General features: G+C 65.6%; 37 protein-coding genes, 1 other RNA gene and 2 pseudogenes (2 of these 40 cut by a window edge). 17 read left to right on the forward strand and 23 right to left on the reverse strand.

Going from position 1 to position 57,671, the window contains the following annotated elements; translation table 11 throughout:
• Together istB (ACQY39_RS18680) and istA (ACQY39_RS18685) are read right to left on the reverse strand one after the other, a co-directional pair.
• On the reverse strand, window positions 1–337 hold the 5' portion of the coding sequence (istB, locus tag ACQY39_RS18680) for an IS21-like element helper ATPase IstB (protein WP_428508788.1). The gene continues 515 nt to the left of window position 1, outside the view; 337 of the gene's 852 nt are visible here — the first part of the coding sequence; the start codon lies at window positions 335–337; its stop codon lies beyond the left edge, outside the window.
• The gene (gene istA, locus ACQY39_RS18685; RefSeq protein ID WP_428508790.1) at window positions 327–1,856 is read right to left on the reverse strand and encodes an IS21 family transposase; all 1,530 of its coding nucleotides are present in this window, start codon (window positions 1,854–1,856) and stop codon (window positions 327–329) included. The genes istB (ACQY39_RS18680) and istA (ACQY39_RS18685) overlap by 11 nt, the downstream gene beginning before the upstream one ends.
• A gap of 694 nt (window positions 1,857–2,550) precedes the next feature.
• On the opposite strand from istA (ACQY39_RS18685), the gene ACQY39_RS18690 reads away from it, so the two are divergent.
• From ACQY39_RS18690 to ACQY39_RS18705, 4 genes are all read left to right on the forward strand, one after another.
• Complete coding sequence (locus ACQY39_RS18690) at window positions 2,551–3,777, forward strand: ABC-three component system protein (protein WP_428508792.1); 1,227 nt, start codon at window positions 2,551–2,553, stop codon at window positions 3,775–3,777.
• On the forward strand, window positions 3,774–4,253 hold the full coding sequence (locus ACQY39_RS18695; protein WP_428508794.1) for a three component ABC system middle component: 480 nt from the start codon (window positions 3,774–3,776) through the stop codon (window positions 4,251–4,253). Before ACQY39_RS18690 ends, ACQY39_RS18695 begins: the two co-directional genes overlap by 4 nt.
• Window positions 4,250–6,280 (forward strand): DUF3732 domain-containing protein, encoded by a 2,031-nt coding sequence (locus tag ACQY39_RS18700; RefSeq protein WP_428508796.1) that lies wholly within the window; start codon window positions 4,250–4,252, stop codon window positions 6,278–6,280. The genes ACQY39_RS18695 and ACQY39_RS18700 overlap by 4 nt, the downstream gene beginning before the upstream one ends.
• Before the next feature lie 130 nt (window positions 6,281–6,410).
• Window positions 6,411–9,260: an SEC-C metal-binding domain-containing protein gene (locus tag ACQY39_RS18705; RefSeq protein WP_428508798.1), complete on the forward strand. Its 2,850-nt coding sequence runs from the start codon at window positions 6,411–6,413 to the stop codon at window positions 9,258–9,260.
• A 75-nt stretch (window positions 9,261–9,335) separates the two neighbouring features.
• On the opposite strand, the gene istB (ACQY39_RS18710) is transcribed toward ACQY39_RS18705, so the two are convergent.
• Window positions 9,336–10,136: an IS21-like element helper ATPase IstB gene (istB, locus tag ACQY39_RS18710; RefSeq protein WP_428508800.1), complete on the reverse strand. Its 801-nt coding sequence runs from the start codon at window positions 10,134–10,136 to the stop codon at window positions 9,336–9,338.
• Entirely contained in the window at window positions 10,129–11,664 is a 1,536-nt protein-coding gene (gene istA, locus ACQY39_RS18715; RefSeq protein ID WP_428508802.1) for an IS21 family transposase, read from the reverse strand. The genes istB (ACQY39_RS18710) and istA (ACQY39_RS18715) overlap by 8 nt, the downstream gene beginning before the upstream one ends.
• A gap of 467 nt (window positions 11,665–12,131) precedes the next feature.
• Here istA (ACQY39_RS18715) and ACQY39_RS18720 point away from each other — a divergent pair.
• Both ACQY39_RS18720 and ACQY39_RS18725 read left to right on the forward strand, forming a co-directional pair.
• A pseudogene (locus tag ACQY39_RS18720) lies at window positions 12,132–12,977 on the forward strand (Y-family DNA polymerase); the annotation flags it as partial.
• Window positions 12,978–13,234: 257 nt separating this feature from the next.
• On the forward strand, window positions 13,235–15,478 hold the full coding sequence (locus tag ACQY39_RS18725; protein ID WP_428508804.1) for an ATP-binding protein: 2,244 nt from the start codon (window positions 13,235–13,237) through the stop codon (window positions 15,476–15,478).
• A gap of 21 nt (window positions 15,479–15,499) precedes the next feature.
• On the opposite strand, the gene ACQY39_RS18730 is transcribed toward ACQY39_RS18725, so the two are convergent.
• Window positions 15,500–15,898 carry a YbaN family protein gene (locus tag ACQY39_RS18730; RefSeq protein ID WP_428508806.1) on the reverse strand — a complete coding sequence of 133 codons (399 nt, stop codon included), beginning with the start codon at window positions 15,896–15,898 and terminating at the stop codon, window positions 15,500–15,502.
• 68 nt (window positions 15,899–15,966) lie between these two features.
• On the opposite strand from ACQY39_RS18730, the gene ACQY39_RS18735 reads away from it, so the two are divergent.
• Entirely contained in the window at window positions 15,967–17,130 is a 1,164-nt protein-coding gene (locus ACQY39_RS18735) for an alpha-hydroxy acid oxidase (RefSeq protein ID WP_428508808.1), read from the forward strand.
• A 31-nt stretch (window positions 17,131–17,161) separates the two neighbouring features.
• Here the strand turns inward: ACQY39_RS18735 and ACQY39_RS18740 are convergent, their stop codons facing one another.
• Both ACQY39_RS18740 and ACQY39_RS18745 read right to left on the reverse strand, forming a co-directional pair.
• Window positions 17,162–19,348 (reverse strand): S46 family peptidase, encoded by a 2,187-nt coding sequence (locus ACQY39_RS18740; protein WP_428508810.1) that lies wholly within the window; start codon window positions 19,346–19,348, stop codon window positions 17,162–17,164.
• A gap of 170 nt (window positions 19,349–19,518) precedes the next feature.
• Window positions 19,519–21,675 (reverse strand): S46 family peptidase, encoded by a 2,157-nt coding sequence (locus ACQY39_RS18745; protein ID WP_428508812.1) that lies wholly within the window; start codon window positions 21,673–21,675, stop codon window positions 19,519–19,521.
• 186 nt (window positions 21,676–21,861) lie between these two features.
• On the opposite strand from ACQY39_RS18745, the gene ACQY39_RS18750 reads away from it, so the two are divergent.
• Entirely contained in the window at window positions 21,862–23,106 is a 1,245-nt protein-coding gene (locus ACQY39_RS18750; RefSeq protein ID WP_428508814.1) for a hypothetical protein, read from the forward strand.
• Window positions 23,107–23,192: 86 nt separating this feature from the next.
• On the opposite strand, the gene ACQY39_RS18755 is transcribed toward ACQY39_RS18750, so the two are convergent.
• The 3 genes from ACQY39_RS18755 to ACQY39_RS18765 form a co-directional block, all read right to left on the reverse strand.
• Window positions 23,193–23,534 carry a hypothetical protein gene (locus ACQY39_RS18755; protein WP_428508816.1) on the reverse strand — a complete coding sequence of 114 codons (342 nt, stop codon included), beginning with the start codon at window positions 23,532–23,534 and terminating at the stop codon, window positions 23,193–23,195.
• Window positions 23,535–23,668: 134 nt separating this feature from the next.
• Window positions 23,669–24,238, reverse strand: a complete 570-nt coding sequence (gene dcd, locus ACQY39_RS18760) for a dCTP deaminase (RefSeq protein WP_263519734.1) — start codon at window positions 24,236–24,238, stop codon at window positions 23,669–23,671.
• A gap of 59 nt (window positions 24,239–24,297) precedes the next feature.
• Window positions 24,298–25,902 carry an ABC transporter substrate-binding protein gene (locus ACQY39_RS18765; RefSeq protein WP_428508818.1) on the reverse strand — a complete coding sequence of 535 codons (1,605 nt, stop codon included), beginning with the start codon at window positions 25,900–25,902 and terminating at the stop codon, window positions 24,298–24,300.
• A gap of 217 nt (window positions 25,903–26,119) precedes the next feature.
• Between ACQY39_RS18765 and ACQY39_RS18770 the strand changes: the two genes are divergently transcribed.
• Complete coding sequence (locus ACQY39_RS18770) at window positions 26,120–27,031, forward strand: hypothetical protein (protein WP_428508820.1); 912 nt, start codon at window positions 26,120–26,122, stop codon at window positions 27,029–27,031.
• Between the two features lie 174 nt (window positions 27,032–27,205).
• Window positions 27,206–28,237: a S41 family peptidase gene (locus ACQY39_RS18775; protein WP_428508822.1), complete on the forward strand. Its 1,032-nt coding sequence runs from the start codon at window positions 27,206–27,208 to the stop codon at window positions 28,235–28,237.
• A 716-nt stretch (window positions 28,238–28,953) separates the two neighbouring features.
• Here ACQY39_RS18775 and ACQY39_RS18780 read toward each other — a convergent pair.
• From ACQY39_RS18780 to ACQY39_RS18795, 4 genes and pseudogenes are all read right to left on the reverse strand, one after another.
• Window positions 28,954–32,012, reverse strand: a pseudogene (locus ACQY39_RS18780) (efflux RND transporter permease subunit).
• A gap of 13 nt (window positions 32,013–32,025) precedes the next feature.
• A complete protein-coding gene (locus ACQY39_RS18785) occupies window positions 32,026–33,234 on the reverse strand; it encodes an efflux RND transporter periplasmic adaptor subunit (RefSeq protein ID WP_428508824.1) in 1,209 nt (402 codons plus the stop codon).
• A gap of 135 nt (window positions 33,235–33,369) precedes the next feature.
• Entirely contained in the window at window positions 33,370–33,864 is a 495-nt protein-coding gene (gene rnhA, locus ACQY39_RS18790) for a ribonuclease HI (protein WP_263519728.1), read from the reverse strand.
• Between the two features lie 23 nt (window positions 33,865–33,887).
• Complete coding sequence (locus tag ACQY39_RS18795) at window positions 33,888–34,730, reverse strand: class I SAM-dependent methyltransferase (RefSeq protein ID WP_428508826.1); 843 nt, start codon at window positions 34,728–34,730, stop codon at window positions 33,888–33,890.
• 144 nt (window positions 34,731–34,874) lie between these two features.
• Here ACQY39_RS18795 and gloB point away from each other — a divergent pair, with 144 nt between their 5' ends.
• A complete protein-coding gene (gene gloB / locus ACQY39_RS18800) occupies window positions 34,875–35,693 on the forward strand; it encodes a hydroxyacylglutathione hydrolase (protein ID WP_428508828.1) in 819 nt (272 codons plus the stop codon).
• Window positions 35,690–37,525, forward strand: coding sequence for a transglycosylase SLT domain-containing protein (locus ACQY39_RS18805; RefSeq protein ID WP_428508830.1), 1,836 nt, complete (start codon window positions 35,690–35,692; stop codon window positions 37,523–37,525). Before gloB ends, ACQY39_RS18805 begins: the two co-directional genes overlap by 4 nt.
• Here the strand turns inward: ACQY39_RS18805 and ACQY39_RS18810 are convergent.
• Genes ACQY39_RS18810 through dnaX form a run of 4 tightly spaced genes read right to left on the reverse strand, consistent with a single transcriptional unit; the run spans window position 37,435 to window position 40,942 of the window.
• Window positions 37,435–37,833: an MAPEG family protein gene (locus tag ACQY39_RS18810; protein ID WP_263519724.1), complete on the reverse strand. Its 399-nt coding sequence runs from the start codon at window positions 37,831–37,833 to the stop codon at window positions 37,435–37,437. The two genes, ACQY39_RS18805 and ACQY39_RS18810, sit on opposite strands and share 91 nt — an antisense overlap.
• 28 nt (window positions 37,834–37,861) lie before the next feature.
• Window positions 37,862–38,461, reverse strand: a complete 600-nt coding sequence (recR, locus tag ACQY39_RS18815) for a recombination mediator RecR (RefSeq protein ID WP_263519723.1) — start codon at window positions 38,459–38,461, stop codon at window positions 37,862–37,864.
• A gap of 10 nt (window positions 38,462–38,471) precedes the next feature.
• Window positions 38,472–38,798, reverse strand: coding sequence for a YbaB/EbfC family nucleoid-associated protein (locus ACQY39_RS18820; protein ID WP_263519722.1), 327 nt, complete (start codon window positions 38,796–38,798; stop codon window positions 38,472–38,474).
• 41 nt (window positions 38,799–38,839) lie between these two features.
• Window positions 38,840–40,942 carry a DNA polymerase III subunit gamma/tau gene (dnaX, locus tag ACQY39_RS18825; protein WP_428508833.1) on the reverse strand — a complete coding sequence of 701 codons (2,103 nt, stop codon included), beginning with the start codon at window positions 40,940–40,942 and terminating at the stop codon, window positions 38,840–38,842.
• An 80-nt stretch (window positions 40,943–41,022) separates the two neighbouring features.
• Between dnaX and ACQY39_RS18830 the strand changes: the two genes are divergently transcribed.
• From ACQY39_RS18830 to ACQY39_RS18840, 3 genes are all read left to right on the forward strand, one after another.
• On the forward strand, window positions 41,023–42,156 hold the full coding sequence (locus tag ACQY39_RS18830) for an AIR synthase related protein (RefSeq protein ID WP_428508835.1): 1,134 nt from the start codon (window positions 41,023–41,025) through the stop codon (window positions 42,154–42,156).
• A 61-nt stretch (window positions 42,157–42,217) separates the two neighbouring features.
• An RNA gene (gene ffs / locus ACQY39_RS18835) (signal recognition particle sRNA small type) lies at window positions 42,218–42,314 on the forward strand.
• Between the two features lie 1,029 nt (window positions 42,315–43,343).
• A complete protein-coding gene (locus tag ACQY39_RS18840; RefSeq protein ID WP_428508837.1) occupies window positions 43,344–44,096 on the forward strand; it encodes a LamG domain-containing protein in 753 nt (250 codons plus the stop codon).
• A 34-nt stretch (window positions 44,097–44,130) separates the two neighbouring features.
• Here ACQY39_RS18840 and ACQY39_RS18845 read toward each other — a convergent pair whose 3' ends face one another.
• The 5 genes from ACQY39_RS18845 to ACQY39_RS18865 form a co-directional block, all read right to left on the reverse strand.
• Window positions 44,131–46,002: a glycoside hydrolase family 35 protein gene (locus ACQY39_RS18845; protein WP_428508839.1), complete on the reverse strand. Its 1,872-nt coding sequence runs from the start codon at window positions 46,000–46,002 to the stop codon at window positions 44,131–44,133.
• An 8-nt stretch (window positions 46,003–46,010) separates the two neighbouring features.
• On the reverse strand, window positions 46,011–47,393 hold the full coding sequence (locus ACQY39_RS18850; protein ID WP_428508841.1) for a Gfo/Idh/MocA family protein: 1,383 nt from the start codon (window positions 47,391–47,393) through the stop codon (window positions 46,011–46,013).
• A 120-nt stretch (window positions 47,394–47,513) separates the two neighbouring features.
• Window positions 47,514–48,902 (reverse strand): DUF3472 domain-containing protein, encoded by a 1,389-nt coding sequence (locus ACQY39_RS18855; RefSeq protein WP_428508843.1) that lies wholly within the window; start codon window positions 48,900–48,902, stop codon window positions 47,514–47,516.
• A gap of 110 nt (window positions 48,903–49,012) precedes the next feature.
• Entirely contained in the window at window positions 49,013–51,970 is a 2,958-nt protein-coding gene (locus ACQY39_RS18860; protein WP_428508845.1) for a TonB-dependent receptor domain-containing protein, read from the reverse strand.
• Between the two features lie 103 nt (window positions 51,971–52,073).
• Window positions 52,074–55,553 carry a TIM-barrel domain-containing protein gene (locus ACQY39_RS18865; RefSeq protein WP_428508847.1) on the reverse strand — a complete coding sequence of 1,160 codons (3,480 nt, stop codon included), beginning with the start codon at window positions 55,551–55,553 and terminating at the stop codon, window positions 52,074–52,076.
• Window positions 55,554–56,176: 623 nt separating this feature from the next.
• On the opposite strand from ACQY39_RS18865, the gene ACQY39_RS18870 reads away from it, so the two are divergent.
• Both ACQY39_RS18870 and araG read left to right on the forward strand, forming a co-directional pair.
• Window positions 56,177–57,199, forward strand: a complete 1,023-nt coding sequence (locus ACQY39_RS18870) for a substrate-binding domain-containing protein (RefSeq protein ID WP_428510882.1) — start codon at window positions 56,177–56,179, stop codon at window positions 57,197–57,199.
• A gap of 4 nt (window positions 57,200–57,203) precedes the next feature.
• Window positions 57,204–57,671, forward strand: partial view of an L-arabinose ABC transporter ATP-binding protein AraG gene (araG, locus tag ACQY39_RS18875; RefSeq protein WP_428508849.1) — the 5' portion only. It continues 1,074 nt past the right edge of the window; only the first 468 of its 1,542 coding nucleotides appear in the window; the start codon lies at window positions 57,204–57,206; its stop codon lies off the right edge, out of view.

Genomic DNA, 57,671 nt, shown 5'->3' on the forward strand with positions numbered 1-57,671 from the left:
CGTTATGCGCAGCCTCAGTGAACTTCGCTTCGGTCAGCTGAAGGATCAGCTTCTGGTCCACCTCGGTGCCGTCGAAGTTGAAGCCGGCCAGGTCGCGGTGGAGCGGGAATTTGGCCGCATGCATCTGGTGACTGACCGAGCGTAGCGCCCGGTCGGCGGCCTCGGCTTGCAGCAAATGCTCCAGCAGCCAGAGCGAATTTTGCGGCCCGGACTCAGTGCCGAGTTCAGCACCGAATCCGGCGCCGCCGCTCTCGCTTTGTTCAAGCAAATCGGCCCAGGCGCTGGCCATGCCGTTCAAGCGCAGTTGTTTGAGCTCGACCACCACATCACGCTTCATGATGCACCTCCTCGCTGCCGAGCCTGTCACGCAGGCGGTCGTACTGTGCAGTGTCGCTGCAAACAGGTTTGGAGACCTGCAGCACGCCGTCCACAGGCGCGGGTGCTGACGGCTCATTCAAGCGGCTCAGCACATTGACCACATGTTCCACGCTGACGCGTCCCGACGGCGGCAGCTTCTCCAGTGCCAATTCGACCGCCACCAAGACGTTGTCCAGCCCGGCCTTCGGCACGATGGCCAGCACCTTCGTCATCACGCGGTCACCGCCTTCCTCGCGCAGCAAGCCCCGGCGAAGCCTTTGCAGCGGCTCAGGCAGGTCGCTGAACGGCGCACCATTTCTCAATGCACCGGGTTTGCGCTCCAGCAGCGGCACATAGTGCTGCCAGTCGTAGTGGGTCTGCCCACGGTCCGACAGTCGTTCGTGCCGGGCCACCACGGCGTCATCCGCCACCACCACGACATGATTCGGATACAGCCTGGCGCTGACCCTCTGGCCTGCCCACTCGCAAGGCACCGAATAGCGATTGCGCGCCATCGTCACCAGGCAGGTACTGCTCACCCTGGAGGACTTCTCGACATAGCCATCAAACGCAACAGGCATTGGCATCAGGTGCAGGCGCTCATGCTCCAGCATCTCGGCCAAGCTGAACTGCTCATGCACCGGGTGTCGGACCTCCTCCCACAGCGCCCGGCAGCGTGCCGCCAACCAGACATTGAGCTCGGTGAAGGAGCTAAAGCGCTGCTGGGCGGCGTCAATCCAAATGCGCCGGCGGCTGTCCTGCACATTCTTCTCCACGACTCCCTTCTCCCAGCCCGAGGCCACATTGCAGAAGTCGGGGTCGAACAAGTAGTGCGCGCACATCACCCCGAAGCGCTCGTTGACGACCCGGCCCTTGCCCTTCAAGACCTTGTCCACAGCCGTCTTCATGTTGTCGTAGATGCCGCGCCTGGCCACGCCGCCCAGAGCTGCAAAGCTGCGGGTATGGGCATCGAACAGCATCTCGTGCCCCTGGCTCGGGTAGGCCACGAGCCAGAACGCCCGGCTGGCGCACAGATTCATGTGCGAGACCTGCAGTCGGTAATAGATGCCGCCTACAACCAAACCTTCCTCGCTCCAGTCGAACTGGAAGGCTTCGCCCAACTCAAACGTCAGCGGTACAAAGGCACTCACCAATGCCGCTTGGCCTTCGCCCTGACGCCAATCGCGGATGAAGTCGGTGAGGCGCGAATAGCTCCCCTCGTAGCCGGTAGCCTTGATCTCAGCGAGCAGGGCTCGGGCCGTGCGGCGCTCATGCTTCGGGCGATGCCCGTCAGCCTTCAGGGCTTGCCTGATCGTCTCGTGGAAAGCCGTCAACTTATTGGCCTGCTCAGCCCTGCTGTACTTAGGGCTGGCCGACGGCGCCGGGCCATTCTGCCACTTCGCCACCGTGTTGCGGGACAAGCCAGTCATGCGCGAAATCTCGCGCACTGACTTCTTGTCTCGGCGGTGCAAACGCCGGATCTTGCCAATCATGTCCATGGTGATCACTCCGTGCACCCCGCCGCTTAAAAAAGCAGCAGAGTAGGTGAAACACCTGGCTCAATTTTGGGTCGGCACAACCCCTAAAAGTGGCTCAGTTTTCGGTCGGCGCCAACAGTCGAATTCTTCAAATCGAAGGACCGCAGCCGCCTGCGGAGCCGAAGTTCGGCTCCAGGCTGGTCAGAGACATGGCCTGAGAGGCCGGCAGTGTCGGCTGCCGCCGCAAGCGGCCTTTGAGACGGTCTCGCGGTGAGCGGCATCTGATCAATCCGAACTGGCCGTTAGACGGCCCCCCCGGCGCGGCACTTTTCAACGAGACGCGCAGAATCGATGGCCGCTGTCAGCAGCCACGAACTAGCGATTTCGCCCCTCACCAGCCAGCCATGCTCTGGATTGGTGGCCACGAACCAGTCGATCGCGCACTAAGGGAATGCCACGAATAGGTGCGTGCCCCCAGACGTTCGAAAGCGGCCACATTGCTCGAACATCGTCATCGGGCTGCTACTGACGAAACATCTCGGCTAACCGAACTTGGGCGGAAGAGGCGGCGACAGCAACGGCCCGGTCGCGATCGAACGGAGGTGATCAGAGATGGCTAAAAAGTTGTTACAGTCTGCCAAAACACACTGGCCGCCGCATCGGACGGTTATGGGCTGATGTCCGCGCAGAACGCGCGGAGATACAGGGGGAAGACTTGAGTTCTGCGACAACGGTCGGAAGCGGTAGTCATTCCGCCGTCGATGCTGCGTTGGGTTTCTACTATCAGTCGCTGTACGGTCTGCTTGCCATCGTCAAGGCTACTGAAGACGACGCCGCGGTGTGTCTGGAACGGCTGGACGATGTGGAAATCGTGCTTAATGGGCGATCGCTACTCGTTCAGCTGAAGCACTCGCTGAGCAAGAAGCCGGCGGCGGTGAGCGTGGCTTCCGTGGCCCTCTGGAAGACACTCAGAGCATGGATCGAGGTGCTGCCAAAGGTCAGCCTGGACGACATGCGCTTTCAGCTCGTCACTGTGGCCCCGCTGGCCACCGGCAGCGTTTTATCGCCGCTGCTTGATGAGATGACTTCGCGCGCTGGACTCTTGAGCGTGTTGGAGACGGAGGCACATCGCGTAGTGAATGAGCACGCTGAGGCCAAGAAGAATGGCAGGAGCCCCTTGCCGCACGTCGAGCGGTTACCCGGCTGCTTGGCCTACCTCGCCCTTTCGAACGCGACCCGCGAGAAGCTGCTTTCCAGAGTGACGATCCAGCCTGCTGCGAACGACATCAACAAGATACAGCGCGACATCACGAATGCGCTCAGGCACTTCCCTCCCGATCAGCGCGATTTGATTTCTCAGAGACTCATGGAGTGGTGGGATCTCCAGATCGTGTACTCGTTCTGCGCCAAGAGAGAGCGGTTCATTACAAGACTTGAGGTGCAGGAGCGATTGCTCGAAATGGCCGGCGAGCTGGCGACTGACGAGCTGCTAGCCGACTACCGATTCGAAGTTCCACCCGACGACCATAGTCCGCCATCGATGATTGCCACGCAACTTCAACTCGTGAACTGCACCAGTTTCGAGATTCGATCGGCCCAACGCGAAGAATGGAAGGCAAGGTCTCAGCGCCACAAATGGATGAAAGAGCGAGCGGACATGGCTGCTCGCATCCATCGATACGACGAGTACCTGGTGCTTGAGTGGGGAGACAGGCACGGGCCTATGGCCGAGGAGCATCAATCAGCCACGGAGGACGAAAAGCAGGCTGCGGGGCTGGAGATCTTTCGGTGGTCGTTCAAGCAGGCCCATCAGGAGGTCGATCCCTTTGCGAAGAACTGGAGCGCTTCCTACTACGTGCGTGGCAGCTATCAGGTTCTAGCCGTTGAGAAGAGTGTCGGCTGGCATCCAGATTTCGTGACCCTGTTGAAGGGCATCGCATGATTACTGCGCGTGACGTCTTCGCCGAGACCAATCCGGCATTCTGCGGTGCCGTGGTCGCACAGTTTTGTTCCGCCTACCAGGTGACTCGGTCCGGACTGGCTCCGGCAACTGCATTGATCTACCTGGTCGTGCCCCTCGCGATCTCAGAGGACTTGGCACCTACCTTTGATGGCTGCAACCGAGAGACCGGGTTCACGCTGTGGATGGGCCGAAACCCGAAGGTGTCAGTCGATCTGGCCAAGAAGGTCAACTCGACCCTTGAAATAACAACGGCCGCTATCCGCTTTGGCTGCATCGCCGGCATCTTCAAGCTCACGCTCGATGGTGGCGTCGAGAGCACCCGAAAGACGCTGCCGGCAGCGGTCACGAATGGCGTAGCTGGCGGCGCGTTGAAACGGGCACGCCTCCTAGGAATCTGGATGGCCGGTATGGGGTCGCCAAGGGCTGTCCTGGAAGCATTGGGAGTTTGTGTATGAAGCGATGGAACATCGCGAGCATCTTCTTCATTGGTGAAGAGGGTGCGTTCCGCATCATCGAACTGGACCCTGAGCGCGTGAACATCATCACCGGCGCATCGGGCACCGGCAAATCGGCGGTGATCAAGGCGTTGGACTATTGCCTTGGCTCATCCAAGTGCCAACTGCCTGTGTACGTGCGGCGCCGATGCGTGGCCGTTGGGGTGAAATGGGTACGAGGCGCGGACGAGATGATCTCGTGCCGCCAAGTCCCGCTGGTCGGCAAGGAGCCCAATTCCTACATGTACGTGACCACGGGGAGGAACCTGAAGGTTCCCCGCTCCGTTGAGGAGTTTGAAGGCCGAGGACTCTTGGCGGTCAACAAAGCCCGGTTGGGCGAGGCGTTCGGGATCGAGGCCATGCCCATGGCCGAATCCGACCAGCCCGAAAGAAACTCGCCTGACCGGCCCTCGATCCGCCAGTTCACGCCGTACGTGTTCGTCACCAAGGAGGTTATCGACAGCGAGACGGTCCTGCTGCACGGCCTCGACAGCAGTCGCAGGGCACCTCCCATCATCGCGACGATGCCCTATTTCCTTGGCGTGGTCACTGGCTCGACAGCGGCCGCCGAGAGGCGTCTTCGACAGGCGCGCAGAGCCCTGGAGATTGATACCGCGCGTGAGGAAGCCCGGATCGCAAAGGACAGCGTGCTGAAGCAACGGTCGAATGTCTTGCTCGGCGAAGCACAGCAGCTTGGGCTGGTGGAGAGCACACCCGAGGGCGCCGATGAGGCTGTCCTCATCAGCATGGTGCGCAGGGCTGCTTCGCCGACGGCGCGTCCGCTGCAATATCCCGGCGCTGACCAACTGGACAGGTTGCAGGAGCGTCGTAAAGCCTGCCTCAAGGAGCTCGGTCAGACGAAGCGGAAGCTTCGGGCGTTGGCTGTCACGGAACAGGAGTCGCTGGACTATGAGACCGCGGTCACTACCCAGCACCAAAAGCTCCGCATTGCCGAGCATCTCCACCTCCTGGACGTGCCCACCAAGTGCCCCGTGTGCGAATCTGAGACTGCTTCAGGTGCTGAAGTCGCGGTGGCGATGAGGCGCTCTCTTGAGACAATTCGCGCAGAGACCAGCGCGGTTGGACGCCTTCGGCCGCAGATCGGTGCCGCGTCGGCCCAGCTGAACACGCGAGTTGAGGAGCTTAGCGGTCTCCTCAGGGAACTTGATGCCGCAGTTGCATCTACGTTGAACCAAATCGCCGAGGCCAAGCAGTATGCCGACCTCGCGCAGCTCCAGTCATTCTTTCGCGGCAAAGCGACGTTTTTCCTTGAGACCGTTGACGACCAGCTCCTGAAGCCTGCCAAAGACTTGACCAAGCAGCGGGACGAGATAGCCGATCTCGAGGCAAAGGTAGACGCCGACAACAGGAGAATCCGCATGCGCCGTGCAGAGGCCGTCGTTTCTAAGTACGCCTCCGAAGTGTTCTCGAAGCTGCCTAAGGTTGAACCCTGCGTCGACGCAGAGCTCGTCTTCTCAGCACGCGAGCCGGCGGTTTCAGTCATTGAGGACGGGCCCGAAGGCGCGGTGCTCTCAATGGCAGATCTAGGTTCGGACCAGAACTGGCTGGCGGTCCATGTCGCGCTGGCCTTTGGACTGCAAAGGCACTTCGAGAAAGAGCGCAGGCCTGTACCTGGCGTCATCGTTCTTGACCAGCTTAGTCGTCCCTATTTCCCCAACCAGGGCCGGGACGCCGATGAGGTTGAAGACGAAGAGGATGAAGACGTCGCTGGGGTCGAGTCCGACATGGCTGAAGATCGGCCGGACGAGATCTCCATTTCCGACGACGAGGACTATGAGGCCATGCGACAGCACATTGACTTCCTTTTCAAGGAGGTCGATGCGCGCAGTGGCTTGCAAGTGCTTCTGCTCGAGCATGCCTACTTCCCGTCGGATCCGCGCTATGTGTCGGCCACAAAGGAGCGCTGGACCAAGGCGTCGGGCAAGGGACTGATACCTCGTGATTGGAAGCGGCGGTCAGCAACATAGCCATGAAGCGCGCCGATCTCCGTGCATTGCGTTTCACCAATAGTCGAATAGGAGAGAAGAGGCGCTCAAGAGTGATGGGCGAAACGCCGTATTTCGACGGCGGCGACCTTCCAAGCATTAGCCCTCAACCATGAAAAACACAATGCTGCCGACTCTCGACCCCGCGCAAGAAGTCAGGATCGCGGCCGTTCACCGTGGCTTCCTCTACCAGCACCTCTACGCTGCAGCCTGCCTGTTGAATGCAGCGCCGTTGGCCGCCAACCTAGTGGTCGTCGAAAGGGATGAGGACATCGAAATCGTTACACCCACGGCGCGGCTCTACATCCAAGTCAAGACACGCGCGCATCCCATCATGCCGGGCGACATCGTTCAGGCGCTGGAGCGCTTTGAGCGCTTACGTTCAGAGCACACGGCGGGGAGGCGTATGGGGGATCCAGGCTTCCTCGTCGTCACCAACCAGCCTCCTGGCCCCGCATTGACCAAGAGCATCGTGACTGGCGCGTTGGGTGACGTTCAGGTGGTGTACCCGGGGCAAAGCGCCACCGGCCTGTTTGCGGCATTGCCCCCGGCTTGGCACACGATTGATGAGGGCGTCCAATGGTGTACCTCTCGCGCCGGAACGTTGCCCTTCCCGACCTTGGCTCCGGACTCCCTGGTGTGGAAACTCGCGGGTCGAATCTTGGCGGCGGCGGCCGGCAACGTACCTCACGCCGATCACACTTTCCTCATCGAGCATCTTCCCGCGCTCTTCGAGCAGTTGGTGGTTCAGCTCCAGCAATTCCCGGCGCCACCGCTCCCTTACCGCCCCCAGGCTGAAGAACCGGCCATCGAGACTGGGGCACGCGTAAGAGTCATCGCCGGCTTCTCCGGCGCCGGAAAAACGGCATGGGCAGCGCAAGCCGCCTGCCACAGCACACAGAGTTGTGCTTACTACGACTGCGCTGAGACACCCAGCGAGGCTCTCGCGTCTTCACTGGTCCGCGAACTGGCGGCCAAGCTTGCCGGCGCAAGCGATCCCGTGCGCCGTGAAATCCTGCTTCCGGGGGCCAGCGGCTTGGAATCCCTCTCGGCCTTGGACAACTACCTGCAACGTCAGGGCATGGAACCGATCGTGGTGCTGGACAACGTCCATCGAATGGACGCGCAGAGCCTGCGGCGAGTCGTTGAGGGCACGACTTCCTTGCGCTTCGTCCTGCTATGCCAGCCCGTGGGTTCGCTGCGCGAGCTCGAAGCCACGCTCGGGTTGACGCGCGAGAGTCTATTGGGCTGGGGCCTGGACGAGCTGGCCAGTGCCTGCACCGCTGCTGGCACGTTCGGCAGTGCAGCCACTTTGGGGCGACTGCAAGCGTTGACGCGCGGCATGCCGCTGTTTGTCGAAAGCGCGGCGCGCATCGCGGCGCGCGAACATGCGGGCGACCTGGAGCAGCTTTGCCATGATTTGGAGCAGCAGACCAACACGGCGGAAACGGCACAGGAGGTGATTCTCGAGAAGGTCTTCGATGCACTACCGCCGCAATCCAAGGACGCGGTCGCGGTGTTGAGTCTCTGCGACGTGGGTCTTGAGTCTCACGAAGTAAACGAGCTCCTTCGCGATGCCATCGCGCTGACTGACCCGGCCATCGCCTCGATCCTTCGTGCCCTGCGCCAAGCTGGCGTCGCGGAAATCTACGGCGATAGTCGTGTCAAGGTCCACGATGCCATGCGCATCCTCGGGGGCCGGCATCTGCTGGCCGCGCAAGCGACCGTGGCCTCGAAGGCGAAATCAGCGCTGAAGGCAGTGCTGTTGAAGACCCTGTTGGAGACCCGGGACACCTCGCGGTTTTCCCTGTACACCCGGATGCTGGTGGAGACTCGAGAGATCAAGGTTCTGGTGGAACTGATCGGCGAGGAGATGTTTCACGAACTCGGTATCGCGCCCCACATCTGGCAGGGCTTGGAACAGGTCCTCCAGGATCCGACCGTCGAGCCAAGTGATCGCTTCTGGGCGCTTGACGGCCTGGCCTTCTCCGACATGAAGCACGGGCGTACCGATCGACTGCAAGGCCGCTTCGCTGAAATGGAACGGCTCTTGGGCGAGCATGAGCTTGGCGGCGACGAGCGCCTGTCCTTCATCATGAAGCGCATGAACTTCCAGGCTGATCAGGGGGACCAGAATGCTGTCGACAGAAGCATCGACGCTATGCGGGCTATGCTGCCGGACAAGCCGAAGCATCACCGCGTCTTTCGCTACAACGCTGCCTGCGCGCTGTTCCGGCTCAAAAAGCTCGACGTGGCAGAGCGCGAAGCCCGTCAAGTGGTCGCGGAGAACTACGAGGTGCTTGGGATCACTCCTGAACAGGTGATCGGGTTGAAGCAACACGAGTTGTCTGCACTGGTCCATCGGCCCGACATCGATTACCACGATCTGAAGCACATGGCCGACGCGTTGGAACTCCTTGCGATGGTCACGAAGGCGCGGGGCAGGACAGAGATGTTCGCGCGCATCCACGCGATGAAGTTCTATGGTCTTGTTGACGCCGTCGACTCGCTGGTCCGCGTCGGACAGGACGCTGCCGACGACTTCGTCTTCGTGCATGAGTTCGACGGCGCCCGTGAGGTTCTTGAGCAGCATGTCCTTCCAACGGTGATCAAGGCCAACATGCTCGATCGGATCGTCGGTGTACGCAGCCAGTACGCGGTCGTTCTCGCCTACTGCGGGGATGTCGATGCGGCGGAGCGGGAGATGGCGCGCCTCGAGCCCTACGCGCCAGGGTTCACAGCTCAACAGGCGAAGGAGATCGCCAGCCAGAAGGCCCTGATCGCCCAGCAGCGCGTCAAGCCATTGGTATCGCGGCAGCAAGCATTGGCAATGCGGCGAATCCTTGCTGCGCAAGTCGCTCCACAGTCAAGGCCCTCGCGACGCGCGACCGGCAACAAGGTCGGCCGCAACGAGCCTTGTCCCTGCGGTTCTGGCCTCAAGTACAAACACTGTCATGGCTAGTTTGTTGATTCCCACGCGATCCTGACCCACCGTTTCCATCCAATCTTGACCCACCCTTGTTAGAGCCTCTCGGGCTCAGGTTGTGGGTAACTTCTTGGTCTTGGACTCCTTCTTGGTGGGTTGTGCGGAACTGTTCTTGAAGCGGTAGCTGTCGTTGCCGGTCTCAAGGATATGACAGTGGTGCGTGAGCCGGTCCAGCAAGGCCGTGGTCATCTTGGCATCGCCGAAGACGCTGGCCCATTCGCTGAAGCTCAGGTTCGTCGTGATGACGACGCTCGTTCGCTCGTAGAGCTTGCTCAGCAGGTGGAACAGCAGCGCGCCGCCCGACGCGCTGAAGGGCAAGTAGCCCAGCTCGTCGAGCACGACCATGTCCATGTGGGCCAGCCGGTGCGCCATCTGCCCGGTCTTGTTGCAGACCTTCTCCTGCTCCAACTGGTTGACCAGCTCGACCGTGGAGAAGAAGCGCACCCGCCGCCGGTGATGCTCCAGCGCCTGCACCCCGATGGCCGTGGCCAGGTGCGTCTTGCCCGTGCCCGGCCCGCCGACGAGCACGACGTTCTCTGCCCGGTCCATGAACTCACCGCGGTGCAGCTGCTTGACCAGGGCCTCGTTGACCTCGCTGTGCGCGAACTCGAAGCCGGCCAGGTCGCGGTAGACCGGGAAGCGGGCCTGCTTGAGCTGGTAGGCCACGGCGCGCACATCACGTTCAGCCGTCTCGGCCTTGAGCAATTGCGCCAGGAAGGGCTGCGCTGCTTCGAAGGCCGGCGCGCCCTGCTCGGCCAGCTCGCCCACGGCTTGCGCCATGCCGAACATCTTCAGCCCGCGCAGCGCGGTGACGAGTGCGTTGGTCGCGGAGTTACTCGGGGGGTTACGCATGGCGCACCTTCCTCTCTTCGCGCAGCTCGTCGTAGCGGTTCACGTTGGCCTGCGGTTCGGTGGCCAGGCGCAGCGCGTGCGGCGCGTCCACGGGCGGTGGATCGGCCTTGCCGTCCAGCAGTCGGTGCAACACGTTGAGCACATACATCTTGGTCGGCACGCCGACCTCAAGGGCCAGTTCGACTGCTGCCAGCACCGACTGCTCCTCGTGGTGCAGGACCAGCGCGAGCACGTCGACCATCTCGCGGTCGCCGCCTTGCTTCTTGAGCAGCTCGGCCTGCAGCTGCTTGAAGGCCACCGGCAGCTCGGTGAACGGTGCCCCGTTGCGCAGCGCGCCAGGCTTGCGCTGCAGCACCGCCAGGTAGTGCCGCCAGTCGTAGATCGTCTGGCCGATGCCGGTGTCGTGGCGCCGGTCGATCACGCGCTTGTGCTCGCAGATGAGCTTGCCCTCGGCCGCGACCACGAGCCGGTCGGCGTAGACGCGCAGGCTCACCGGCCGGTTCGCGTAAGACGCCGGCACGCTGTAGCGGGTGCGTTCGAAGGTGATGAGGCAGGTCGGCGAGACCCGCTTGGTGTGCTCGACGAAGCCATCGAAGGGCCTGGGCAGCTTCATCAGCAACTGCTTCTCCTGCTGCCAGGCGTCGAACACCGTGCCGGGCTGCTGGCCGTGTGCGATCTCTCGCCACAGCGCCTTGCAGCGATCTTCCAGCCAGATGTTCAAGGCGTCCAGCGACGGGAAGGCCGGCACGGGCTGCCAGAGCCGATGCCGTGCGTCGCGCACGTTCTTCTCGATCTGGCCCTTCTCCCAGCCCGAAGCCGGGTTGCAGAACTCGGCCTCGAAGAGGTAGTGGCTGACCATGGCGGCGAAGCGCGCGTTGACGTCGCGCGCCTTGCCGGACAGGACCTTGTCCACGGCGGTCTTCATGTTGTCGTAGATGCCGCGCTTGGGCACGCCACCGAACACGCGGAAGGCGTGGTTGTGGGCGTCGAACAGCATCTCGTGGGTCTGCAGCAGATAGGCCCGGATGTAGAAGGCCCGGCTGTGGCTGAGCTTGAAGTGCGCCACCTGCAGCTTGGTGCGCTCGCCACCCAGCACGGCCCAGTCCTCGCTCCAGTCGAACTGGAAGGCCTCGCCGGCGTCGAAGACCAGGGGCACGAAGGTGCCACGGCCAGTGGTCTTCTGCGCCTCCTGGCGCTTGACCGCCCAGTCGCGCGCGAAGGCGGCCACGCGGTTGTAGGAGCCGTCGAAGCCAAGCTCCATGAGCTCGGCATGCATCTGCTTCAGCGTGCGCCGCTGCTTGCGATTCTTGCCGGCCTCGGTCTTGAGCCAGTGGGCCAGCTTCTCGGCAAACGGGTCGAGCCGGCTGCGGCTCTCGCGCTTGGCATAGGCCGGCTCTTGCACATCGTCGCGCAGGTACTTCCTGATGGTGTTGCGAGACAGGCCGGTGCGTCGGGCTATCTCGCGGATGGACAACTGCTCGCGCAGGGCCCATCGCCTGATGACACTTAATGTCGCCACGTCAATCACTCCAGTGCTCCTGCCGCAAATAGCGGCAGGGTAGGGTTCATACGTGGGTCAGGTTTGGACGGAAATTACTGCGAGTGGTGGGTCAGTGTTCTGCGGAAATCAACATGGTGAAAAGGTTTTTCGCGAACGTGCACGGAGACTTCGCGTCCGGCTCGAACGCTGAGTGGCGCGCGGAGGCTCCGTCGAACTCAAGCATGCACGGCGCGACTACCTCACCCGTTGCCCGGACACATTGCGGTACTTTGCGGGCTGGAACCGCAATTGCGGTACGTCACCGCAATAGTGAAGGCATCTCAAGGGGAATGTAAGAAAACTCGCAAAAACCTGCCATCTGGCCGAGTTTCATGACATACGTAGCAGATGTTGTCACGCAATTCCCGAACGCGATGGCATCGTCCGTAGTGACCATGCCGTTTTTAGTCAGTCATACAGACCAACCGACACCTATTTTTTCGCCATACACTGCGTACATCGACCTCGGCGACGTTGCCGGCATCCGCGAAGCGGTCGGCTTTGACCCGCTGGGCGGCGTGCGGGCGGTGGCGCGCGAGATCAAGAACTCGGTGCTGCGCGCCACCGGCCTGACCTGCTCGATCGGCATCACGCCCAACAAGCTGCTGTCCAAGATCGCCTCCGAGCTGGACAAGCCCGACGGCATCACCCTGCTGCTGGCGCCTGACGACTTGCAGACCCGCATCTGGCCACTGGGCGTGCGCAAGATCAACGGCATCGGCCCCAAGGCCGGCGCCAAGCTGCAAGCCCTGGGCCTGGAAACCGTGGGCCAGCTGGCCGCGGCCGATCCGGCCATGCTGATCGCCCAGTTCGGCAAGAGCTTCGGCGCCTGGCTGCACGAAGCCGCCCATGGCCGCGACCACCGGCCCGTGGTCACGCACAGCGAGCCGGTGTCCATCAGCAGAGAGACCACCTTCGAGCGCGATCTGCATGCCGTGCACGACCGCGCCGCCCTGGGCGCCATCTTCACGCGCCTGTGTGAACAGCTGGCCAGCGACCTGCAGCGCAAGGGCTACCTCGGCCGCACGGTCGGCATCAAGCTGCGCTTTGAAGGCTTTCACACCGTCACCCGCGACCTGACCCTTGAGCTGCCCACGCAAGACGCCCAGGCCATACGCCGCGCCGCCGGCGCCTGCCTGAAGCGGGTGGCGCTGGACAAACGCATCCGCCTGCTCGGCGTGCGCATGGGAGGCTTGAGCCGCCCGGGCCAGGCCGGCCAAGCTTCCGACATGCGCGCCCGCGCCCGCCGCGCGCCTGTCAGCGCTGGCCCGGCGCCAGCCGAAAACCTGAGCCTGTTCTGAACGCCAGCCGGGCCGGAACAGGCGCTGCGCTGCTATCCTTCCGCTCTGCGGCCGCAACATCTGCGCGCCCTGCGCCTCGCAGGGCCAAGCAGGCGGCCTGAAGGAGAGCTGCCCTGCTGAACCAGCCCGCCCCAGCCCCTATCGGCCTCATCGGCCCAACCGGCCCCGCCACGCAAGGACGGAGCTGCCCTGCCCTGCAACGCCTGGCACGGCTGGCCAGCCGCCACCCCCGCTGCGCCCTGGCGCGCTACGCGCGCTTGGTCCACGCCCTGCGCCAGGCCGGCGAGCTGGCTGCGGCACTCGACGCCCTCTATGCCCAGTTCTACCTGGCCGAGCGCATGGGCTTGGCCTTGAGCCTGCAGCCTGAGCTGAACCGCGCGCTGAACGAAGCGGCCGAAGCCCATCTACCCCCTCAAGCGGCCTGCATGCACGAGGCGCTGGGCCGGGTCGCGTATCAGAAGGGCGAGTACTTCGAGGCCACCGAGCAATGGTCGCGCGCGCTGGATCTGTCCAGCCTCACGCAAGCCCGTGGCGAGCCTCAGGCGGAGGCAGAGGCACAGCAACGGACGGCACGGCAAGCCGAGCAGTTGCGCGTCGGCGTGGCGGCGCGCATCGGTCTGGGCCAGATCCACTACGCCCTGGGCGCCTGGGACCGCGGTCGGCGCTTTCACCGTGATGCGGCCGAGCTGCTCGGTCAGGTGGACGACCCCTATCTGGCAGCCAAACTGGCGCTCAATATGGGTGTGGGCCATTTCGAGAACGCCCAGCTGGCCGACGCCGAAGCGCAATTCCGCATCGGCCTGGAACAAGCCCAGCGCGGCCCGCACCCGGAGTTCATCGGCGAAGCTTATTGGCAGCTGGCACGCACGGCGCTGGCCCGTCGCCAGGTCGAGGCGGCCGCCGAGCCCTGCCAGCTGGCCCTGACCTGGGCGCGCCGCCTGGGCCACCAATGGCTGGAAGGCATGGCCTGCCAGACCTGGACCGAGATCGCTTTGGCACGAGGTGACCGCGACGCGGCCCTGCGCAGTGCCCGGCAGGCGCTGGCCTTGGCGCGCCAGATCCAGTCGCGCAGCGGCGAAAGCCAGGCCCATCTGCAACTGGCACGCCTGCTGCAAGCCGAGGGCGATGCGCACGCCGCGCTCGACCATCTCTGGCAACACCAGGCCTTGCGCGAGGAAATCGAACGGCTGAGCCTGCCCGAACGCCTGCTCCGCCTGGCCCATTACGACCTGACCCGCAAGCAGCCCGAGGAGCTGCTGCTGGAGCTGTCGAACCGGCACTGGCGCATCGAAAGCGAAGCCGATGTGGTGTTCGCCGCCTCGGAGATGCGCAGCGCCGCCCTGCAGATCATGCAGCTGGATACCGTGCATTTCTGGTGGGCCAGCGAAAGCGCCGGCGTGCTGCGCCTGCATGACGAGCCGGCCGAAGACGGCGCCTCGCGGCTCTTGCTGCGCGCGCCGGCGCAAGCCGCCTACCTGCAGCTGCTGGCCGGCCGCAGCGAGGCCTTGGCTTTGCAGGATCTGCGCCTGCATCCCTGCGAGGCCGAACTGGCCCTGCTGCCGGGCCTGGCGCCTGCCGTTTCGCGCATCGAAATCCCGCTGTTCGTGCAGAACCGCCTGGTCGCCCTGCTCTGGTTGGAACAAAAAACCAGCCGCAACTGGAGCCGCCAGGACATGCTGCAGGCCAGCCACCTCGGGCGCTTGTTCGAGCGCCTGCTGGTCGGCCACGACCTGGCCTGTGCCCAGCACGCCCAGTGGCAAATGGAACAGGAAAAGGCCGACGCCCTGGGCCGCCTGGTGGCCGGCGTGGCGCATGAAGTCAACACACCCATCGGCGTGGCCGTGACGGCAGCCTCCAGCGTGGCCGAGAACGCCCAAAAACTCGCCGCCGCCCTGCGCAGCGAACGGGTCAGCCGGGTCGAACTGACCGAGCTGTCCACCCGCCTGATCAGCGGCAGCGATCTGGTCGAGCGCAATTTGCAGCGCGCGGCCAGCCTGATCGGCAACTTCAAGAAGGTGACGGTGGACCAGGCCTCCGAGGAGGTCAGCGACTTCGTGCTGCTCGACTATCTACGCAGCATTGCCTCGGTGCTGGGCCCGGCGCTGCGCAAGGCCATGGTCTCGGTGCAGCTGGACGTGGACGCCGCGATCGAGCTGCGCATGGCCGCCGGCCTGCTCACGCAAGTGGTCTCCAACCTCATCATGAACAGCATCAACCACGCGTTTCCCGAGGGGCGCGGCGGGCTGATTCTGATCAGCGCACGCCTGGAGGGCCGTTATGTGCTGCTCGATGTGGCGGACGATGGATGCGGCGCAAGCGCCGATGTGCGCGCCCGCATGTTCGAACCTTTCTTCACCACCAAGCGTGGCAAGGGAGGCTCGGGCCTGGGCCTCTACATCGTGGCCTCGCTGATGGAGCGCTTGGGCGGCGACGTCGAATTGCCGCCCAGCGAGCGCGGCCTGTGCGTGCGCCTGCGCCTGCCGCGCGGCCGGCCGAGCTGAAGAAGAAGCGGCACAGGCCGCTCAAGGGCGGCGCGTCGGCAGGCTCCACAACCAGGCCGCCACGCCGGCGCAACACGCCGCGGGCAACCAAGCCAGATGCAGCGGCAGCTTGAAGGCCGCCATCACAGAGCCGAAGGCCATCATAACGCTGGCCAGCTGCTTGGCTCGCAAGGGCACGGCGCGGTTGGCGCGCCAGTCACGCACCATGGGACCAAAGACGCGGTGGCCCAGCAACCAGCGCTCGCAGCGGCTGCTGCCGCGCGCAAAGCAGAAGGCGGCCAGCAGCACAAAAGGCGTGGTCGGCAACAGAGGCACAAAGATGCCGATGATGCCCAGCACCAAGCTCAGCACACCGCCCAGCAGCCAGATCAGGCGCAGCCAGATGGGATGGGTCGGTGCAGGCGGCGGGCTTGGGTCCATGGCGCCGCAGTGTAGGTGATGCGTTCCGGGCTAGGATGACCTCGTTCTCAATGACCCAACGGTTCGCCATGCCCGTCATCACCTGCATCGAAGACCTGCGCCTGCTGGCCCAAAAGCGCGTGCCGCGCATGTTCTACGACTATGCCGATTCGGGCAGTTGGACCGAGAGCACCTACCGCGCCAACTCAGCGGACTTCCAGGCCATCAAGCTGCGCCAGCGCGTGGCCGTGAACATGGAGAACCGCAGCACGGTGGCGCGCATGGTGGGCGTCGATGTGAAGATGCCGGTGGCGATCGCGCCGACCGGCCTGACCGGCATGCAGCATGCCGATGGCGAAATCCTGGCCGCCCGCGCGGCCGAGAAATTCGGTGTCCCTTTCACCTTGTCCACCATGAGCATCTGCTCCATCGAGGACATTGCCGCGCACACGAAAGCGCCGTTCTGGTTCCAGCTCTATGTGATGCGCGACCGCGACTTCATCGAGCGATTGATCGACCGCGCCAAGGCCGCCCGCTGCGGCGCCCTGGTGCTGACCCTGGACCTGCAAATCCTCGGCCAACGCCACAAGGACATCAAGAACGGCCTCTCGGCGCCGCCCAAGCCCACCCTGGCCAACCTGATCAACCTGATGACAAAGCCACGCTGGTGCTTAGGGATGCTGGGCACCTCACGGCGCCAGTTCGGCAATATCGTCGGCCATGTCAAGGGCGTGGAGAACATGGGCTCGCTGGCGGAGTGGACGGCCAAGCAGTTCGACCCGGGCCTGAACTGGGGCGATGTCGAGTGGATCAAGAAGCGCTGGGGCGGCAAGCTCATCCTCAAAGGCATCCAGGATGTCGAGGACGCGCGTCTGGCGGTGAACTCCGGTGCCGATGCCCTGATCGTCAGCAACCATGGCGGCCGCCAGCTCGACGGGGCTGAATCCAGCATCCACGCCCTGCCCCGCATCGTCGAGGCCGTAGGCCGCGAGATCGAGGTGCATATGGACGGCGGCATCCGCTCGGGCCAGGACGTGCTCAAGGCCTGGGCCCTGGGTGCGCGCGGCACCTACATCGGCCGCGCCTTCCTCTACGGCTTGGGCGCCATGGGCGAGGCCGGGGTGACGAAAGCCTTGGAGCTGATCCACAAGGAGCTGGACCTGACCATGGCCTTCAGCGGCCACACCCGGTTGGAAGGCGTGGACCGCAGCATCCTGCTGCCGGGCACCTACCCGGGCAGCAGGGATCGCTGACAGGCCGGCCCCCGCAGGGGCTGGCCGCGCTTCACAGCGCCTTCATTTCCTTCAGGAGACGCTCGGCCTTGTCGACCACCTTCATCTGCCAGAGCATGTAGCGCGCATCCAGGCAGATGCTGCGCGTGGTCTTGGGGTTGAAGTCCCAGTCGGAAATCACAGCGTCCAGCGTGCCATCGAACAGCAGACCGACCAGCTCGGCGTTCTGGTTCAGCACCGGTGAGCCGGAGTTGCCGCCGGTGGTGTCCAAGGTGGCCAGGAAGTTGACCGGCACCGAGTCGAGTGACTTGACCCCGTACTGGTCGAACTGGCGCGCCTTGATGGCGGCGAGCTGCTCGGCTGGCGCATTGAACTCGCCTTCGCCCTTGTGCTTGGCGACGATGCCGCGCAGGGTCGTGAACGCCGACCAGGCCGTGCCGTCGGCACCCTCGGCGCGGCCGGCCACCTTGCCGAAGCTGACGCGCAGCGTGCCATTGGCATCGGGGTAGACGGCCTGGCCTTGGCTGGCCTTGAAGGCGATCAAGGCCTTCATGGTCTCGGCATAGGCACGCTGGACCTGTCCGCCCAATTCCTTGTCACGGTCCTCACGGGCGCGGTCGTCGGCGTAAAGGGCCACGGCGGCGGCGATCAGGCTGTCGCTGCTGGCCTTGAACTCATCGACGCTGCGCGAGAGCCAGGCCATGCGCTCGGTCTTGTCGGCCATCTTGCTGCCGGCATAGATGGCGTCCAGGCGAGCACGCACCGCGCTCTCGCTCATGCCTTGCTGCAGACCCAGGGCTTGCAGCAGCACCGGGTTCAGCTGCGCTGCCGGCTGGGCCAGGTACTGGGCGAAGAAATAGGAGGCCACGCGCTTGTCGACTTGCTCGTCATAGCGGCGCTCCATGGCCTCAACGGCCTGGCGGCGGCGCTGCTGGTCGCGCTGCTGGAAACCGGGCTTGCGCTCGGCGTCGGGCTTGAGGTTCTCCTGCGCCTGCTGGTAGAGGGTGCGCGCACCGCTGAGCAAGGTGGTGGAGGCGAAGTTCAGGAGCAGCTCACGGCGGGTGATGGCCTGGCGCTCGTCGAGCAAACGCTCGACCTCAGCCAGGCCGGCGCCGTACTGGGCGCGCCGGCCGGCGTCGCCATTCACCCAGGCCTTGAGGGCGGCGAAATCGGCCTGCTTGCGGGCCAGGATGTCGCTGCCCTGCCAGCTCTGCAGCTGGCCTTGCAGGTTCTTGTAGTAGTTGCCGATGCCGGCCACGGTGTTGGCCAGCTTGATTTCGGCGTCGCGGCGGCCTGCAGTTTCCTGCTTGATCAGGTCCAGCTGCTGGGCGAAGGCCTTGACCAGCTCGGGCGCTTCCCAGTCGAAATTGAAAGCAACTTCGGTGGGCAGGCGGTGGCGGTCGGTGCCGCCCGGGTAACCCGTCACCATGACGAAGTCACCGTCCTTCAAGGGGCTGCTGGCCAGCTTCAGGTGGTGCTTGGGCTGGTAGGGCTTGTTGTCGGCGCTGAAATCGGCCGGCTTGCCGTCCGGGCCGACATAGGCGCGGTAGAAGCTGTAGTCGCCAGTGTGGCGCGGCCACATCCAGTTGTCGGCGTCGCCGCCGAACAGGCCCACGCCCTGGGCCGGCGCGTGCACCAGGCGCACGTCGCGAATTTCCATCTGTTTGATCAGCTGAAACACCAGGCTGCCGTAGAAGCGCGCGACGCGGCAGCGGTGGCCGGCATCCTTCTCGCACTCGGCCACCAGGGCTTTTTCCTTGGCCTCGATCGCATCGCTGCGGGCCTTGCCCTTGAGCGCCGAGGTGGCGCTGTCCATGACCTGGGCACTGACATCACGCACATCGACCGTCACCAGCACGCGGCTGCCCGGGGCGGCCGGCAGCTCATCCTTGAAGTCGGCGGCCAGGAAGCCCTTCTTGAGCAGGTCGCGCTCGGGCGTGGAGTTGAACTGGATGCTGCCGTAGGCGCAGTGGTGGTTGGTCACCACCAGGCCTTGCGGCGAAACGAAAGAGGCCGTGCAACCGGCCAGGCTGATCACGGCGCCCATGGGGAACTCGGTCAGCTGGGTCAGCTTGGCCGGGTCCAGCTTCAAGCCAGCCTGCTTGAGCGCCTTGCTGATCTGCGGCAGCTGTTGCGGCATCCACATGCCTTCTTCGGCCTGGGCGGCGCCCAGATTCAGCAGCGCCAGCGATGCCAGCACAGGGACTGCGGCCCGATGGGGCCAGGTCTTGAGTTTCATGCGAGGGTCTCCGCCCGGGTATGGGAAGCCCGCACCATACCTGCTTTTGCGCGGCTCTCGCAGTGTGAAGAGGCACGCAGACAAACCCTGAGAGCGCAGCAAAGAGCCATGGGAAAGCCCCATGAAAAAGGCCCTCCAGCGGAGGGCCTTGAGAGCCGGAACCGTGCCGCTCAGAGCGCGTTCAGCTCCTTGAGCACGCGGTCCGCCTTGTCGACCACCTTCATCTGCCAGAGCATGTAGCGAACATCGACATTGATACTGCGGGTCATCTTGGGATTGAAGTCCCAGTTGGAGATCACCGCGTCGAGCGTGCCGTCAAACAGCAAGCCCACCAGCTCGGCACGGCTGTTCAGCACCGGCGAGCCGGAGTTACCGCCGGTGGTGTCCAGGGTGGCCAGGAAGTTGACCGGCACGGAGTCCAGCGACTTGACCGCGTACTTGTCGAACTGACGCGCGGCAATGGCCTTGCGTTGCACCTCGGGGGCGTCAAAGTCGCCGGTGCCGGTGTGCTTGGCGGTGATGCCGCGCAAGGTGGTGAAGGCCTTCCACTCGTTGCCGTCGCTGCCGGGCTTGCGGCCTTGCACCTGGCCGAAGCTGACACGCAGGGTGCCGTTGGCATCAGGGTACAGCGCCTCGCCCTTGCTGGCCTTGAAGGCCATCAGGGCGGCCATGGTGTTGGCATAGGCCTGGTCGATGCGACCGCCGAGTTCCTTGTCACGCAACTCGATGCGCTCATCTTCCTCGTACAAGGCCACAGCGGCCGCGATATAGGCGTCTTGGCTGGCTGCAAAGTCGGCCACGCTGCGCTGCATCCAGCCCAGCCGGGTGGCCTTGTCGGTCAGCTGGCTGGCGGCCTGAAGCTGCTGCAATCGGGCCTTGACGGCCGCCTCGTCCATGCCGGCCTTCAGGCCCAAGGCCTTGAGCACCGGCTGGCTCAGTTGTTCGGCAGGCTGAGCCAGATACTGGGCGTAGAAATGCGAGGCCAGGCGAATGTCGGTCTGGGCGTCATAGCGGCGGTCTTGCGACTCCAGGCCTTGGCGCAGACGCAGGGTGTCACGCTCTTGGAAGCCAGGCTTGCGCTGAGCATCGGGCAGCGCTTGTTGCTGAGCGAATTGATACAAACCGCGAGCCGTGCCCAGCAGGCGAGGCACATAGACACGCAAGGAGCTTTCCTGGCGTGCCAGGGCTTGCCGTTCGGCCAACAGACTTTCAACCGCGGCCAAGTCGGTGCCGTATTGGGCGCGGCGGGCGGCATCGGCGTTGACCCAGGCCTTGAGCTCATCAAAGGCGCGGCGCTTGCGCTCCAAGATGTCGCTGTCGGCATAGCTGGCCATCTGGCCTTGCAAGTTCTTGAAGCCGTTGCCGAGGCCAGCCACCGTGCCGGCCATGGCGATCTCGGCCTCGCGGCGACCGCTGGTTTCCTGCTTGATCAGGTCCAGCTGCATGCCCATGTTCTTGATTGCGGTCGGCTGGGAAAAGCTGAAGGCGAAGTCCACTTCCTGCGGCAGGCGGTGGCGCTGGGTGCGGCCCGGGTAGCCGGTGACCATGACGAAGTCGCCTTCGTTCAGCGGCGTGCTGGCCAGCTTCAGATGGTGCTTGGGCTGGTAGGGCTTGTTGTCAGCGCTGAAGTCGGCCGGCTTGCCGTCCGGGCCGACGTAGGCGCGGTAGAAGCTGTAGTCGCCGGTGTGGCGCGGCCAGATCCAGTTGTCGGTGTCGCCACCGAAACGGCCCACCATATCGGCCGGCGCGTGGACCAGGCGCACGTCGCGGATCTGCATCTGCTTGATCAGCTGGTACTGAAGACCACCGTAGAAGGCCGCCACGCGGCAGCGGTAGGCTTTGTCCAGCTCGCAGGCGGCGACCAGGGCCTTTTCCTTGGCTTCGATAGCGTCGACACGGGCCTTGCCCGAGAGTGCGGCCGTCTTGGCGTCCAGCACCTGGGCCGTGACGTCCTTGACCTCTTCGGTCACGAAGATGCGGCTGCCCGGAGCGGCCGGCAGCTCGTCCTTGAAGTCAGCGGCCAGGAAGCCGTTCTTCAGCAGGTCGCGCTGCGCGGTCGAGTTGTACTGGATGCTGCCGTAGGCGCAGTGGTGGTTGGTGACCACCAGGCCTTGAGGCGAGACGAAGGAGGCGGTGCAGCCGCCCAGGCTGACCACGGCGCCCATGGGGAACTCGGTCAGCTGGTTCAAGCGGGCCGGGTCCAGCTTCAGACCGGCGGCCTTGAGCTGCTTGGCAATCTGCGGCAGTTGCTGCGGCATCCACATGCCTTCGGCGGCATGGGCAGCGGTGATGGCCAGCAGCAGGCCGGCGGGAATCAGTCGTTTCATGAGAGCTGGGCAGGTGTTTGACGAAGCCGTGACGATACACAGCCACATCGGACATGACGAAAGGCACTCCCGTGATTCGGCCGTTTTCATGTGCTTATTTACCCTGATGCGCCGGGCACTGCCGAGCAAACTTGGGCACACTGCACCAGCCTGCTAGCACCGTGCGCGCCTTGCCCAAAGAGCCTCATGCCGACGTCCGACCCGCCGCTCGCTCCGTCGCCCTCGGGTGCAAACCTTGCTGAGGCCAGCGCGCGACTGACGGCCTTGCAGAAGAGCTTCTCGCAGGCTCACTTCGAGGACGTGCTGCAGGCGCTCGAACCCTTGCTCGAGGAATTGCGCTTCAGACACCCGGACAGCGCCGAGCTCCACCGACTGCGGGTGCGTGGCCTGCTGCTGCGCATGCGCAGCTTGAGCAAGTTCGACCGGCTGGAGGACATTTTGCACAGCGGTGCCGAGGCCCTGGAGCTGCTTTCAGGGCACGGGCCCACGGTCGAACGTGCCGAGGTGTTTGTCTTTCAGGCCTTCGCTTACAACCTGCTGGCCTGGCCACAGCCGGCCCTGAGCGCCACCCATCTTGCCTTGCAAGATGCGCTGGCCCTGGGTTCGACCGAACTCTCGGCACAGGCGATGGAGCGCGCGGCCATGTGCTACCTGAGCATGGGCGACGGCCTGCTGGCCGAACGCTTCATGCTGGAAGCGATAGGTTTTGCCGAGCAATGCACAGCGTCAGCAGCCAAGCAGCTGCGCTACTCCAATGCCCTGCACCTGGCCTGTGTGCTCTTCGATGCGTATCAAGACTGCGGTGAGCCCGATGCCGCGCGCCAGTTGCTGCCGCGCTTCGGCCGGGTGCAGGCGCAGGGCGAGCACCATATGGCGGCTTTGGCCCACAGCTGCTACATCGATGCCATCTGGCACGGCAATCAAGCGCGTTGGCTCCGCCGAGCGGGGCAGACCGAGCGTGCCGGGCAGCTACTGCGCGAGGTTCTGGCCCTGGCGCTGGCGCGCGATTGGCAGGGCCTGATCCGGCCCATGCGCCTGGAGCTGGGCCTGGAACTGCAAGCCGCTGGCCAGCATGCGCAGGCCTTGCAAGAGTTGCAGCGCGTGTTCGAACCCGTGGAGCTGCCGCTGCGCGAATTCCAAGCGGTACGCTGCCTCCAAGCGATGGCGCTGAGCCAGCAGGCCCTGGGGCAAGATGCACAGGCCGAGCAGACCCAGGCAACGCTGGCCCTGCGCCTGCAAGGCCAGCGCGAGCGCGTGCTGGCTGCGCAGCGCCGTCTGGCCGGCCTGGACCAGCGCATGATGGACATGCTGCAGGCGGCCGACCGAGCCCGCATCGAGCAGGAACTGCAAAACATGGGGCAGCGTGCGCAGCAAGGCCGGGCGGTGCGCGTGCCGGGCATGGATTGGCCGCCTGTGGCCCTATCGGCCTGAACGGCGCTGCACACCGCCATGCAAGAAGCCCTCGCAAGGAGGGCTTCAGCTGGGCGGGAAACGGCGCCCCCGCACGGGGCAGACTTTCAATGCATCAGGCCAATCCACTCGCCCGCGCGCTGGTAGTCGCTGAACAAGCGCAAAGCCAGGGCACGCAGGCCGGGGTTGGCACAGGCATGGGCCCGGGCCAGGCATTCAAAGGCATAGAGCCGGTCGTACAGCATGCGGGTGGGCTGGAGTTGCTCGCCTTCATCGGCCATCAAGGCCTGGAAGCAATGCAGATCGGACAGGGCCACCGGGCCGACGATGGGCGAAGCCAGCTCGCCCAGCGCCTGAGGCTGCGGAGACATTTCGCGCGGCAGGGAAAAATCCAGCGGGATCGGTGCGCCTTGATTGAACTCGGGCAGAAGATGCAGCGGGATGATCATGTGGGCCTCGCGGTTCCGGCCTGCACAGGACCGGGATGGAGACATGATGCCGGCCGCGAGCGAAACTTAAATGCGAAACAGCCGGTGATTCACCGGCTGTTTTCACTCAAGTTTGAGCGGGCACTGAGGCCGAGTCAGGTCTTGGGCAGTGTGACGCCGCGCTGGCCCTGGTACTTCCCGCCACGGTCCTTGTAGCTGGTCTCGCAGACTTCGTCGCTCTCGAAGAACAGCACCTGAGCGCAACCTTCGCCCGCGTAGATCTTGGCCGGCAGCGGCGTGGTGTTGGAGAACTCCAGCGTCACATAGCCTTCCCACTCGGGCTCAAACGGTGTGACGTTGACGATGATGCCGCAGCGCGCGTACGTGCTCTTGCCCAGGCAGATGGTCAGCACATTGCGCGGGATGCGGAAGTACTCGACCGTGCGCGCCAGCGCGAAGCTGTTGGGCGGGATGATGCAGTGGTCGCCTTCCATGTCGACAAAGCTCTTGTCGTCGAAATTCTTGGGGTCGACGATGGAGCTGTAGACATTGGTGAAGACCTTGAACTCGGGCGCGCAGCGAATGTCGTAGCCATAGCTTGACGTGCCGTAGCTGACGATCTTCTCGCCGGCGGCGTTGGCGCGGATCTGGCCCGGCTCGAAGGGCTCGATCATGCCGTGCTGTTCAGCCATGCGGCGGATCCACTTGTCGCTCTTGATGCTCATTGCTGCAGGTCCCTCATTGGAATGGCGGCCATTTTAGGCGCGCTCAACCGAGCCGCCCCTCAGGGCTTGATCGTCACGCCGTCGAAGCGGTAATTGCCGTCCGGCGCCAGCTTGAAGCCCTGCACCCGCTGGCGCACCGCCACCGCGATCTTGCCGTGGGCGATCGGTGTCCAGGGCAGTTGGGCCAGCACCATGCGCTGGGCCTGGCTGTAGAACTTCTTGCGTTCCGAAACATCCAGGGTCTGGCGGGCCTTGGCAAGAAGGGCGTCGTAAGCGGGGTCGCACCAGAAGCTGCCGCTGGCGGCTCCGCAGCTGAGCTGGCCCAGGGTGGAGGCCGGGTCGGCCTCGCCGTTCCAGCCGATCATGGCGGTGTCGTGCTCGCCCTGGTCCACGCGCTTCAGATACTCGCCCCACTCATAACTGACGATTTTTGCGGTGACACCGACCTTGGCCCAGTCGGCCTGAATCATCTGCGCCATCAGCTGCGCGTTCGGGTTGTAGAAGCGTTGCACGGGCATGGCCCAGAGCGTCAGGCTCAGGTTCTTGACGCCGGCGCTCTTGATCAGCTCTCGCGCCTTTTCGGGCGAATAGGGCGCCGCCTTGAGGCTGGCATCAAAGGCCCAGCTGGGCGGCGCGACCAGGGAGTTGGCCAGCTCACCGGCGCCGCCGAACACCGTCTTGACCAGGGTGTTCTTGTCGATGGCCATGTCCAGGGCCTGGCGCACGGCCAGCTTGTCCAGCGGCGGCTTCTTGGTGTTGTAGGCCAGAAAGCCGATGTTCAGGCCGGGCACGCTGTGGATTTGGATGGCCGGGTCGCGCTCCAGCTCGATCAGATCGACCTGGTTGGTCAGCGCAGCGATATCGCATTCATTGCGGCGCAGGCGCTGGGTGCGCACATTGCGATCGGTGGTGATGGCGAAGACCAGCTGCTCGACCACGGCTCGATCACTGCGGAAGAAATCCGGGTGGCGGCTGTAACGCAAGATGCTGTCGGCCTGATAGCTCTTGTAGACAAAAGGGCCGGTGCCGATGGGCAGGCTGTTGATCTGGGCGGCCTTGCCGGTCTTGAGCAGCTGCGCCCCGTACTCGGCCGACTGGATGCCGGCGAAGGCGTAGGTCAGCAAATTCAGGAAGGTGGCGTCGACGCTGTGGAAGCGGATCTGCACCTCGTCATCGGCGATGCGATCCACGCCCGCGATCAGCTGTTTCCAGCCGGCCGAGATCACATAGGGCGAGACGATGGGATGCGCCTTGGAGAATGGATGCTGCGGGTCCAGCAGGCGCGCGAAGGTGAAGATCACATCGTCGGCATTGAAGTCGCGCGTGGGCTTGAAGTAGGCCGTGCTGTGAAACTTGACGCCGTGGCGCAGCTTGAAACGAATGCTGCGGCCATCGGCCGCCACCGTCCATCGTTCAGCCAGGGCCGGGATCAAGCGATCCGTGCCGGGCTCGTTGTCGATCAGCCCGTCAAAGATCGGATAGGTCGCCGCATGGTCAATGCCCGAGTCGCTGTTGGCTGGGTCGAAACTCTTGGGGCTGCCCTGGGCGCAAAAGCGCAGGGTGCCGGGCACGGCGATCGGGGCGGCGAGGGCCTCGGACAGGCCGCAGGTGAAGAGCAAAGAGAGCGCCAGGCGGCGCAGAAAGACTGGCATTGAAACGGGCATGAGGGTACCGGCTGACCGGCTTGCTGTAGGGGGCGTGGAGGGCAGATCCAGATCGTGCGTTTGCATATTCGCATGCAGCGGCCACGGCCTGCCGAGGGGCAAACCCGCAGGCGCTCGGTGGTTCGGCGGAGCCGGTGGCTGCGAGCAACTCTAGAATCCGCCGCCTCCTCGCTTGCCTACTTGCTTGCACCCTCGCCTGCTTCAAACCCGCCGCCCCATGTCCGCCCCGCCCTCCGTTTCCGCCTGGCTTCAACAACGCTGGCACTTCGAAGCCAGCCCTTGGGCGGCCTTGCGGCGTTTTGGTCTGGCGGCTGGCCTGATGCTGCTGGTCTTGTTCTGGCTGCAGCCTTTCGGCGGGGAGCGCTACCGCCCACCGGGCTGGGTGCTGCGCCTGCTGGGCTACGGCTTGTGCCTGCTGCTTGCGGTGCTGCCCATGCGCGCCTGGTCACTGCGGCGGCGAGCCCGCCAATCAAGCTGGCGCCTGCAAGATGAGTTGCTGGCCTTGGCGATCTGGGCCTGCTTCAGCGTGACCCTGAGCTATGGCCACAGCTGCTGGTGGGTGGCACCGCGCGCGCCCTCTTGGGCTGACTTCGCCATCTTCAGCCTCGCCTTCGCCCTGCCTTTCTTGCTGATGCTGCTGCCGCTGCTGCTGCGGCAAGGGCGAGCCGATGCGCTGACTGTCCAGCCGGCAACACCAAGCGCGAAAACGGACGCGGAGACCCAGCCCGGCGCCTCGCCGGCCGCCGCTCCGTCCCTGATCGTGGTGCTGGGCCGCAATCGCGACGAGCAGCTGAGTTTTCGCCGCGATCAATTTGTTTGCGCGCAGGCCCAGCAAAACTATGTGCGCCTGCAGCTCGAAGCCGAAGACGGCCGCGGCATCCAAGCCCATCTGCTGCGCTTGCCGCTGGGCGAGCTGGCCACCACCCTCACCGGTGGCGAGTTGGCCTGTTGGCGGGTCCATCGCTCCTGGCTGGTGGCACCCGAGCGAGTTCAGGCCTGGGTCCAAACGGGGCGCCAACGTCAGCTCCGCCTGCGCGGTCTGGACGCGCTGATCCCCGTGTCCGCCGATTTTGAACTGCCGCCCGAACTGCCAAGCGCGGACCCCGAGGCCCTGCAGTTTCGTCCCTGAGGCCCGCAAATTCGCCCCTGGCCTGGCGGTTTCGTCACCGCCGCGTCCGCCTGGTCACAGACGGTCGTCGGACTCCTCTCAGGCCGAGTCACAGCCCCTAGGCTGCACAGCCCTGGCGTCTGTCGCGCCGGGCGCCGTGCGGCATGGCCGGCGCAAATTCCAAGGAGTCCTGTTTTGATTCGCTCGTCTTTCAATGTCCCTGGCCACCTGGCCAAGCGCGTGCTCGCAGTCTTCGCGCTGTCGCTCAGCCTGAGCCCCTTGGCCCAGGCGGCGGCCCCGGAGCCCAGCGCACAAACCGTTTACGCCCAAGCTCTGGCCTTGAGCGATCGCCTGCTGCCCCTGCCCACTTGGAGCCAAAGCCCCGCTTTTGCGGCCTTTCGCCAAGCCTTGCTGGCCGCACCCGAGGGCTTGGATGCCGCCGGCATCGCCTTGCACTTCAACCGCAGCCAGCAAGCCGCGAAACTGGGCTTCAGCCACTTTGCCCTGCTGGCGCCGCAGCCCGAAGCGCCAGCGGCGAGCGCCCCAGCGGCTCCCGCGGCCCTGCCGCAGCTGAGCTGGCCGCGGCCCGGCGTGGCCTTGCTCAGCATCCCCAGCTTCGCGCTCGAGGCGGCGCAGGTGTTGCCGGCCGCGCAAGCGCTGGCCGCCGCCCGGCCTGAGGCCTTGATCATCGATTTGCGCGGCAACGCCGGGGGCGCCTTGCCGGCGGCCGCCAGCTTGCTGGGCCTGCTGGCCCCGGCTCCGGTGGACGCTGGGGTCTTCCTCTCACGCCGCTGGTATGGCCAGGGCCGGAACGAACCCGATGCGGCTGCGCTGGCGCAGATGCCCGCGCTCGCCACGCTCGATCTCGCAGCCTTGAGCCACGCGCTGCAAACGGCGGGCGTGGCACGCCTGCGCATACCGGCCAGCCCTGCAGGCGGCTTCCGCGGGCGATTGCTGGTCTTGATCGACGGGCAAACAGCCAGCACCTCGGAGCCCGTGGCCTGGCTCTTGCGGCAGGCCTTGGGTGCCCGCCTGATTGGCCAGCGCACGGCCGGCGCCATGTTGTCGAGCGAAGCGCTGCCGCTCGCAGGCGGCTATCGCTTGCGTCTGCCGGTGGCCGACTACCTGACGCCCAGCGGCCAGCGCCTGGACGGGCACGGCGTCCAGCCCGACCTGCAAGTGCCATCCGAACAGGCGCTGCAGCTTGCCTTGGATACGCTGGACTGAGCCTCAGCACCCTGGCCTGTTCTCATGAGGAACAGGTTCTTCGTCTGTCAACTTAGGGCTGCAATCGGCACATGAGCGGAAGTTCGATGTTCTGGTTTCCGCGCTGCGGTGGCTCGGCCCGCCGCCGTGCTCATGGTGCACGGGTCGGCTCTGCGTTCAGCCGACTCCCCTCGGTGCTCACTGCGCGGCTCAGCTGGCGCCAAACTCCCTCCGTTCGCTGCGCTCACTGTGGTCAGAACAGGTGGCGCCGAGTCAGAGCTTGAAGCGCGCGGGTACGCAGCGCCTGAGCCGCTCCGCTGCGCCCTCGGCCGACGCACAAATCGCCCGTCGTCGGGCCGTTTGCCACCTGACGAATGTGGCGTGTTCCACCGTCGAGGGGCACGTCGATCGCGATGCAAGCGCCCTGCAGTTCGGGCCGCCGCTGGGCGATTTGTGAAGGCAGCGCAGCGGCTCGGGGCGCGCGCGTACCCGCGCGCTTCAAGCGCTGACTTGGCGCGTCTGTCTGAACGGAACGAACGCAGTGAGTGAAGTGAGTTATGCGCCAGCCCCGAGGCGCGAGCAGCGCAAGGCAGTCGGCCCGCCAGGGCCGACCCTTGGAACCATGAGCCCGGCGGCGACCCGGACTGCAGGGCCTCACGAGGGAGAGCAAGAAGGCTGCTTTGTGCCGAATCCAGCCATCGATCCAACCGCAATCGACGGTGCAGCGTGCGCCCCTCTCAACCCGCCAATGCGGGCGTCGTGATCTCGCCCGGGATGCTCTTGCGGGCAAACAAGGTGTACATGGTGGGCACGACGAAGATGGTCAGCAACGTGCCCAGGCTCATGCCGCCGACGATGACCCAGCCGATCTGCTGGCGGCTCTCGGCGCCGGCACCGGTGGCCAAGGCCAAGGGCAAGGCGCCCAGCACCATGGCGCCGGTGGTCATGAGGATGGGCCGCAGGCGTAGGGCCGAGGCCTCGACCACCGCGTCCAGCGTGGCCTTGCCCTGCTGGCGCAGCTGGTTGCTGAACTCGACGATCAGGATGCCGTGCTTGGTGATCAAGCCCACCAGCGTGATCAAACCGATCTGCGAATAGACATTGAGCGTGCCACCGGCCCATTGCAAGGCCGCCAGCGCGCCCACCATGGACAAGGGCACGGAGAGCAGGATCACAAAGGGGTCAATGAAGCTCTCGAACTGCGCCGCCAGCACCAGGAAGATGAAGAGCAGCGCCAGCACAAATACCAGGCTCAAAGCACCACTGCTGGACTTGAACTCACGCGACACGCCGTTCAGCTCGGTCGCATAGCCGGCCGGCAGAATCTGCTGCGCCGTCTTGTCCATGAACTCCAGCGCCTCGCCCAACGAATAGCCCGGGGCCAAGCCAGCGCTGATGGCCACCGAGCGGCGCTGGTTGAAGTGGTTGAGCTCGCGAGGGCTGACCGCTTCTTTGACCGTCACCAGACTGGACAAAGGCACCAAGGCATCGCCCTTGCCGCGCACATAGAGCTGCTCGATCTGCTGGGGCGTCGTGCGGTTCTGGCTTTCGGTCTGCACCAGCACGTCGTACTGCTCGGCATCGCGCTTGTAGCGGGTCACCGCGCGGCTGCCCAGCATGGTCTCGACCGTGCGGGCGATCTGGTCCACCGGCACGCCCAGGTCGGCGGCTCGCTCGCGATCCACCTCGAGGAAGAGCTCGGGCTTGTTCAAGGCGCAGATCATTGTCGATCTGCACCAGGCCCGGGTTCTTGGCCAAGGCGGCGCTAAAGTCGGCTGTGACCTTGGCCAGATTGGCATAGCTGTCGCCGGTGACGATGACGAAGTTGACCGGCCGCGAGGTGAAGCCCTGGCCCAGGCTGGGCGGGGTGATAGGAAACGCGCTGACGCCGGGCAGCAGATTCATCTGCGGCACCAGAGCGCGCGCCAGCTCGGCGCTGGAACGGCTGCGCTGGTCCCAATCCACGGTGCGGAAGATGGCCAGGCCGCCGGCCACATTGCCGCCGCCCGAAAACACAAAGCGACGATCGAACTCGGGGTAAGTGGCGGCGATGTCCTCGATGGCATCGAGATAGCGCGAGGTGAAGGCCATGGTCGAGCCGTCGGGCGCGCTGATCGGCAGAACGATGACGCCGCGGTCTTCCTGCGGCGCCAGCTCCGACTTGGCGTTCATATACAGCCAGCCCGTGCCGCCGGCCGAGGCCAGCATCACCAGCACCACCACCCAGCGCTGGCGGAGGGCCAGGCGCAAGGCTGCGGCATAGCGCTCACTGATCCAGACCAGCACCCGCTCCATGCCGGCGTCGAAGCGTGTGGGCTTGGCGTTATGGCGCAGCAGCTTGGAGCACATCATGGGCGTCAGCGTCAGCGCCACAAAGCCCGAGACCAGTACCGCGCCGGCCAGGGTCAGCGCGAACTCGACAAAGATACGGCCGGTGCGGCCCGGCGTGAAGGCCAGCGGCGCAAACACCGCCACCAGGGTCAGCGTCATGGCGACCACGGCGAAGCCGATTTCCTTGGCGCCCTTGAGCGCGGCCTGGAAGGGCTCCAGCCCTTCCTCGATGTGGCGGAAGATGTTCTCCAGCACGACGATGGCATCGTCCACCACCAGACCGATGGCCAGCACCAGGGCCAGCAGAGTCAAGGTGTTCACGGTGAAGCCAGCGGCGGCCATGATGGCAAAGGCGCCGATCAGGCTGACCGGGATCGTCACCAGCGGGATGATGGAAGCGCGCAGGGTGCGCAGGAACACAAACACCACCAGGGCCACCAGCACCACGGCCTCGGCGATGGTGTGATAGACCGATTCGATCGAGCGCTCGATGAAGAGCGCGTTGTCGCTGGCCGGGCGCACGGTAATGCCAGCCGGCAGGTCTTGCTGCAGGCGCGGCATCATGGCCGTGACGGCGGCCGAGACGTCCAGCGGGTTGGCCGTGGCCTGCTTGATCACGCCCAGGGACACCGAAGGCAGGCCATTCAGGCGCACTCGCGAACGCTCGCTGGCGGCGCCTCTTCGATGCGTGCCACATCACGCAGCTTGACCGTGTAGCCGCCACCTGGCGCAGCGTGACCTCGGCGAACTGGGCCACGGTGTTGAGGTCGGTGCGGGCGGTGACGTTGAACTCGCGCTGCTGGCTCTCGATGCGGCCGGCCGGCACTTCCAGGTTCTGGCGGCGCAGCGCGTCTTCCACATCCTGCACGGTCAGCTTGTAAGCGGCCAGGCGGGCGGCATCGAGCCAGACGCGCACGGCATAGCGGCGGTCGCCGCCGATTTCCACATCGGCCACGCCGGGAATGGTCTGCAGGCGCGGCTTGACGATGCGGTTGACCACATCGGTGACCTGCAGCGGGTCCAGGGTCTCGCTGGTGAAGGCGATGCGAAGCGTGGGCTGGGCATCGGCCTCGACCTTGGCCACCACCGGCTCATCCACGGCCGTGGGCAGGCGGCCGCGCACGCGAGCCACGCGGTCGCGCACATCGGCGGCGGCGTTGTCGGGGTTCTTCTCGAGCTTGAAGCGCACCGTGATCTGGCTCGATTCCGAGCGCGAGATCGAGGTGACGATGTCGACACCCTCGATGCCGGAGATGGAGTCTTCCAGCGGCTTGGTGACCTGGCTTTCAATCACCTCGGACGAGGCGCCCACCAAGCGGGTGCTGACGGTGACCACCGGCTCGTCGATGCGAGGGTACTCGCGCAGCGAGAGCTTGCCGAAGGACACCAGGCCCACCAGCAAGAGCAGCAGGGACATCACCGTCGCAAAGACCGGGCGACGGATGGAGGTTTCAGAAATCTTCATGGCCGGAGGGCTTTCAGCGGCTGGCGGCGGAGGACGCTGCGGTCGGTGCCGATGCCGATGCGGCTGGCTTGGCCGCCTTCTTGTCCACATCGACCACCTTGACCACCTGTCCATCGCCGCGCAGCAGCTTGGCCTGGCCGGCGGTGACGACGCGCTCGCCCTCCTTCAGCCCTTCCAGCAGCTCGACCTGACCGTTCAGGCGCAGGCCCAGCTTGGCTTCGATGCGGCGGGCCTTGAGCTGGCCTTCTTCTTCGACCAGCTTGATCACGAACTGCTTGCCGGCCAGCGGCACCAGCGCTTCTTCCGGCACCAGCAAGGCGCCAGCATGGGTGGCCAGCACCACGCGCACGCGGGCGAACAAGCCGGACTTGAGCTCCGGCGCCGCGCCCAGGACGCGCGCGCGCACCAGCAGGGAGCGGCCGGCAGCGTCCAGCGCCGTGTCCAGGGCTTCGATGCGCGCCTTGAAATTGCGGCCCGGCCAGGCGTCCAGCGAAACCTCGACCTCTTGGCCGGCCTTCAGGCGCGGCACATAGCGCTCGGGCAGGCGGAAGTCCACCCACATCGAGGAAGCATCTTCCAGACTCAGCAGATCGCTGCCGTCCTTGACGTAATCACCGAGGTTGACGGCGCGGATGCCGACCCGGCCACCAAAAGGTGCGCGCACCTGCATGCGCGCCAGCTGGGCCTTGTTCAGCGCCACCTGCGCCTCGGCCACCTGCAGCGCAGCCTGGGCCTGGTCCACCACATTGGCGCTGACGAAGTTCTGTGCCAGCAGCTCGCGGTTGCGCTGCAGCTGGGTGCGGGCAATGCCGGCTTGCGCCTCGGCTTGCTGCAGCTGAGCCAGTTGCAGGGCGTCGTCCAGCTGCACCAGCAGCTGGCCCTTGCGCACCATCTGGCCGTCGCTGAAGCCCAGCTTGACGATGCGGCCGCTGACCTCGGGCTTGAGCACCACCGCCTGGGCCGCGCGCAAGCTGCCCACGGCCTGCGCCTCGTCTGCCAGATCGGCGCGCTGCACCCGGCCGGCTTCCACCGGAATCGGGCCGGCAGGCTTGCCATCCTTGGCGTCTTTCTTGTCGCCGGGTTTGGCAGGGGCGCTCTTGCCCTCGGCCGGCGCGGCCATGGCCTCGCCCACCGGCACGCGGTGTTGCCACCACCAGGCGGCGCCACTCAATCCCAACAAGGCCGCAATGGCCACGACACGGTGCAGTTTTTTCGAGCTCATGGGTTCTCCGAGCGTGCACTCTAGCGGCTGCACAAGTCGCCCGCTGGCCTCAGGGCATGAAGCACGGACTGGAAGGTGTCAGTGACGGTGGGCGGGCGGCAATCGCACAGAGCGCGCCCGCCGCTGCGGCCAGATTCAGCGGCCGACCGAGGCCACGCCGCGATTGGCCAGCGCATCGGCACGCTCATTGCCGGGGTCGCCGGAATGGCCCTTGACCCAGCGCCACTCGACCTGGTGCAGCTTGCGCAAGGCATCCAACCGCTGCCAGAGCTCGGCGTTCTTGACCGGCTTGTTGTCCGCCGTCTTCCAGCCGCGGCGCTGCCAGCCGCCGATCCATTCGGTCATGCCTTTGCGCACGTACTCGCTGTCGGTGTAGATGGTGATCTGGCAGGTCCGCTTGAGCGAAGCGAGGGCTTCGATCACGGCCGTCAGTTCCATGCGGTTGTTGGTGGTGTCGCGTTCGCCGCCGAACAGCTCTTTCTCATGGCCGCCGGCGCTCAGCCAGGCGCCCCAGCCGCCCAGGCCCGGGTTGCCCTTGCAAGCGCCGTCGGTGTAGATGACCACCACCGGCTTGGCGACGCTGACCGGCGCCTTGGCCTCGGGAGTGGACGGGGGAACTGCTGCATTCATGGGTCGGGGGTCGCTGGTGAAATTCAAAGGGAAGAAGAAGACGAAGGTGGCGCTGCAGCGGCCAGAGCCGGTGGCTCGGGCTGGCGCAAGGCCGGCATGGGGCTTTGGCTGGCTTGCGTCAGCACGGCCGGCGCACCGGCCCGGGCGAATTTGCGCGAGCGCCGCAGCCCAATCAGGCGCATGCCGTGCACGCGCTTGACCGCCTGGATGAAGTAGACCGCGCCCAGCACCGGCCACCAGCGCGCGCCGATGGGCTCGATGCCGCCCCAGCGCTCCAACCAGGCCTCGCTGCGCAGCGGCGGGCTGTAGCAACCGAAACGGGCGGCTTCCACCTCGAAGGTCAGCAAGCGCAGCCAATCGCGCAAGCGCCAGTAGCCCAAAAACTCACCCGCCAGGGGCAGGAAGAGCTTTTGCTCACCCGGCAGCAAGCGACCGAGATTCTGCCTCAGGCCCCAGAGGCTGGCCGGATTGAGGCCCAGAATTACCAGCCGCCCCTCGGGCCGCAAGACTCGCTCGACCTCGCGCAAGGTCTGGTGCGGATCGGGCGCCAACTCCAGGCTGTGCGGCAGCACGACCAGATCGAGGCTGTTGCTCTCGAAGGGCAAGGCGTCGAACTCGCTCAGCAAGACCGGGCTGGCGATCTGCGCATGGCTGCAGGCCGCTTGATCATCCAGCGCCAGCCAGCGGTGCGGCATGCGGTTGGCGCGCAGGGCCGGCAGCTCGGGCAGGCCCAGCTGCAAGGCATGGAAGCCGAAGATGTCGGCCACGGCCGCGTCCAGCTGACGCTGCTCCCACTGGAGCAGGTACTGGCCGGGCGGCGTCTGCAGCCAGGAGGCCAACTCTATAATCGAAGCTTCGCGTGTCATGCCAAGCTCGCTTCTCGAGCCGCGCAGCGAAGCCGCAGCGGATGGCGGCATGGGGTCAGGTCTTGCAGGCCGACACCGGCCGGCCAGTCAGCGCACATGGAAGGGAGTTCCCGGAATGAAGAACGGCGGAATGAAAACCTGCGCATGGAACTGACAGCCCTCCCCGCTTTCACGGACAACTACATCTGGATGCTCAGCGTCGGCCGCGACGCCGTCGTCGTCGACCCCGGTCAGGCCGAGCCGGTGCTCGCAGCGCTGCAGCAGCGTGGCCTGAGCCTGCGGGGCATTCTAGTGACGCACCACCATGGCGACCATGTCGGCGGCATCGCAGCGCTGCGCCCGCTGCTCGATGGCCAGGTCTGGGGCCCGGCGCGCGAGCGCATCCCCGAACCCTTCACGCCGCTGCACGAGGGCCAGAGCCTGCAGTTGCTGGGCCTGGACATCGAGGTGATGGACGTGCCCGGCCACACCGCCGGCCACATCGCCTATGTGATCCGGCAGCCCGCAGCCGGCCAGAGCCCCTTGCTGTTCTGCGGCGACACCTTGTTTTCGGGCGGCTGCGGCCGCCTGTTCGAGGGCACCGCGGCGCAAATGCAGGACTCGCTGGCGCGGCTCAGCGCCCTGCCGGCCGACACCCGGGTCTGCTGCACGCACGAGTACACCCTGTCCAATCTGCGCTTCGCACGCGAGATCGAGCCCGACAACCGCGTCCTGGCCGAATACCAGGCCTGGTGCGAGGCGCAACGCGCCCAAGGTCAACCGACCCTGCCCTCCCGCGTTGGACTGGAGCTGCAGATCAACCCCTTTCTGCGCTGCGCTGAACCCAGCGTTCAGGCTGCAGCCCGTCGCCACGCCAGCTTCTCCGCCCTCGAGCCCTCGGCCGCGGGCAAGTTGCAAGCCCCGGCCGCCCCATCCCTCGCTGTCTTCGCCGCCCTGCGGCAATGGAAGAACGACTACCGATGACTTCACGCCCCACTTTGAGCTGCGGCCTGCAGCGCCTGTCCGCCCTGGCCCTGGCCGTCCTGCTCTGCGCTTGCGCCAGCAGCCCGACCCAGACCGGCGAAACCAGCCCCCCCAGCGAACGCAACGCCCTGCCACGCAGCTTCGGCAGCCAGGCTGCTGCACCGGCCACCCCCGAGGCTCCGCTCTTGCTGAGCATGGGCAGCCAGACCCCGGACGAAGCGCTCGGCGCGCCGACCGTGGAAGACAGCCTGCGCCCAGGCATGAAGATCGACCTGGACGCCCCGACCGCGCGCCGCGACCTCTGGGACCGCCTGCGCGCCGGCTTCCAGCTGGAAGACCTGGAAAACGAGGGCGTGCGCCGCGCCGAGGCCTGGTACAGCGCCCGGCCCGACTATGTGCAGCGCATGACCGAGCGCGGCAGCCGCTATCTGTTCCACATCATCGAAGAGGTCGAGAAACGCGGCATGCCGGCCGAGCTGGCCTTGCTGCCCTTCATCGAGAGCGCCTTCAACCCGCAGGCCATGTCCACCGCCAAGGCCTCGGGCATGTGGCAGTTCGTGCCGGCCACGGGCCGTGACTTCTCGCTCAAGCAGAACATCTTCCGTGACGACCGCCGCGATGTGCTGGCCTCGACCCGCGCCGCGCTCGACTACCTGGGCCGCCTGAACAAGATGTTCGGTGGCGACTGGCGCCTGGCGCTGGCCGCCTACAACTGGGGCCAGGGCAATGTGGCCAAGGCGATTGCGCGCAATCAGAAGGCCGGCCTGCCGACCGACTATGAAAGCCTGCGCATGCCCGAGGAGACGCGCTACTACATCCCCAAGCTGCAAGCGGTGAAGAACATCGTGCAGAACCCGGAGAAGTACGGCCTGTCCCTGCCGCCGGTGGAAAACCACCCCTACTTCCTGAGCGTCACCATCGACCGCGACATCGACCTGGACACGGCCGCCCGCCTGGCCGGCATCACGCTCGAGAAGTTCAAGCAGTTCAACCCGCAGATGAACAAGCCGGTGATGCTGGCGGCCGGCAGCAACCAGCTGCTGCTGCCCTACGACAACGCCAAGTCCTTCGCCCGCAACCTCAACGCCCACCGTGGCCCACTGGCCAGCTGGACCGCCTGGGTGGTACCCAAGACCATGCACCCCTCGGCGGCGGCCAAGCAGGTCGGCATGGATGAGTCGGAGCTGCGTGAGGTCAACAAAATTCCGCCGCGCATGCTGGTCAAGCAAGGGTCCACCTTGCTCGTGCCGCGCAGCGCCAAGCGCAGCGAGGATGTCTCCAGCCACCTGGCCGACAACGCCTCGATCACTCTGGCCCCCGATGTGCCGGCCTTGCGCCGAGTCAAACTCAAGGCCGGACGCAACGACAGCGTGACCACGGTGGCGGCGCGTTATGGCGTCAGCCCGGCGCAAGTGGCGCAGTGGAACAAGGTGGCGGTGGGCGCCAAATTCAAGCCCGGCCAGGCGCTGGCGGTGTACCTGCCCAACAAGCCGGCCGCCACAAAGCTCGCCAGCAGCAAGACCGCGAAACCGGCAGCCACCAAGACCCGGGCCAGCAAAAACACCCGCGTGGCGGCGGCGGCCAAACCGGCCAGCAAGAGCAGCAAGTCGCGCGCCGCTCACGGTCGCAGCGGCGCCCGAGACTGCCGTGCGCACATCGATCAAACGCTGAGCCTGCACGGCGCCAGCGCCACAAAGATCAACGGGGCCCGAGGGCCCCGTTTTTCATGCCGGCAAGCGCCTTACTTGGCGCCGACAAAGAACAGCGCGATGCTGCAGCCCAGGCCGACGAACCAGATCAGGGAGCGCAAGGCCGCCAGGTCGGCGAGGTAAACGCCGATATAGCCGACCCGCGCAGCGATGAAGCCCAAGGCCAGCGCATCGACCGTGGCCTGCGGTGCCTGCATCTGCTGCGCCGCCAGCACGCCGGCGATGAACAGAGGCAAGGCCTCGAAGCTGTTGGCCTGGGCGGCATTGGCGCGCGCCTGCCAGCCACTGAGGGTCGCCAGCCAAGCGCGGGGCTGGTGGTTGTCGTAACCGCCTTCACGGCGACGCTTGCCAAAGCCCTTGGACTTGGCCAAACCGGCACAGACGATGGGCAGCAGGCTAGCGACGATGATGCAGGTGTTGGCGAGAGTCATGACTTCCTTGGGGTGAAGGCCGAGCCGATCAACGTCGATCGACCAAAGCGTGAGCGATGGTACCGAGATCCACATATTCCAGCTCGCTGCCCACCGGCACACCGCGCGCCAGGCGGGTGGCGCGGATGCCGCGCGAGCGCAGGGCCTCGGCCAGCACATGAGCGGTGGCCTCGCCTTCGGCAGTGAAGCTGCTGGCCAGAATCACCTCTTCCACACCGGCCTCAGCGGCGCGGGCCAGCAACTCGGCCGCGCCGATCTGCTGCACGCCCACACCGTCCAGCGGGCTCAGGCGCCCGAGCAAGACAAAGTAGTAGCCGCGGTAGGAATTGCTGCGCTCCAGCGCCGCCTGGTCGGCCGGTGTTTCCACCACGCAAAGCAGGCGCGCATCACGCTCGGGGTCGGCACAGACCCGGCACAGCGCCGTTTCGCTGAAAGTGTGGCAACGCTCGCAATGGCCGATGTCCTCGGCCGCCGCGCGCAAGGCTCCGGCCATCAGGCGGGCGCCTTCGCGGTCGTGCTGCAGCAGGTGGTAGGCCATGCGCTGGGCCGATTTCTGGCCCACGCCGGGCAAGCGCTTGAGCGCCTCGATCAGCGCGTCCAGCAAGCCGGCGGGCGACGATTCCGTCAACGTGGCGCGCTCAGAAAGGGAACTTCATGCCCGGGGGCAGGGGCATGCCAGCGGTCAGCTTGCCCATCTTCTGGGCGCTCACCTCTTCGGCGCGGCGCACCGCGTCGTTGAAGGCCGCAGCGACCAGGTCTTCCAGCATGTCCTTGTCGTCCGCCAGCAGGCTGGGGTCGATGGTGACGCGCTTGACCGCGTTCTTGCAGGTCATCAGCACCTTGACCAGGCCGGCGCCCGACTGGCCTTCCACCTCGACATTGGCCAGTTCATCCTGGGCCTTTTTGAGGTTGTCCTGCATGGCCTGGGCTTGCTTCATCAAGCCGGCGAGTTGACCCTTCATCATCTTCAATACTCCTCAATCAATGGTTCGGTGTTCGTTGGTTTTCAGTGGGACCGGATCGATCCCGGCACGATACGTGCGGTCTTGAACTGGGCCATCAAGGCCTGGGCAATCGGGTCGTCCAGCACGATCTGTTCGACCTGACGCTGGCGCGCCTGGATGCGGGCCAGATCGCGCAGCGCCGGCGAGTCCTGAGGCACGCCGGCCTCCAACTCGATCTGCACCGGCTTTTGCAAACCGGCCTCGAGGGCGACCTGCAGCTTGTCCCTCAGGGCCGGCTGACGCAGCGACTCACGCTCGACGCGCAGGCGCAGCTTGCAAAGGTCGGGGCCGTTCTCCAGGGCCACGCACTCGCTGCGCACCGCCAGCTCGCGGGTCAGGGCCAAGAGACCCACGGGCGCGATCAGTGCCGCCCATTGCGCACCGAGTTCGGTGGGCTGCAGTGGCACGTCTTCACCGGCGGTGGAGGCATAGGACTGACGACCGGCCGGCTCGCGGCCGCCACGCGGGGCCTGAGCCGGCTCGCCTTCGTCGAACGCGCCCCCGCCTGCATACGAGCCAGCTGCGCCGTCTTCATCGGCCATCGGCGCATCGAGCCAAGGCGGCGGCTCACCGTCGTCACTGGGCCGACCGTCGCCGGGCTCGTCCTCGACCACCGCCGCATGAACGACCGGGCGCGGGCGGAGGCGCGCACTGTGGCCATTTCCGCCGGCGGCTTCGGCTGGGCGAGCACGAAAGGCGGGCGCTGCGGGCTCAGGTACAGCTTCGGGCACGGGCTGTTGCGGCTGATAGGCAGCAGCCGCTGGCTCCTGCGCCTGCGGCACCCGGATGGGCCGCGCTGGCGGCACTACCTCGACACCAGCAAGCTCCGCGAGCGGAAGCTCGGGTGCCGGCAGCGGTTCTGGCGCAACGACTGGCGCAGCAGCAGGTGCAACAACAGCGGCAACAAGGGGTGCGGTAGCGGGTGCCAAGGCAGCCGCCGGCGGCGTCGCCCGCACCGGCCGAGCCACGGCCGCGGCGGGTTTATTCAGCGTCTGGCCGGCCGCACCGGCGGGACGAAAGCTGAGCATGCGCAACAGCACCATCAACAGGCCGGCGTATTCATCGGGCGCCAGGGCCAGCTCGGCGCGGCCGTGCAAGGCCATGCTGTACATCAGCTGGATTTCATCGGCCGGCAACAGCGCCGCCAGTCGTTCGGCCTCAGCCGTGTCCGGGTCGGTCTCGTCCAGAGCGCCGGGCGCGGCCTGGGCCACGGCCATCTGCTGCAGCAAGCCGGCCAGGTCCTCCAGCGTGCCGGCGGCCGAGAGGCCCAGGGCGCGCAGGCCGTCGGCCTGAGCCACCACGGCCGCGCCGTCGGCGGCGGCCAGGGCATCGATGATAGCGACCACATGGCCGCGGTCCACCGTGCCGAGCATCTGGCGCACACCCTCTTCCACCAGCGAGCCGGCGCCGAAAGCGATCGCCTGGTCGGTCAGCGACAGCGCATCACGCATGGAGCCGCGCGCCGCGCGCGAGAGCAAACGCAGCGCGCCCGCATCGGCCGGCACGCTTTCTTGCTTCAGCACCTGCGTCAGATGGCTGAGCACGGTCTGAGGCGCCATGGGCCGCAGATTGAACTGCAGGCAGCGCGAGAGCACGGTGACCGGCACCTTCTGCGGGTCGGTGGTGGCGAGCACAAATTTCAGGTAGTCCGGCGGCTCCTCCAACGTCTTCAACATGGCGTTGAAGGCGGTGTTCGAGAGCATGTGGACTTCGTCGATCATGTAGACCTTGAAGCGGCCCATGACCGGCTTGTAGACCGACTGGTCGAGCAGCTGGCTGATCTCTTCGACGCCGCGGTTGGAGGCGGCATCGAGCTCGATGTAGTCGACGAAACGGCCGGCATCGATGGCCTGGCAGGCATCGCAGACGCCGCAGGGCGTGGCGGTGATGGTGCCCGTGCCGTCGGGCCCGGTGCAGTTGAGGCTCTTGGCCAGGATGCGCGAGACCGTGGTCTTGCCGACGCCTCGGGTGCCCGTGAACAAATAGGCGTGATGCAGGCGTTGCTGGGTCAGTGCATTGGCCAGGGCCTGCACCACATGCTCTTGGCCCACCAGCTCTTCAAAACTGTGGGGGCGGTACTTGCGCGCGAGGACCTGGTAGCTCATGCGCGGCATTCTACGGGCCACCAGCAGCCCCATCGGGCACCAGGGCCGGCCGGCGAGCGGACAGGCGATAATCCCGGCCCATGAGCACGCCCGCATCCCACACCCCCTCCTCGCCCGACACCCTCAGCTACGAACAAGCCGGTGTCAATTACGACCTGATCGACCCGCTGAAGATCAGCGCGCAGCGCGCCGCGGCCGCCACCGGCGCCCACCTGGCCGCCCATGGTTTCACCGAGGTGCTGGCCTCGCGCGGTGAGTCAGCCTATGTCGTGGATGTGGGCCCGTTCTACATCGCATCCATTGTCGAATGCCTGGGCACCAAGACCCTAGTGGCCGACGAGATGCGCCAGTTGACGGGCAAGAACTACTACGACGGCATCGCCCAGGACACCATCGCCATGGCGGTGAACGACCTGATCACCGTCGGCGCCACGCCCCTGGTGGTGCAGGCCTACTGGGCCGCGGGCGGCTCGGACTGGTTCGGCGACAAGGGCCGGGCCCAAAGCCTGGTCGAAGGCTGGAAGCGCGCCTGCGACACCTGCCAGGTGGCCTGGGGCGGCGGCGAGACGCCCGCCCTGGCCGGCATCGTCGAGAGCGGCCGCATCGACCTGGCGGCCTCCTGCACCGGCTTGATCAACCCCAAGGAACGCCTCTCGGTGGGTGACAAGCTCGGCGCCGGTGACGCCATCGTGCTGCTGGCCTCCAGTGGCATCCATGCCAACGGCCTGAGCCTGGCTCGAAAGTTGGTCGAGCGCCTGCCGCAAGGCTATCTGACCGAAATCGCACCGGGCCTGAGCTATGGCGACGCCCTGCTCGCCCCCACCGTGCTGTATTCGCCGGTGACCGAAGCGCTCTACAAGGCCGGCATCCAGCCGCACTACTGCGCCAACATCACCGGCCATGGCTGGCGCAAGCTGCTGCGCCACCCGGGCCAGTTCACCTACCGCATCCACACCGTGCCCCCGGTCACGCCGGTGCTGAAGTTCATGCAAGAGCATGCCAAGCAGGACGACCGCGAGGCCTACTCGACCCTGAACATGGGCGCCGGTTTCGCCATCTTCGTGCCCGCGGCCGACGCCGCCCGCACGGTGGAAGTGGCCAAGGCCTGCGGCATCGACGCCTGGGTCGCCGGCAGCCTGGAAGCGGGCGAGAAGCAGTTGCTGATCGAGCCTCTGAACATCCGCTTCAGCGACGACGACCTGCAGCTGCGCTGATTCCTGCTTTCGAAGCGCCACCTCGAGGGAAGCAAGTTCAGCATCGTTTATAATGCTCGCTGACGGGCCTCCTCGCATGGAAGCGCGGCCAACCGGGTCAGGTGGGGAACCAAGCAGCCCTAGCCGTTGTGACCAGTGCCGAGGTCGGGCTCGTCAACCCCAATACTGAATTCAAGCCCGGCGAGCCCACTGCTCGGCGGGCTTTTTTCTGGGCGGTCGACAGGCGGACTGAGTCTGCAAACGGCACAAAGCGGAAATTCGACGGTCTGGTTTCCTCGCTGCGGTAGCTCGGCCCGCCGCCGGGCTCATGGTGCCCGGGTCGGCTCTGCGAGCCGACTGCCCTCGCTGCTCACTGCGCGGCTCAGCGGCGCCAAACTCCCTCCGTTCGCTGCGCTCACTGTGGTCAAACGGTGGCGCCGAGTCAGTGCTTGAAGCAAGCTTCGGCGCGCGCCTGAGCCGCTCCGCTGCGCCCTCGGCCGCGCACAAATCGCCCGTCGTCGGGCCGAGCCACCTCCGAGTTTGGCGTGTTCCACCGTCGAGGGGCAGATCGATCGCGATGCAAGCGCCCTGCAGTTCGGGTCGCCGCTGGGCGATTTGTGAAGGGCTGAGCAGCGCAGCGGCTCGGGGCGCGCGCGTACCCGCGCGCTTCAAGCTCTGACTTGGCGCGTCTGTCTGAACGAAACGAACGCAGTGAGTGAAGAGAGTTATGCGCCAGCCCCGAGGCGCGAGCAGCGCAAGGCAGTCGGCCCGCCAGGGCCGACCCCGGAACCATGAGCCCGGCGGTGGCCCGGACTGCAGGGCCTCACGAGGGAGAACAAGAAGGCTGCTCTGTGCCGTCTGCTGACCCTTTTGCATGATGGCGCTGAGTACGCCCCAATGTCTGCAGGGCAGAACAGAGCCACTGAGCGAGCGATCTAAACGAGCGAACTGTGGAATATGTGTCGAGCCGTCCAAGGCGTGAAACGCTGCACCCAACCAGCGCTTGTATTCTGAAATTGGCGAGCAAGGTCCCACACGACACGCTCCATTCCATGCTCAAGGGCGGCCCGGTTGGCGTCAGTGACTGCACCCAGCCCGACTCACAAACACTGACCGCAACCATGCCGATGCCGACCACCCCACACGAGACTTCTTCCCAGCTCAGCAAGTCAGTGCGAGGCCTTTCCGTCGCCTGCGCATTCGGCGCCATGGCCGCCCTCGCCCAAGCCTCGCCGGTCTTGCAAGGGCTCTACTTGCTGGACGGCAACGGGGCCAATGCTGCCGGTGCGAGGCCGGCCCTCACCGCGCCCGGTGCCGCTGTTTCCTTCGTCAGCGGCTTGAGCGGTCAAGCGGCCTCCTTCGACGGCAGCGGTCGGTCCTGGCTGCGCGCCAATATCAACTCCAGTGGCAACACCAACCCCAGCTTCTCCTGGGGCGCCTGGGTCAAGCTGGCCGACCCCAATGCCTGGAACATCTTCCTGTCCAACGACAACGGCGGCTGGGACCGCTTCACCCAGGCCAACGGCGGTCGGTGGTCGGTCTCACACAAGGGCGTCGTTCAATCGGGAACGGCGAGCAGCAATGAGTGGACCCTGATCTCGCAGACCTTCGACGGCATCAACCAATCGCTCTACGTCAACGGCGTGCTGGCGATGACGGTGGCGGACAGCCCCAACGCCTCCCAGAACTTCATCGACATCGGTCGCAACGCCAACGGCGCGTATCCGCTGCATGGGCTGATGGACAGCGTGTTCTTCTTTGACGACACCCTCAGCGCCCAGCAGATGGCGACCATCAACGCGGGCGGCGCCAAAGGCAGCGGTGTGCTGGCCGTGGCCGGTCTGGGCGGCACCGTTCCCGAGCCTTCGAGCCTGATGCTGGTCGGCATCGCCGGCCTCCTGTTGTTGCGCAGCCAGGCCCAGCGCGGCCGACGCCCGCAAGAGGCCAGCACAGCGAGCTAAGGCCTCTGCAGGCCATCACTCAACGGCGAGGCAGTCAGGGATTCATCGCTTCGAAGCCCCTGACCACAGGGCCCTGCCCTGCACGAGCTCCCTGCGACTCATGCGTGTCGCGCAGGTCCAGCACGATCAGCTCATTGCGACCGCGATGCAGCCAAGGTGCGGGCAGGTAGAGCCGCTGCTGGGGGCCGATATTCCAGTAGCGGCCAAGGTTGTGACCGTTGACCCAGACCATGCCTTTGCCGAATTGAGAGAGGTCCAGGAAGGAGTCGGCTGGCGTTCCAGCGATCTCGAAACTGGCCTTGAAGAAACGGCCCGGTCGTGGGTCCAGCGCCGCCACGGATGCAGCAGCTGGCAGCCCCTGCACCCAGCGCTCGCGCAGGGGCAGCGGGTGGTGGTCCCAGCCCAGCAAGGTCATGCCGTTGAGGCTCACGCGTTCGGTGATGCCTTTGCGATCGACCAACAGCGGGCCAAAGTTGATGCGACCCATGGCCTCAACCAGGATCTCCAGCTGCGGCTCGGCCGCATCGCTGGCGGGCAACTCTAGGCTGTTCTCGCCCAGGCGGCGGTCCAGGTGGCCGATCAGGCGGCCATCCAGGTAGACACTGGCCAAGTCATGCAGACCATGCAGGACCAGCTTGCCGCTGCGCGCACCGACCAAGCGGGTGCGGTAGAGCATCAAGCCCTGCTCATGGCCCAAGGCTTCGAAGGTCTTGGGATGCGAGCTGCGCCGAGCTGGGGGCAGGTGTTGCCAGAGCGAGGCATGCGGCTCCAGCTGCAGGGCTGGCAGGCTCATCACCGGGATCGGCGCGGGCAGCTCGGGCAAAGGGCTGCGATCCTGGCGCAGGGCCGCGATTCGATCGCGCAGCTGGAAGTACTTGGCGCGCGGCCGGCCCTGCTCGTCGATCGGCGCGTCGTAGTCGTAGCTGGTGACATCGGGCTCATAGCCCTTGCCGCCTGAATTGGCGCCGGCGGTGAAGCCGAAATTGCTGCCACCGTGGGCGACGTAGAAGCTGAAAGACTTGCCCGCGCGCAGCAGGAAGTCCACCTCCTTCAACAAAGGCTCGACCTCGGGCCGGGCCCAGGCCTCGCCCCAGTGGGTCAGCCAGCCGGGATAGGTTTCGCTGCTGAACACCGGCACGCCGGGGTTCAGGCGCTGGGCCAGCTCGAAGTGGGCCGGCTCGCTGCCCGAATCCAGGCCCACGGCCACGCCGGGAAGGCTGCCGGCGCCCAGCATCTGGGCGGTCGGGCCATCGGCGGTGTAGAACGGAATCTGCCAGCCCTCGGCGCGCCAGAGTGCGGCCAGTTTCTGCAGATAGCCGCGGTCATTGGCGTAGCTGCCGTATTCGTTCTCGATCTGCAGCATCGCAATCGGCCCGCCGCGCTGGATCTGCAGCGGCGCCAGCGCTCGGGAGACGGCGCGCACATAACGCGTCACCGCCTGCATATAGCGCGGGTCTTGGCCGCGAAGACCGATGTCCGCATGAGCCAGCAGATAGGGCGGCAAACCACCCAGATCCCATTCGCCACAGACGTAAGGCCCGGGACGCAGCAGCACCAGCAAGCCCTCGGCCTGGGCCAGGCGGGCGAAGCGCGCGATGTCGCGGCTGCCGGTCTTGAAATCAAAGCGGCCCGGCCGCGCCTCGTGCTGATTCCAGAACAAGTAGATCGGCACCGCATTGCAGCCCATGGCGCGCGCCATGCGCAGGCGGTGCTGCCAGTACTCGGGCGGGATGCGCGCGGGGTGCATCTCGCAGCCGATCAGCTGGGTGGGCTGACCATTCAACAAGAACTCATCCCGGCCCAGCTCGAAGCGCGCGGGCGCGCTCCAGGCTGGGGCGGAAATCGAACCGGCCAGGGCCAGCAGCAGCAGGCCGGCGATCCAGGAACTGCGGCGCAGCGTGCTCATGCCGCGACTCAGTACTTGTCGTCGAAGGCGAAGATGGGCTTGCGCGTCTTCCACAGGCCTTCGGTGAAGTCCGGGAAGGCCAGGGTCTTGAAGCCCTCGGCGATGGACTGCTCGGACAGCGGCGTGATCGCGCTCCAGGCGACGGCGTCGTAGATGTCAATGGGCATGGGCGCATTGGCCTTGAGCGCTTCGACAAAGGCGTGGACGACGAAGAAGTCCATGCCGCCGTGGCCTGCGCCTTCGGCCTTGGCCGCGTACTTCTTCCACAGCGGGTGTTCGAACTTGTCCTGATAGGACTTGAAGTCCTCCCACTGGTGGGGCTTGCTGATGCCTTCGATGTGGATGGAGCGGTTCAGGTCCATCCACAAGCCGTCGGTGCCCTGCACGCGGAAGCCCAACGAGTAGGGACGCGGCAGCGAGGTGTCGTGCTGCAGGATGATGGTCTCGCCGTTCTCGCAGGCCAGGGTGGTGGTGACCACATCGCCGAGCTTGAACTTCACCTTGGCGCTGGGGTGGTCCTTGGCGCCCATCTTCTTGCTGATGTAGTCGTTCAAGCCCCGTGCCTTGCTGGCAAAGGCATTGATGTGGGTGAAGCGGTTGCCGCGGTGGATGTTGGCGTACATGGCGCAGGGGCCGATGCCGTGGCTGGGGTAGAGCTCGCCATTGCGCCGCACCGAATGCTCGGTGCGCCAGCGCGCCTCGCTCCAGCCCTTCTCGCCGAACTCCACGCCGCTGCCATAGGGCTTGGCCGGGTCGCCGTTGTTGAACTTGACTGCGCGCAGATCGTGCTGGTAGCCGCCCTGCAGATGCACCAGCTCACCGAACAGGCCGGCGCGCACCATCTGCAGCACCGCCATCACATCGCGTCGGTAGCAGACGTTTTCCAGCAGCATATAAGGCGTACCGGTGCGCTGCTGCGTGCGCAGCACGTCCCAGTGGTCTTGCAGGGTGATGCCGGCCACCACCTCGCAACCCACCGGCACCTTGGCATTCATGGCATCGATGGCCATGGAGGCATGCAGCTCCCAGGGCGTGGCGATGATGACGCCGTCCAGGCCTTTTTGCTCCAGCAGCTTGCGGTAGGCGAGTTTGTCGCCGCTCTCGCCGTAGGTCTGCGGTTTGCTCTTTTTGAAGCGCTCCACCATGGCCAGCGCACGGCCCAGCATGATGGGCTCGATGTCACACAGGGCCACCACATCGACATCGTCGCGGCGCAGCAGCTCGGTCAGCAAGACCTGACCCCGCATGCCGGTGCCGATCAGGCCCAGGCGCAGGCGCTCGCGGCCGGCCGCGCGGGCCGCCACAGGCATCAAAGTGCTCAAACCCGCGGCGCCCAGGGCAGCGGAGCTGGAGGAAAGAAAGTGTCGGCGTTGCATGGTGCGTGCGTGCATGAGGAAGGAAAAAAGGGGAAGGGACGAAAAGCTGCGGGCTTGAACTTCAGCAGACGGCGCCGGCGCATTGTGGCGCCGCGCACCCGAGCACGAAAGCCCGGGCGCGAGGGTGCCTGCCGATCAAGGCAAGGCGCTCAAATCCACGGTCGGTTTCTTGCCGGTCAGCGGGCGAGTGAAGCTCTGGTTGGCCGGCACGGTCTCGTTGAAGAAGCCGCCGTTGCGCAGATAGAACTGGCCGCTGGCATCGACACCGCCGGCGAAGTCCAGGCGCTGGCGGGTGCCGCCGGTCGGGTCAACCGTGAACCAGCCCTTGTTCAGCTCGGTCCAGGCGCCGCTCTTGTTGACGGCCCATTGCTGGCCCATCAGCATCTTGCGGCCAGCGAAGCCATTGGTGTCGATGAAGTTCTCGCAGAAGGAATAAGGGCCGGTCAGCCAGGTGTTGGTGTTGGGGCGCTTCCAGGTGGCGATGAAGCGCCACTGGCCCTGCTCTACCGCATAGAACCAGGAGGAATACAAGGTGTTGCCCTGGCCGTCCGGGCGCACGCGGGTGATGAAGGGGTAGGTGGTGCCGGCCTTCCAGGGGTAGACCAGATAGCTCTGGCCGCCCGTGCCCTCACCGCCGAACTCATTGCTGACGACCTCGGGGCCTTTGTTCACCAGCGTGGTCTTGCCGCTGTCGGCATCCCAGACCGAGAACAGCACCCAGCGCTCTTCTTCCTTGACCTGGATGCCGAAGTAGCCCTCGCCGAAACCATTGGCCATGAAGTAAGAGCCGACGGTGTCCTCACCGACCGGAATGGTCAGCTCGTTGTAGAGGTACTCGGTGTTGGCCGGCGCGGTGTAGCTCATGTGCACCGAGGGGCCGCGGCGCGACCAGTAGTAGCCCCAATCGGCGTCAACGTTCGCATAGACCAGGCCGGCCGCCGCCGTGCCGCTTAGCTCAATGGCCTGCAGCTGCGCGAACTCCGGGCCCGTGCGGCTCAAGCCTTGCACATCGATGCGCACATAGCCGGCCTGCGGCACATCGACCGTGGCCAGGGTGGTGAAGGGGCCGGCCGTGGGCGTCAGGCGCAGATTGAATTTCTTGCCCAGGGCCGAAACGCGCACCTGGCTGACGCTGCCGGCCGGCACCGTGCCCTTGAGGCTGATGTTGAACTTGCCGGGCTGGGCCACGCGCACCCAGCTGCTGATGACGGTGCGGGAATCGCTCCAGTCCATCAGGCCTTCGTTGTAAGAGATCCACTCGGGCGCATCGGGCGCTGCGCTGGTGATGAAGGCATTGCCGGCCAGGGCCACGCGGGCCGGGGCCAGTTTGCCGACCGTGGAGGTGATGTTGGCGGTGTCGCCCGGTCGAACCGCCAAGGCACGCACCGTGGTGCCGGCATTCAGATCCGCAGGCTGTGCCAGGGCCGGTTCATCGGCCAGCGAGGCCGCGCCGCCGCAAGCACTCAGGCCCAGCAGGCAGGCGCAAGTCAGGGCCGTCGAGGACAGCCAGGAGCTCAGAGACATGGCATTTCACTTTCAAGATCACCCCGGCTGGGGTGATTGATTTCAGGCAGGCCGGGGATTGAAGCAAGCCCCTATCCCCGGCCGGAACGCTCACACCTTGCTCTGGCGGTTCACCAGAACTTGTAGCTGGCCGACACGCTCAACACCCGACCGAAGATGTTGTAGCGGTGGTCATAACCTTCCCAGCCATTGGGGTCGTAGTAGGGCTGGCGGTTGAACAGGTTCTTGACATTCAAGCCCAGGTTCAGGTGCTTGATCGGCGTCCAGTTCATCGACAGATTGACCGTGGTGTAGGACGGAATGCCGCGGCGGCAGTCATCCGCCGTCAGTGCGCCGCCCTTGGCTTCGCAGGCTTCCGGCGTGTAGGTCTCGTCGCCCGGGTAGTCGGCCCACTTGCGGGTGCCGGTGTAATTGACGAACACACTGGTCGTGAAGTCGCGGTACTTCCAGTCGGCATTCAGCGTGGCCGTGACCTTGGGGTTGCCGTGCAGGCCGATGTAGTTGCCCGACCAACCCTCGCCATCCTCGTAGTTGTAGAGGGTGCGGTTCATGATGGTTGTCTTGATGCCCAGACCCAGGCGGCCAAAGTCGCCCAGGCTGAAGCGGCCTTGGGCATCGAAGTCGAAGCCATCCACCAGGGTGCGGCCGCGGTTCAAGTACTTGTTGACCAAGCCGGCCAAATTACCCGCTGAGTACTTGGGCACGCCGGCCGCGCAAGCCGCCGCATTGGCCGGGTTGGCACACATGGTGGCCACTTCCACCATCACGGCCTTGTCACTGTCGGACAACGGTACACGCTGGGCATTGGGCGCGCCTTCCAGGCCCGGGCCGTACTTCTCGACCGCCTCCTTGAACAGCCGGCCGAAGTCCTCGCGCACGATCTCGTTGCGACGAGAGACGAAGAAGTAGTCGGCCGAGACATTGAAGTCCTTGTGCGGCTGCAACACGATCCCCAGGGTCGAGATCTTGGCTTTCTCGGGCTGCAGGTCCTTGTTCGGCGGGGTCATGCCACCGACCACGGTGTTGCAGTTGCTGTTGAAGAGCTGGGTGCCGCGCTCGCGCTCGGAGGCCACGGCTGACTTCTTCAGCAGGTTGGCGATCGCGTCGGTCTCGATACAGCGCAGGCCATCTCGCACCGCCGTCTGTGCAAAGACGCCGCCGTTGCCGGACTCGGCCAGATTGGGCGCACGGAAGCCTTCCGAATAGGTGCCACGCAGCAGCAGCTCGGGCATGACGCGGTACTTCAGGCCGATCTTGGGCGCTAGATTGGCAGCGAAGTTGGGGTACTTGTCCAGACGCACGGCCGCGTCCATTTCCAGGTCCTTGCTCAGCGGCACGATGGCTTCGCTGAACAGGGCCGCCACATTGCGTTCGCCCTTGAACCAAGAACCGCCCTGCTGGGTGATGTCGCCGGCCGCGGCAGCCGGATTGCCCGGTGTGTAGAACTCCTCGCGCATCAGCTGGGCGCCGAAGGCCGCACGCACGGCGCCGGCGTCGAGCCGGGCGACCTCGCCTTCGATCTTGCCGTCCCAGGTGGCCAGCTTGGTCCAGGACTGGATGTCGAAGGTCGGGAAGGCCTCGCGCAGCAGCGCGGCATTGGACTCGCTGATCTCACCGAACTTGTAAGCTGGCTTGTCAGCGATGTAAGTGCGTTTGGTGACCGGATCGTAGGTGTAGGGGCCGAAAGCCTTCTCGAAGCCCTTCTTGCTGGTGTTGATGGTCTGGTACAGGGTCGAGTGGCTGCCGGCCAGGCTGAGGGCCGACTCGTAGTCCCAGGCACCGAAGCTGCCGCGCACACCGCCCAGCACGCGGTAGCTCTTGTCTTCGTTCTTCTGGCCGATGTGATTCAGATCGTCCAGCAGGTAATAGGTCAGGCCAGCGGCACCGCCCATCTTGGCCTTGAGCTCGGGCGTGAGCTTGTTGTAGACGTTGTTCGGGCCCAGGAAGGGCTGGGTGAAGGTGTTCAGCGTGGTGCCGGTGTCGCGCGAGAACCAGTTGCTGGTCGAGCCGCTGTTGAAGAAAGCCGGGCGGTTGACCGAGCTCAGCTCGATCTGGGTGTAGTTGGCCTGGCCGAAGAACTCCATATCGGCACTGGCGGCATAGACCCCGTTCAGGAACAAGGTGGCACGGTCCGACTTGCCGACCACGGCCAGCTGATAAGGCAGGTTGTTGATCGCGCAGCTGCTGTTGGCACCGGTGACGACGATGCTGGTGCAGCCGGGCACGGCCATGCTTGAGCGGGCATTCTTGCTGTCGAACACGAACTGGGTGCCGGGGTTGAGCACGCCCGGCGTGCTGCCGTCGCTGATGCGGAAGTTCTTGATGTAGTTCGGGTTGTCGATGTAGTAGCCGGCCGGACGCTTGTCCAGGGTGTCCTCCGGGGACACGGTGTCGCGCTTGTAGAGATTGACCGAGCCGTAGACATTGAACTTGTCGCGCGCCAGATCACCGAAGCCGAACATGGCGCTGGCCGAGTGCTGGCCATAGGCCTTGATGCGCTGCGAGCTCTCGGTGTTGGCGCTCAGCTGCAGGCCGGTGAACTCCTTCCTGGTGATCACATTGATCACGCCGGCCACGGCGTCTGAGCCATAGATGGCGGAGGCACCATCGGTCAGGATTTCCATGCGCTCGATGGCGGCGGCGGGAATCGTGTCGATGTTGACGAACTGGGTCTGGAAGCCATCGGGCGCGCCATAGAAAGACAGGCGGCGGCCGTTCAGCAACATCAGCGTGCCCTGCGCACCGAGGCCGCGCAAATTGGCCTGCGAGGCGCCGTCGGTGCCGGTAAACATGGAGCGGAAGTCCTGCAGGGCCGGCATATTGGCGGGCAGGTTTTCCAGCACCTGCTGCAGGGTCTTGGCGCCCATGTTTTCGATCTGCTTGGCGTCCACCACCTGCACCGGCGAAGCGGTCTCGGCGTTGATGCGCTTGATGCTGGAGCCGGTCACCTCGACGCGGTCCAGCTTCTCGCCCGCTTCTTTATTGCTCGGGTTCGCTGTCTGGGCTTGGGCCCAGGAAGCCAGGCCGGCTGCGGCCAGGACGGCCACCAATTTGCTCGTACGTTTCATCGTCTCATCTCCAGGGTTTTGGGCACGCCGCGACGCGGCTGGCCTGTTCTTGCCAACGAATGGGGGTCAGTGAAGGGGGAAAGGTCGGGGGCTGGCTGGGTCGTCAGCGCGGGGCAGCAGTTCCGCCTTGCCGCGGAGGCGGCGGCGGTGCGACCTCGTGTTTCACCGTGGCGCCGTCCAGCCCCAGCAGCGAGGCATTGGCCCAGTTGGCGCAGACCTTGTGGGCCTGGCTGCCGGTGGCGCCCAGGGTGCGCAGGCTCAGATGTTTGAGCCCCCGCACATCGAGTTCGGGTTTGACCACGGCCGGTGCTTGAATGTGGCCGCTGTCGTAGAGCAGACGGCCATCGCCCCAGACCTGGAACTGCAGGCCGCCGAAGCTGCGGCAGCTGTCGTCGACGCCGAGGTCGGCACGGAACAGGTTCCAGCTGCCGCCGAGGCTGAAGTCCAGGCGGCTGCTGGCGCCCACGCCCAGGCCTTTGTGGAACTGCAGGCCGTTCATGCGCATCTGCGTGGCGGCGCTGGCTGGGCGGTCACGGCGCGCGGCGCCGACGACCGGCAGCTCGGAAAGGGAGCGCTGCTGCTCGGCCGCGCCTTCGGCAGCGCGGTGTTCGAGCACATGGAACTCCGACAAGGCGATGGGTTCGACCTCGCTGGGCACCAAGGCATTGAAGGCCTTGGCCGGCACGGCAGCTGGCTTGTCCACCACCGCCGTGACCATGGGGTCCACCGCAGCGGGTGCATCGGCCGTGGCGTTGTGCGTGCTCAGCACACGGAAGCGCAGCAGGCGGCCGGCGGCCGGCTTGGGGAAGTTGATGGTCTGCAGGCCTTCCTTCAGCTGCAGGCGGCCGGCCAGCACCGGGGCGCCCCAGTCGCCGTTGTTGTCGCCCATGTAAACCTCGAAGTCGCGCACCTGGCCGTACTTCCAGTTCTTGTCATTGCGCGGCGCGATCTCGATGCCGTCGATCAGGCGGCGCTCGCCCAGGCCCAGCACCCATTCATGCGGCCCGGCCTTCATGGCCTGGTTGCGGGTGGTTCGGAACCAGGTCTCGGGCTTGCCGTCAAACGCACGCTCGATGTTGTGGCCAGGCTCTTCGGCCGGGCGGTTGACCACGGTCAGGCTGTCCACCGGTACCTGGCGGCCCAGCACCGGGGCGGCCGGGAAATCCTCGCTGCCGGCCAGCACGCTGCCCGCGGCGATCTTCAACAGGAAGCTGGCCGGCTGGCGGATGGAGCGCGGGCCGGTCTTGATCTGCACCGTGCCGAAGCGGTCGGCCGCGTCGTAGTACCAGCCCTGGCTGGCCGCTTGCAAGGCCTGGGCATCGGCCAGCTCGGGCAGAAGCTGAGCGCCCAATTCCACGGCTTGCGGCTTGACGCGGGTGTGCACACTCAAGGCCAGGCGGCGCTGAGCCAGCTGTCCGGCGTACTCGCCCTCGACCGCGCCGACCTGCACGCGCACATCGCCGGCGCCGTCCATCGGCGCGCTCATGCGGATCAGTTGGCGGCTGCTCTTGCCCTGCTCGCGGTACTGGCGCGTCAGGCCATCGTCCTCGTACAGGGTGAAGCTCGACTCACCGAGGGGATAAAGATCCAGGCCCAGTTCGTCCTTGGCCTTCTCGCCGTCGTACAGGCTTTCCGGGTAGAGCGGCAGGATGGCGCCGCCGCGCACAAAGACGGGCAGCTTGTCCAGGCTGACCTGCAGGTCTATCGTGCGGCCGGCTTCCGGCGCACGCATGCTGCGGCCGTCCCAGTAGTCGAACCAATGGCCTTGCGGCAGGTGGATGTTCTTGCGCCAGCCGCCCGAGGCGGCCTGGCTGCGGTAGACCGGCGCCACCAGAAGATCGCGGCCGAGCAGGAACTGGTACTTGTGCGCCTCGGTGAAGGCGGACGGGTCCTGCGGGTGGTCCCACATCAGGCCGCGCACCAGGGGCGCGCCGCTGACCTCGGCCTCATGGGCCAGGGTGTACATGTACGGCGTCAGCCGCATCTTGAGCTTCAGGTATTTGCGGTTGATGCTGCGGTAGGGTTCCTCGTAGGCCCAGGGGTGCTTGCGCGCTTGCTCGGCCCAGCCGCTCATGCCCATCAGCACAGGGGTGAAGGTCTTCCACTGCAGGTCGCGGGTGAAGGTTTCGGGGCTGCCGCCGAAGATGGCGTCCACGTCGCCGGTGGCATAGACCTGGCCCGAGAGGCCGGAGCCGACCAGGGTCGGGATGTGCCAGCGGATGTAGTCCCAGCTGCTGCTCTGATCGCCGGTCCAGGTCACGGCGTAGCGCTGGATGCCGGCCCAACCCATCACGGTCCACAAGAACGGCCGGGCGTCGGAATTATCCAGAATGCCCTTGAAGGCCGACTGGTTGGCGTCCATGGCGAACTGGTAGCCCTGGCCGGTCCAGGCCACGTCCAGCTTCTGCGCGCGGCTGCCGGCGGTGCCGACTTCCCACTTGATCTTGTCCACGCCGTTCTCGGTCCACAAGCCGGTGCGGAAGCCCAGATCGGACAGGCCCTTCACGACATCGGGCAGGTCGGTGTAGCCGCAGCCATAGCCGTCGTTGGGCAGGATCCAGCCGCCGGGCATGTCGTGCTCGCGGTATTTGCGGGCCACCGAGTTCAGCACATCGGGTGTCTTGCCGGTCGGGCCATCGCTCCAGCCCTTGGGCACGGTGCCGGGCTTCTTGACGTTGTCACCGTCGTTGTAGCAATCGGCATCGCCGTACTCATAAGCCCAGCGCGGCAGCAGGCGGGCGCGGCCGGTCAGCTCGGTGTAGCGGGCCAGGACCTCGCGGATGCTGGGGCCGACAAAGAAGAAAGCATCGAAACGACCCTCCTGGTGCTGCAGCGAGATCTGCTCGGGCGAGCGCAGGTCGTAGCTGCCATCGCTCCAGGTGTTGCGAAGCATGCCCCAGCCGCGCGAGCTCATCAGGAAAGGCGCAGGACTGGGCCGATCGCCCTCTTCCCAGCCGCCCGAGTACGAGACTTCCAGCTGCTTGCCCTTGAACTCATAACGGCCATTCTGCTGGCCACCGCCGAAGAAGCGTTCGTCCTTCTGGCTGCTCAAGGTCTGCACGCTGAGTTTGTCGGCGATGTCCAGGCTTTGGGTCTCCTGCCAGAGCAGGCTGCGGTTGTCGGCCTTGTACAGCGCCAGGCGCAAGGGCTTCTTGTAAACGCGCAGGGCCAGGGCCTCGGTCTTGAGCAGGTGGTGATCGCCCTGATCGCTCCAGCTGTGGGCCACAGGCTGGCTGACCGTCTCGATGACGATGGGCGCGGCCTTGTCCGTGGCCGGCGGCAGCTGGTCCTTGGCACCGGCCCAGAGGCGCAGCACATCGGGCTTAAGCAGGCTGATGCGCAGACGCATCTTGGTGTCGGTGCGCAGGTCCCATTGCTGCAGGCCTTCGCCTGGCGCTGGCGTGGCCGAGGCCGGCACGGCCTGGATCTCGCGCAGCGCACCCAAGGGCGCCGCGGCCACCTCAGCGGCCGTCAGCAGCAAGCCACCGCAGACCTGCAACACAGCCAGGGCCAGAGCGGGCGAGCGCAGCGCTGTCTTTTGCGCCAAGCCTTGCTGCTGCTGCGGTAAGCGGTTCTTGACCATCTGCGAATCCCTCTGAAACAACGACGTCCTGCAATTCCTCGGGCCTCGCCCTGGAGCCGGCGCGGCCTGGTTTGCGGTGAATAGGTGCTGCCAGCCTTGGTGGGCGGCGCCTTGAAGCTGCGCAGCAAGCCACTCGCTCGTTTTGCGCAAATCGAAAGCAATGGAAAGACTCTATGCAGCACAAAGCAAGATGTCAACGAAGAAAACCAGCAACACCCCTGCAAAAAGACAAATTTAGTAGAAACCACTAGCAGAAATTCTTGCAATGCCAGTGAAAAGAAAGATCTTTATTGCTACATTCTCACTTCGAAAGTTTTGTTGTTTGCCCGAAGCCTCGCGATAGCGCCGCGATCGACCGATAAATTCGAAAGTTAAAGCTTTCGCTTCGAAAGAAACAAGCACTAAACAGAAGCTTTACCAGCGGAGCGCCCGAGCCGGGTTGCCAAAGCGACGAAACTCCAGCCTGCGAGCGGCCTCGCGGGGCGCGCAGACCCGAGCTGCACACCCGCGGCAAGCACCACTCAACCCAGCCATCCAGACGCCACGGGCCCACAGGCCCGACCCCGAGGAGACATGCGATGAAACCAACCGCCACGAATTGCCTTGACGCCGCCACCGCCGCGATGCCCGCGGCCCGCCGCAGCTTCTGCCGCAGCCTGATCCAGGTGGCCAGCAGCGCCGCCCTGCTCTCTGCCGGCGTACTCAGCGGCCCCGCCCTGGCCGCCGAGGCCGCTGCGCCGATCAAGATCGGTTTCATCATCAAGCAGGTCGACGAGCCCTGGTTCCAAGACGAATGGCGCCATGCCGAGCAGGCCGCCAAGGACAAGGGCTTCACCCTGATCAAGATCGCGGCGCCCGATGGCGACAAGCTGCTCTCCGCCATCGACAACCTGGCCGCCCAGCGCGCGCAGGGCATGATCGTCTGCGCCCCCGATGTGAAACTGGGCCCGGCCCTCCAGGCGCGGGCGCGCCAAGCGAACCTCAAGCTGATCAGCGTGGACGACCGATTGGTCAATGGCGCCGGCAAACCGATCGAGGCGATCGCCCATGTCGGCATCTCGGCCAGCGCCATCGGCGCCCAGGTCGGCGAGGCCTTGCTGGCCGAAGTGAAAAAGCGCGGCTGGAAGCTGGCGGAGGTTGGCGCCTTGCGCGTCACCTACGACCAACTCAGCACCGCCAAAGAGCGCACCGATGGCAGCAGCGCCGTGCTGATCCAGGCCGGCCTGCCGGCGGCCAACATCGTCAGCGCCCCCATGCCCAAGGCCGACACCGAGAACGCATTCAACGCCGCCACCGTCACCCTGACCCAGAACCCCAAGTTCAAGCAGTGGCTGGTCTTCGGCCCCAATGACGAGGCTGTGCTCGGCGGCGTGCGCGCCAGCGAGGGCAAGGGCTTCAAAGCCGGCAGCGTGATCGGCGTGGGCATCGGCGGCAGCCAGTCGGCTGTGAACGAGTTCGCCAAGGCCGAGCCCACCGGCTTCGTCGCCACCGTGATGCTGAGCCCGCGCAAGCATGGCTACGACACGGCGGTCGCCATGTTCGACTGGATCAAGAACGGCAAGGAACCGCCCAAGCTGACCCTGACCAGCGGCACCCTGGCCGACCGGGCCAACTTCAAGCAGGTGCGAACCAGCCTGGGCCTGTGACGCCATGAAGCAGGACCTGCACATCCGCGCGCTCAGCAAATCCTTCCCCGGCGTGCGCGCCCTGGGAGGCGTGGACCTCGACATCCCGGCCGGTCAGGTTCATGCCCTGCTGGGCGAGAACGGCGCGGGCAAGAGCACGCTGCTGAAAATCCTCGGCGGCGAGCTGCGCCCCGATGGCGGCAGCCTGACGCTGGCCGGCCAGGCCCTGCAGTTCAAGAGCGCGGCCGATGCGCTGAACCAGGGCATTGCCGTCATCCACCAGGAGCTGCAGTACATCCCCGAGATGACGGTGCTGGAGAACCTCTGGCTGGGCCGTCTGCCGCAGCGCTGGGGCTTTGTGCGCTTTGCCGAGGCGCGCGCGCAGATGCGTGCCCAGCTGGCCCGCATCGGCATTACGCTGGACCTGGACGCCCGCATGATCGAGCTCTCCATCGGCCAGCGCCAGATGGTGGAGATCTGCAAGGCGGTGCTG

The sequence above is a fragment of the Roseateles sp. genome (assembly GCF_965262435.1).
Classification (GTDB): Bacteria; Pseudomonadota; Gammaproteobacteria; order Burkholderiales; family Burkholderiaceae_C; genus Paucibacter_A.

What these genes read in the sequence shown, in the direction of transcription:
- istA (WP_428508790.1), bottom strand. Translation starts at nt 1,856, where the DNA reads ATGGACATGATTGGCAAGATCCGGCGTTTGCACCGCCGAGACAAGAAG.
- ACQY39_RS18695 (WP_428508794.1), top strand. Translation starts at nt 3,774, where the DNA reads ATGATTACTGCGCGTGACGTCTTCGCCGAGACCAATCCGGCATTCTGC.
- ACQY39_RS18700 (WP_428508796.1), top strand. Translation starts at nt 4,250, where the DNA reads ATGAAGCGATGGAACATCGCGAGCATCTTCTTCATTGGTGAAGAGGGT.
- ACQY39_RS18705 (WP_428508798.1), top strand. Translation starts at nt 6,411, where the DNA reads ATGAAAAACACAATGCTGCCGACTCTCGACCCCGCGCAAGAAGTCAGG.
- istB (WP_428508800.1), bottom strand. Translation starts at nt 10,136, where the DNA reads ATGCGTAACCCCCCGAGTAACTCCGCGACCAACGCACTCGTCACCGCG.
- ACQY39_RS18730 (WP_428508806.1), bottom strand. Translation starts at nt 15,898, where the DNA reads ATGGACCCAAGCCCGCCGCCTGCACCGACCCATCCCATCTGGCTGCGC.
- ACQY39_RS18735 (WP_428508808.1), top strand. Translation starts at nt 15,967, where the DNA reads ATGCCCGTCATCACCTGCATCGAAGACCTGCGCCTGCTGGCCCAAAAG.
- ACQY39_RS18740 (WP_428508810.1), bottom strand. Translation starts at nt 19,348, where the DNA reads ATGAAACTCAAGACCTGGCCCCATCGGGCCGCAGTCCCTGTGCTGGCA.
- ACQY39_RS18745 (WP_428508812.1), bottom strand. Translation starts at nt 21,675, where the DNA reads ATGAAACGACTGATTCCCGCCGGCCTGCTGCTGGCCATCACCGCTGCC.
- ACQY39_RS18750 (WP_428508814.1), top strand. Translation starts at nt 21,862, where the DNA reads ATGCCGACGTCCGACCCGCCGCTCGCTCCGTCGCCCTCGGGTGCAAAC.
- ACQY39_RS18755 (WP_428508816.1), bottom strand. Translation starts at nt 23,534, where the DNA reads ATGATCATCCCGCTGCATCTTCTGCCCGAGTTCAATCAAGGCGCACCG.
- dcd (WP_263519734.1), bottom strand. Translation starts at nt 24,238, where the DNA reads ATGAGCATCAAGAGCGACAAGTGGATCCGCCGCATGGCTGAACAGCAC.
- ACQY39_RS18765 (WP_428508818.1), bottom strand. Translation starts at nt 25,902, where the DNA reads ATGCCCGTTTCAATGCCAGTCTTTCTGCGCCGCCTGGCGCTCTCTTTG.
- ACQY39_RS18770 (WP_428508820.1), top strand. Translation starts at nt 26,120, where the DNA reads ATGTCCGCCCCGCCCTCCGTTTCCGCCTGGCTTCAACAACGCTGGCAC.
- ACQY39_RS18785 (WP_428508824.1), bottom strand. Translation starts at nt 33,234, where the DNA reads ATGAGCTCGAAAAAACTGCACCGTGTCGTGGCCATTGCGGCCTTGTTG.
- rnhA (WP_263519728.1), bottom strand. Translation starts at nt 33,864, where the DNA reads ATGAATGCAGCAGTTCCCCCGTCCACTCCCGAGGCCAAGGCGCCGGTC.
- ACQY39_RS18795 (WP_428508826.1), bottom strand. Translation starts at nt 34,730, where the DNA reads ATGACACGCGAAGCTTCGATTATAGAGTTGGCCTCCTGGCTGCAGACG.
- gloB (WP_428508828.1), top strand. Translation starts at nt 34,875, where the DNA reads ATGGAACTGACAGCCCTCCCCGCTTTCACGGACAACTACATCTGGATG.
- ACQY39_RS18805 (WP_428508830.1), top strand. Translation starts at nt 35,690, where the DNA reads ATGACTTCACGCCCCACTTTGAGCTGCGGCCTGCAGCGCCTGTCCGCC.
- ACQY39_RS18810 (WP_263519724.1), bottom strand. Translation starts at nt 37,833, where the DNA reads ATGACTCTCGCCAACACCTGCATCATCGTCGCTAGCCTGCTGCCCATC.
- ACQY39_RS18820 (WP_263519722.1), bottom strand. Translation starts at nt 38,798, where the DNA reads ATGATGAAGGGTCAACTCGCCGGCTTGATGAAGCAAGCCCAGGCCATG.
- dnaX (WP_428508833.1), bottom strand. Translation starts at nt 40,942, where the DNA reads ATGAGCTACCAGGTCCTCGCGCGCAAGTACCGCCCCCACAGTTTTGAA.
- ACQY39_RS18830 (WP_428508835.1), top strand. Translation starts at nt 41,023, where the DNA reads ATGAGCACGCCCGCATCCCACACCCCCTCCTCGCCCGACACCCTCAGC.
- ACQY39_RS18840 (WP_428508837.1), top strand. Translation starts at nt 43,344, where the DNA reads ATGGCCGCCCTCGCCCAAGCCTCGCCGGTCTTGCAAGGGCTCTACTTG.
- ACQY39_RS18845 (WP_428508839.1), bottom strand. Translation starts at nt 46,002, where the DNA reads ATGAGCACGCTGCGCCGCAGTTCCTGGATCGCCGGCCTGCTGCTGCTG.
- ACQY39_RS18850 (WP_428508841.1), bottom strand. Translation starts at nt 47,393, where the DNA reads ATGCACGCACGCACCATGCAACGCCGACACTTTCTTTCCTCCAGCTCC.
- ACQY39_RS18855 (WP_428508843.1), bottom strand. Translation starts at nt 48,902, where the DNA reads ATGTCTCTGAGCTCCTGGCTGTCCTCGACGGCCCTGACTTGCGCCTGC.
- ACQY39_RS18860 (WP_428508845.1), bottom strand. Translation starts at nt 51,970, where the DNA reads ATGAAACGTACGAGCAAATTGGTGGCCGTCCTGGCCGCAGCCGGCCTG.
- ACQY39_RS18865 (WP_428508847.1), bottom strand. Translation starts at nt 55,553, where the DNA reads ATGGTCAAGAACCGCTTACCGCAGCAGCAGCAAGGCTTGGCGCAAAAG.
- ACQY39_RS18870 (WP_428510882.1), top strand. Translation starts at nt 56,177, where the DNA reads ATGCCCGCGGCCCGCCGCAGCTTCTGCCGCAGCCTGATCCAGGTGGCC.